The following is a 54,084-nucleotide window of genomic DNA, read 5'->3' as shown; positions in this document are numbered from 1 at the left end:
GTCGTGCGCAGCGGAAGCTTGGCGGCGGCCAGGCGGAACGCTTCGCGAGCGAGTTCTTCGGGCACGCCGACGATCTCGAACACGATCTTGCCGGGCTGAATTTCAGCGACGTAGTACTCGGGGTTGCCCTTACCGTTACCCATCCGCACTTCAGCGGGCTTGGTAGAGATTGGCTTGTCCGGGAACACGCGGATCCAGATCCGGCCACCGCGCTTCACGTGACGCGAAATCGCGCGACGAGCGGCTTCGATCTGGCGTGCCGTGAGGCGGCCGCGATCGGTGCATTTGAGACCGAAATCACCGAACGCAACAGAGTTACCCGTGGTTGCGACGCCGGTGTTGCGGCCCTTTTGTTCCTTGCGGAACTTTCTGCGTGCAGGTTGCAGCATGTTTTATTACTCCGTGAGGGCCCCAGGCGCTTTCGCGCCCGGGAGCGACCGATTACTCGGTCTTGGCACCGTCCGCTGCTGCAGCGGGCGCGGCTTTGCGGACGCGCTTAACGGCGGGTTTCGAGTCTGCACCGGCACCGCCGGTTGCTTCTGCGGGCTTGTCGCTGCCATCGGCGGGAGCGGTGTTGCCACCGATCGGGCCACGGGCGCCGGCACGGGGGCCGGGACCACGACGGTCGCCACCCGGACGGTCGCCAGGGCGACCATCACGGCGGGGACCACGCGGACGACGTTCTTCTTCAGGACGCGGCGTTTCGACGGCCGGCAGGTCGTTACGACCCAGCGTGTCGCCCTTGTAGACCCAGACCTTGACGCCGATGACGCCGTAAGTGGTCTTGGCTTCCGAGGTGCCGTAGTCGATGTCGGCGCGCAGGGTGTGAAGCGGCACGCGACCTTCGCGGTACCACTCGCAACGAGCGATTTCAATGCCGTTCAGGCGGCCCGACGACATGATCTTGATGCCCAGGGCACCCAGACGCATGGCGTTTTGCATGGCGCGCTTCATGGCACGGCGGAACATGATCCGCTTTTCGAGCTGCTGCGTGATGCTGTCGGCGATCAGCTGTGCATCGATTTCAGGCTTGCGCACTTCTTCGATGTTGACAGCCACCGGCACGCCGAGCTGTTTGCCCAGTTCGCGCTTGAGGTTCTCGATGTCTTCGCCCTTCTTGCCGATCACGACGCCCGGACGTGCCGAGTAGATCGTGATGCGTGCGTTCTTGGCGGGACGTTCGATCATGACGCGCGAAACCGAAGCGTTCTTCAGCTTCTTCTTCAGGTATTCGCGAACCTTGATGTCTTCGGCCAGCATGCCCGCGAAATCGCGGTCGCTTGCGTACCAGCGGCTGGACCAGTTACGGGTAACCGCAAGGCGGAACCCGGTTGGGTGGATTTTCTGTCCCATATTTCTTCCAGGCCTTCTTAGTTGCCGACCGTCACGTACACATGGCACGTGGGCTTGCTGATGCGATTGCCGCGACCCTTGGCACGAGCGGTGAAACGCTTGAGCGTTGCACCTTGCTCGACGTAGATGGTCGTGACCTTCAGCTCGTCGATGTCGGCACCGTCGTTGTGCTCGGCGTTGGCAATTGCCGACTCGAGCACCTTCTTGATGATCACAGCGGCCTTTTTCTGCGTGAATTGCAGAACGTTGAGCGCTTGATCGACCTTCTTGCCGCGGATGAGGTCCGCGACCAGACGGCCCTTGTCGACCGACAGGCGGACACCGCGGAGGACTGCACGTGTTTCAGACATGGTCGTTCCTTACTTCTTCTGGACTTTTTTGTCCGCGGGGTGCCCCTTGAACGTGCGCGTGAGCGCAAATTCGCCGAGCTTGTGGCCGACCATTTGGTCGGTGATGTACACGGGCACGTGTTGCTTGCCGTTGTGCACAGCGATGGTCAGACCGATGAATTCGGGCAGAACCATCGAGCGGCGCGACCAGGTCTTGATCGGCTTCTTGTCCTTGTTCGTCACAGCCTTGTCGGCCTTGGCCACCAGATGGTGGTCGACGAAAGGACCCTTTTTGAGAGAGCGAGTCATTGGCTATCCCTTACTTCTTGCGACGCGACACGATGAAGACCTGCGTGCGCTTGTTGTTACGGGTGCGATAGCCCTTGGTCAGATTGCCCCATGGGTCGACAGGATGGCGGCCTTCGCCAGTCTTGCCTTCGCCGCCACCGTGCGGGTGGTCGACCGGGTTCATCACGACGCCGCGAACGGTCGGGCGAATGCCCTTCCAGCGCTTGGCGCCTGCCTTGCCGAGTTGGCGCAGGCTGTGTTCTTCGTTGGCCACTTCGCCGATGGTTGCGCGGCATTCGATGTGGATGCGACGCACCTCACCCGAACGCATGCGGACCTGTGCGTAGACGCCTTCGCGTGCCAGCAGCGTCGCCGACGTGCCAGCCGAACGTGCAATCTGCGCGCCCTTGCCGGGTTGCAGTTCGATGCAGTGGATCGTCGAGCCAACCGGGATGTTGCGGATCGGCAGGGTGTTGCCGGCGCGAATCGGGGCTTCCGCGCCCGACATCAGGGTTGCACCGGCTTCCAGACCGCGCGGGGCGATGATGTAGCGGCGCTCGCCGTCGGCGTAGCAGACCAGAGCGATGTGGGCGGTGCGGTTCGGGTCGTACTCGATGCGTTCGACCTTGGCCGGGATGCCGTCCTTGTTGCGCACGAAGTCGACAACGCGGTAGTGGTGCTTGGAACCACCGCCACGGTGACGGATCGTGATGTGACCGTTGTTGTTACGGCCGGCCTTCTGGAACTGGGGTTCCAGCAGGGCTGCGTGAGGAGCACCCTTGTACAGGTGATCACGCGAAATCTTCACCGCGCCGCGTTGGCCCGGCGAAGTGGGTTTCATCTTGATGACGGCCATGATTAAGCGCCTTCCCCGACGAGGTTGAGCTCTTGACCTGCCTTCAGCGTCACATAGGCCTTGCGAACGTTGTCGCGGCGGCCGATGGACTTGCCAAAGCGCTTGGTCTTGCCCTTGGTGTTGAGCACCGACACGCCCTGGACTTCGACCTTGAACATCAGTTCAACAGCGGCCTTGATCTCGGGCTTGGTGGCGTCTTGCAGCACCTTGAAAGTGACAGCGTTCGACTTTTCGCCGACCATCGTTGCCTTTTCGGACACGATCGGGGCGACCAGCACCGCCATCAGGCGGCCTTCTTCGAACTTGCGTTCAGCGGCGGTAGGGTTCACGCGGCTCATGCGAACATCTCCTTGAGCTTGTCGACGGCACCCTTGGTGACCAGCACCTTCTTGTAGTGAACCAGCGACACCGGATCGGCGTAACGGGGTTCGACCACGAGGATGTTGACCAGATTGCGCGAGGCAAGGTACAGGTTTTCGTCGACTTCTTCGGCGATCACGAGCACGGACTCGAGATTCATCGCCTTGAAACGGGCTGCCAGCGGCTTCGTCTTGGGCGAATCCACGGTCAGCGAATCCACCACGGCCAGACGGCCTTCGCGAGCGAGCTGCGAGAAGATGGCGGCCATGCCGGCGCGGTACATCTTCTTGTTGATCTTCTGCGAGAAGTTTTCGTCAGGCATGTTCGGGAAAATCCGGCCACCGCCGCGCCACAGAGGCGAGGACGTCATACCGGCACGGGCGCGGCCCGTTCCCTTTTGCTTGAAAGGCTTCTTGGTCGAGTGCTTGACCTGCTCGCGGTCCTTCTGGGCGCGCGTGCCTTGGCGGGCATTGGCCTGGAATGCAACGACGATCTGGTGAACCAGGTCTTCGTTGTAGTCACGGCCGAACACGGTTTCGGGGGCGTCGTACTTCGACGCGGCCTGGCCTTGTTCGTTCAGGAGTTCGAGTTCCATTACTTCGCTCCTTCAGCCGCTTGCGGCTTGGCCTTGATGGCGGGACGCACGGTGACAAAGCCACCCTTCGAACCCGGAATCGCGCCCTTGATGAGCAGCAGTTGACGTGCTTCGTCGATGCGGAACACGTCGAGGTTTTGCGTCGTGCGCGTGACGTCGCCGAGGTGGCCCGTCATGCGCTTGCCGGGGAACACGCGACCTGGGTCTTGTGCCATGCCGATCGAGCCGGGAACGTTGTGCGAACGGCTGTTACCGTGCGACGCGCGTTGCGACTTCATGTTGTGACGCTTGATCGTGCCTGCGAAGCCCTTGCCGATGGAAGTGCCTTGCACGTCCACCTTCTGGCCCACCGAGAAGACGCTGCTTGCCGCGATGACGCCGCCAGCCTTGTGCTGACCTGCGGTATCTGCGGTGACGCGGAATTCCTGGATGATTTCGCCTGCTTCGACACCTGCCTTGGCAAGGTGTCCGGCTTGGGGCTTGGTCACGCGCGATGCTTTGCGCGAACCGAACGTCACCTGCAGGGCGACGTAGCCATCGGTCTCTTGGGACTTGATCTGGGTCACACGGTTGTTGGACACATCCACCACCGTGACAGGAACTGCGTCCCCGTCATCGGTGAAGAGACGCATCATCCCCACCTTGCGGCCCAGCAACCCGAGGGAGTTGCTCAGACTCATATGTTTTCTCCAAAAATGGAAATCCTCTTCCGCCACTGCCACTTCAATTGGCAACAGCGTTTGCCAGATTTCTCCGGCTACGGAAGAAGGTTGATAAATCTCTGCCCAAACAACACCCTTGCGAACGCAACAAGGGCAGAGCCAGCGATTATAGCCCGCGATGCGTGCGCAGTGCAAGCGCTGCAATTTGGCCTGCGCGGCAGGCGCCAGAGCCCGTTGCCGGGGCTACTTTGAAGGCGCCTTCAGCTCCTTGGTGGGCTCTTTGACCGATTCTTTGACCGACTCTTTGAGCGGCTCCTTGGCAGGCATCGAGATGACCTTTTCACCCTCGGCCGACGACTTCATTTCGCCCGCGGGCTTCATCGCCGCAGAGCCGGCGCCGGTCTGAACGGGGATCGCCACGATGCTCATGGCGCCGTTCTGCCTGACGAAGACATTGAGGTAAGCCAGGCCGTCGCTGTTGCTCGTCACCGTGACGGTGGCGCTCGTGCGCTGGCCGGCCGGCAGCACGAGGCTGCTGCTGGTCGTCAAGGTCAGGCTGGCATCGGTCGTCATGCGCACCGTGGCGCCCGCGGGATCGGTCACGCCGTCGAACTCCAGCGCGACCGACACCGGCCGGCCGATCCGGCCTGCACCGTCGACACGGTATTGGATGGTGACGCCGGAATCGTTGGATTTGCGGACTGCGACGGTCATCGGGTCGGTGCGGGGAACGGAGGCGTGCTTGGTGGCACGGGCTGCCGGCACGCCGTCCGCGACGGCCGGCGCGCATACGCCGGCAAGCGCCAGCCATGCCGTGGCGGCCATCGTCGCGCTGGATCGGAGATTCAGGAGGTTCATGGCGGTCTTCCCCACTGCTATTGGATAGCGACGTCGAAACAGGTGTTCGGGCCGGAATTGTTGAGGTCGTTGATCACCAGCACATAAGGGCCGGGCGCCAGGCTCACCGAACCGGGGTTGCGGCTGACCACGCCACCTTGGTAGATCGCGAAACTGGGACTGGCGCCCGCGGGTGACGCCACCGCGAACTGGTAGGAACGGTTGGTCGGCGCCACGAAGTTCAAATACGCGAAGCTGCCGAGCTTGTTGCCCGCCCGCGAAGGGTCCGCGCTGTTGGTCACGCAGGCCTGGGTGGTGCCGCCGCCGACGGTCACCGCCTTGTACATGGGCAGCGCGCTCGGCACGCCGCCGTTGTTTCCCTCCAGCACGCCGTAGGCATCGTTGGAGGCTGCGCTGATGCCCTGCCCCGTGAGCAAGGCGGACAGCGCCGACGCGCTGCCCGGCGCGACCACATTGAACGCCGCCGTGAACGGATGAATGGACGTGACCGGCGCACCGCCCTTGAACAGCGTGCTCGTCATCGCGTCGTGAATCGGCTTGAAGCCGACCTGCTGGTTCAGGTTCCAGAAGATCGACTGGACCGAGATCTCGCGAAACCACCCCATGTTGGACGTGGGCCCCTTCGACAGGTCGAGGCTCGCGATCCTGTCCTGTTGGCCCGGGCCGCTCGAGTCGACATAGGTGCTGCGCCCGAGCGCGATGCCGGACCAGCCGTTGCCCCAGCCTTCGGAGAATGCGAGCCGCCGATCGACCAGGTCGTTGGTGGAATGCTCGCCGCCCTGCGAGTCGTCGCGGCTGAAGGAGGCCTGGTAGTAGTGGCCCCACTCGTGTGCGATCACGGGCGCGTCGAACTCGTCGGTGTCGACGTCCTCCTTGCCCAGCACATAGATTTCGGCACCTGTGCTGCGCGCAATGAAGAAGGTGGTTCCGATCTGGCCCTGCGCGATGCTGCCGCCGGTCCGGGTGTTGTTGACGCTCCAGAACACCTTGAGCGACGGAAACGACGTGGTCGGCGCCACCGACAGCACCTTCTGCATCGCGGTGTAGACCGTGTCCATCACGGCGAACGGGCCGGACACGCGCTGGCTGGTGTAGCTCGCGCCGCCCCAGCCGCTGGCCGCACGCAGGTCGCGCGTCAATGCCGCCGTGCCCGTCGAGAACGCGGACGACTGCATGGAATAGATGCCGCTGGACTGCGTGTTGTCCCGCACGGTCACGTCCCAAGTGGCCCCCGGACCGGGCCGCGTCAACTGGGACCGGACACGCACGACGACGGTCGTGTTGCCCGGCACGCTGACCGCATAGGCGCCGTTGTCGTCGGTGGAGGACACCACCAGTTGATTGCCGCTGGCATCGAGCACCTCGACATAGGCGCCTCGCACCGGCTTGACCGAGGTGTCGGCGTACACCAGGGCACCGCTGACATTGGGCACCGACTCGTAGGTGGCCGTGCCGCTCAGGGTGACATTGGCAGCGCCCGGCGTGGGCGCGGGGGCCGGGATCGGAAGCAACGGCAAACCGCCGCCACCGCCACCGCCACCGCCTCCTCCGCCACAAGCAGTCAAAAAAGCCGCTGCGGCAATGCACGCCACCAAGCCCGACGCAAAGGAGAACTTCTGTCTCATAACTTGTGCTGCCCTCTTTTCAGCCCCGGCCAATGCACCAAAGAATGCCGGTGCGCGAGGATGCCACAGCCCTGCACCAAAAGACAAAGCCCGCCTGCATTTCTGCAGGCGGGCTTTGTCGGAACACGACGCTGGGTCGGATTACTGCAGCTTGATCTCGACGTCGACGCCGGCCGGCAGGTCGAGCTTCATCAGCGCGTCCACGGTCTTGTCGGTCGGGTCCACGATGTCCATCAGGCGCTGGTGCGTGCGAATTTCCAGCTGGTCGCGCGAGGTCTTGTTGACGTGCGGCGAACGCAGGATGTCGAAACGCTTCATGCGGGTCGGCAGGGGCACGGGGCCCTTGACGATCGCGCCGGTGCGCTTGGCGGTGTCCACGATTTCAGCGGCCGATTGGTCGATCAGCTTGTAATCGAATGCCTTCAGGCGGATGCGGATTTTTTGCTTGGTAGCCATGGTGTTTCCTTTGCGTGCGACTTAGATGTCGAGGATCTTGGCCACAACGCCCGAACCCACGGTACGGCCGCCTTCACGGATGGCGAAGCGCAGGCCTTCTTCCATCGCGATCGGGTTGATCAGCTTCACGGTGATGCTGACGTTGTCGCCAGGCATGACCATTTCCTTGTCGGCGGGCAGCTCGATCGCGCCGGTCACGTCCGTCGTGCGGAAGTAGAACTGCGGACGGTAGTTGTTGAAGAACGGCGTGTGACGGCCGCCTTCGTCCTTCGACAGGACATACACCTCGGCGGTGAAGTGCACGTGCGGCTTGATCGAGCCGGGCTTGCACAGCACTTGGCCGCGTTCGACTTCTTCGCGCTTCGTGCCGCGCAGCAGCACGCCAACGTTGTCGCCAGCTTGACCTTGGTCCAGCAGCTTGCGGAACATTTCCACGCCGGTGCAGATGGTCTTGACCGTCGGGCGAATGCCCACGATTTCGATTTCTTCGCCGACCTTGATCACGCCACGCTCGACGGCGCCGGTCACAACGGTGCCGCGACCCGAGATCGAGAACACGTCTTCCACGGGCATCAGGAACGTGCCGTCCACGGCGCGCTCGGGCGTCGGGATATACGTGTCCAGCGCTTCAGCCAGCTTCATGATGGCTTCTTCGCCCAGCTTGCCCTTGTCGCCTTCGAGGGCGAGCTTGGCCGAGCCGTGAATGATCGGGGTGTCGTCGCCTGGGAAGTCGTACTTGTCCAGCAGCTCGCGCACTTCCATTTCAACGAGTTCGAGCAGCTCGGCGTCGTCGACCATGTCGCACTTGTTCAGGAAAACGATGATGTAACCCACACCCACCTGGCGAGCCAGCAGGATGTGTTCACGGGTCTGGGGCATCGGGCCGTCAGCGGCCGAGCACACCAGAATGGCGCCGTCCATTTGAGCGGCGCCCGTGATCATGTTCTTCACATAGTCGGCGTGACCGGGGCAGTCGACGTGTGCGTAGTGGCGGTTGGCCGTTTCGTACTCGACGTGCGCGGTGTTGATCGTGATGCCGCGGGCCTTTTCTTCAGGCGCTGCGTCGATCTGGTCGTACGCCTTCGCTTCGCCGCCGAACTTGGCCGACAGAACGGTTGCGATTGCAGCCGTCAGCGTGGTCTTGCCGTGGTCGACGTGACCGATCGTGCCCACGTTGACGTGCGGCTTGGTGCGGGTGAATTTACCTTTTGCCATTTTTCAATCCTTGAAAGAGCATGTCCCGTGTATTGGTTTTATGTCTGCACCCGATTGCTGGGTCGCCTCGCACGGGAACGCGGCGGCACCGGATCGCAGACAAAGAGGGCCGCGCACTGCGCGGCCCGCATTCTTGAAAACTTACTTGGCGCGAGCAGCCACGATGGCTTCGGCAACGTTACGGGGAGCTTCAGCGTAGTGCTTGAACTCCATCGTGTACGTGGCGCGGCCTTGCGACATCGAGCGCAGCGTGGTCGAGTAGCCGAACATTTCCGACAGCGGCACTTCGGCCTTGATGGTCTTGCCGCCACCGATCATGTCTTCCATGCCCTGGACCATGCCGCGGCGTGAGGACAGGTCGCCCATCACGTTGCCGGCGTAGTCTTCAGGCGTTTCGACTTCCACGGCCATCATCGGCTCCAGGATCACGGGGCTGGCCTTGCGGGCGCCTTCCTTGAAACCGAAGATCGCGGCCATCTTGAACGCCATTTCGTTCGAGTCCACGTCGTGGTACGAGCCGAAGTGCAGCGTGACCTTGACGTCGACGACGGGGTAGCCCGCCAGCACGCCTTGCGTCAGCGCTTCGATCACGCCCTTTTCCACCGCGGGGATGTATTCGCGAGGAACCACACCGCCCTTGATGGCGTCGACGAACTCGAAGCCCTTGCCAGCTTCCTGCGGCTCGAGCTTCAGGATCACGTGACCGTACTGGCCCTTGCCGCCCGACTGGCGAACGAACTTGCCTTCGGCATCTTCGACCGTCTTGCGGATGGTTTCGCGGTAGGCCACTTGCGGCTTGCCGACGTTGGCTTCCACGCCGAACTCGCGACGCATGCGGTCCACGATGATTTCGAGGTGGAGCTCGCCCATGCCGGCGATGATGGTCTGGCCCGATTCTTCGTCGGTCTTGACGCGGAACGAGGGATCTTCCTGAGCGAGACGCTGCAGGGCGATGCCCATCTTTTCCTGGTCGACCTTGGTCTTGGGCTCGACGGCCTGCGAGATCACCGACTCCGGGAACACCATGCGCTCAAGGGTCAGGATGGCAGCGGGATCGCACAGGGTTTCGCCCGTGGTCACTTCCTTCAGGCCGATACAGGCAGCGATGTCGCCGGCGCGAATTTCGCTCACTTCGACGCGGTTGTTCGCGTGCATCTGCACGATCCGGCCGATGCGCTCTTTCTTGCCGCGAATCGGGTTGTAGACGCTGTCGCCCTTGGTCAGCACGCCGGAATAGACGCGAACGAAGGTCAGCTGGCCGACGAACGGGTCGGTCATGAGCTTGAATGCGAGCGCGGAGAACTTCTCGTTGTCGTCGGCCTTGCGGGTCGTCGGCACTTCGTCTTCGTCCATGCCCTTGACCGGCGGAATGTCGGTGGGTGCGGGCATGTATTCGACGACGGCGTCGAGCATGGCCTGCACGCCCTTGTTCTTGAAGGCAGAGCCGCACAGCATCGGCTGGATTTCGCCGGCGATGGTGCGTTGGCGGATCGCAGCCTTGATTTCGGCTTCGGTCAGCTCGTTGCCTTCGAGGTACTTGTTCATGAGCTCTTCGCTCGCTTCGGCAGCGGCTTCGACGAGCTTTTCACGGTACTCGGCGCACACCTCGGCCAGGTTGGCCGGGATTTCGCCGTACTTGAAGGTCACGCCCTTGTCTTCGTCCCAGATGATGGCTTTCATCTTCACGAGGTCGACGATGCCCTGGAAGTGCTCTTCGGCACCGATCGGGATCTGGATGACTACAGGGTTGGCCTTCAGGCGGTCCACCATCATCTGGCGCACGCGCAGGAAGTCGGCGCCGGTGCGGTCCATCTTGTTGACGAACGCGAGGCGCGGAACCTTGTACTTGTTGGCCTGGCGCCAGACGGTTTCCGACTGGGGCTGCACGCCGCCAACGGCGTCGTACACCATGACAGCGCCGTCCAGCACGCGCATCGAGCGCTCGACTTCAATGGTGAAGTCCACGTGGCCGGGGGTGTCGATGATGTTGATGCGGTGTTCGTCGAACGTGCCCGCCATGCCCTTCCAGAAGCAGGTGGTGGCAGCCGACGTGATCGTGATGCCGCGCTCTTGCTCTTGCTCCATCCAGTCCATCGTGGCGGCGCCGTCGTGCACTTCACCGATCTTGTGGTTCACACCGGTGTAGAACAGGATACGTTCGGTCGTCGTGGTCTTGCCAGCGTCGATGTGCGCGGAGATGCCGATGTTGCGGTAGCGCTCGATGGGGGTCTTGCGGGACATGATTTACTTTCGATTTGAAATGCGTTGAGCGCTGGGCCCCGAGCACGGGCACAACGCCCGAAACTCGACACCCAACGCCCAAGCGAAGTTTGATTTTTAGAAGCGGAAGTGGCTGAAGGCCCGATTGGCTTCTGCCATGCGGTGCACTTCATCGCGCTTCTTCATGGCACCGCCACGGCCTTCCGTGGCTTCCATCAGTTCGTTGGCCAGACGCAGGGCCATCGACTTTTCGCCGCGCTTGCGGGCAGCTTCCTTGATCCAGCGCATCGACAGCGCCAGACGGCGCACGGGGCGCACTTCGACCGGAACCTGATAGTTCGCACCGCCCACGCGGCGCGACTTCACTTCGACCATCGGCTTCACGTTGTTGATGGCAACGGTGAAAGCTTCGAGGGCGTCCTTGTCGGGGTTCTTCTTTTCGATGAACTCGAGTGCACCGTAGATGATGCGCTCGGCAACAGCCTTCTTGCCGCCTTCCATGATCACGTTCATGAACTTCGACAGCTCGACATTGCCGTACTTCGGATCCGGCAGGATTTCACGTTTGGGGACTTCGCGACGACGTGGCATTTTTTAACCTCTTTGCTTCAGTTGGTACCGTTTCAGATACCGCGAGAGCCAGTTGGAGCTCTCACTTACTCGACCCGACATTGGGTCACTTCGTTCGATGTGCCAGCCAAGGCAACCGAACACCGCTTGTTTTTCGACAGGAAGGCTTAAGCCTTCTTGGGGCGCTTCGCGCCGTACTTGGAACGCGACTGCTTGCGGTCTTTCACGCCTTGCAAGTCGAGCGAACCGCGCACGATGTGGTAACGCACACCGGGCAAGTCCTTGACACGACCGCCACGAACCAGCACCACGCTGTGTTCCTGCAGGTTGTGGCCTTCGCCGCCGATGTAGGAGATGACTTCGAAGCCATTGGTCAGACGGACCTTGGCAACTTTACGAAGCGCCGAGTTGGGCTTCTTTGGCGTCGTGGTGTAGACGCGGGTGCAGACACCGCGACGTTGCGGCGAGTTCTGCATGGCAGGGCTCTTCGAATTGATCTTTTCGACCGTTCGACCCTGACGCACCAGTTGATTGATGGTTGGCATGAATGAATAAGTCCCAAAACAGCCCGGCTCTGGCTATTAACCGCTCCTGTCGTGACGCAGGAACAACCGGGAGATGACGAAAACGTGAAACCCTTCGGAAATTTCCGAAAAGCCCACGAGTATAGCAAACGAGCCTGAAACAGCAAGCGCCCGCCGCGGAAAAGACCCGCCAGCGCCCTTCCGGGCGCTGCGGCTTACTTGATCCAGAGTCGCACGGCGTCCCAGGCGCGGCCGAAGACACCGGCCTGCTCGACCGGTTCCAGGGCCACCAGCGGCACGTCGGCCACGGGCTGGTCGTCCAGCGTGACCTTGAGCGAGCCGACCGCCTGGTACTTGGTGAACGGCGCCACCAGCGGGTCGGGGCGCGACACCTGCGTCTTGATCTTGCTGGCGCTGCCCGCCGGCACGGCAACCACGATGGCTTCCGGGCGGCCCAGCTTCAAGGTGTTGACCTGGCCCTTCCAGACCGCCGGCGTGGCGACCGGCTGGCCGCCGTCGAACAGGCGCACGGCATCGTAGGCGGTGTAGCCCCAGTTCAGCAGCTTCTGCGATTCGTTGGCGCGCACCGTCTCGCCGGTGGCACCCAGCACCACCGACAGCAGGCGGCGCCCGCCGGTCAGGTTGGGAAAGTCGCGCTTGGCGGTGGCGACCATGCCGTAGCCGGCCGCCTCGGTGTGGCCGGTCTTCAGGCCGTCGACGGTCGGGTCGCGAAACAGCAGCAGGTTGCGGTTGGTGTCGTTGGTCGACGGCGTGCCCGGGTAGCGGTACTTCTTGATGGCGTAGTACTTGGCTTCCTCGGGGAAGTCGCGCACCAGGCGGGTCGCCAGGATGCTCAGGTCGCGCGCCGTGGTGGTGTGGCCGGGCGTCGCAAGGCCTTCGGGGTTCTTGTAGGTGGTGTTCTTCATGCCCAGCACCTTGGCCTGGGCGTTCATCATCTCGACGAAGTGCTCCACCGTGCCGCCCACGCCTTCGGCCAGCGCCACCGTGGCGTCATTGCCCGACTGCACGATCAGGCCCTTGATCAGGTCTTCCACCGGCACCTGCATCTTGGGGTCGATGAACATGCGCGAGCCGGGCATCTTCGAGGCGCGCGGGCTGACCGGCATCGTCTGCGCCAGCGTGATCTTCTTCGCCCGCAGCGCGTCGAACACGACATAGGCCGACATCAGCTTGGTCAGCGAGGCCGGCTCGAACGGGCTGTCGATGTCCTTCTGCGCCAGGATCTGGTTGGCGGTCACGTCCATCAGCAGGTAGCTGCGCGCGGCAATCTCGGGCGGCGCCGGCACCTGGGCGGCGGCAATCAGGCTGACGGAAGCAATGGCGGCAAAAACCAGCGCACGGAACGCGCCAAGAAAACGAATCATGGGGAGGTTGGAAAGAGACGAAAACAAGCCTGCGAGGCTGTCAGGCCATGCCCGCGCGCAGATGGCGGACAACGAGACTTTTGAGCAGCGGCAATTGTCCGTGAAAGAAATGGCCACCCCCGGGAATGACTGTGACGGGAAGTGACTGCGGGCGTGCCCAGTCCATCACGGCGGAGAGCGCCACCGTGTCGTCGGTTTCCCCGTGCACCACCAGCGCGCGCTCGTGCGCCTCCGCCGGCAGCGGGGCCACGGTGTTGCGCGCCGCGGCCGTGCCGACCAGCACGATCTGCTGCAGGTCGCGCTCGCTCCAGAGCCTCTGGGCCGCGCCGCTTGCCACGAAGGCGCCGAAGGAAAAGCCGGCAATGGCCAAGGGACCCTCGGGCGCCAGTTGGCCGACGACGTTCAGCATGTCTTCCAGCTCGCCGCGCCCTTCGTCGTGCACGCCTTCGCTGGCACCCACACCACGAAAGTTGAATCGCACCGTGGTCCAGCCGCAGGCCACGAAGGCCCGCGCCAGGGTCTGCACGACCTTGTTGTCCATGGTGCCGGCGAACAGCGGGTGCGGATGGGCAATCACCGCCACGCCGCGCGGGGTGGCTGCGTCGGCGGGCTGGTCGCGCTGCACCTCGATCGCGCCGGCGGCGCCCTGGAGGCTGAGTTTTTCTGTCTGGGAATTCATGGGTACGGCCTGGGCACGGTACGAGAGAGGGGTCGGCTGAAAAGTTCAGCGGCCGACATCGGCCGGCAGCACGAGGCGCTCGACGATCTGGCCGTTCTTCAGGTGCGACTCGACGATTTCGTCGATGTCCTCGTTGTCGACAAAGGTGTACCAGACGGCCTCGGGGTACACCACCGCCACCGGCCCGCCCGCGCAGCGGTCGAGGCAGCCGGCCTTGTTGACGCGCACGTTGCCGGGCCCGGACAGGCCCTCTTCTTTCACCTTCGCCTTGCAGCGGTCGAAGCCCTCCTGCGCGTTGTGCAAGGCACAGGAGTCCTCGCCGTTCTTGCGCTCGTTGAGGCAGAAGAAGATGTGGCGGCCGTAGTAGCCGGACGGTGCGGCGGGAGTGGGGCTGGACATCGGGCAATTTTAGTGACCGCACCCCGAGGCGGCGCTCGCCATGACCCTAAGGGCGACGCACGCAGTTACGCCGTTACGCCGTTACGCCGTTACGTCGTTACGTCGTTGCGGCAGCGTCCGGCCGGTTGCGGCGCGACAGCGCGGCCACCACATAGGCCAGCACCCCGAACGGCCACAGCCATCCCAGCCACTGGGCCAGCCCATGAAAGCGGATGAAGCGCCCCTGCTCCCAGGTGGCCAGGGTCTGCGCAAAGTAGGCGCTTTCGGGCGCCTGGTTGAGCAGGCTCAGCTGCAGCACGAGCCCCACCAGCAGCAAGGCCGCGCACAAACGGCGCGGCGCAAACAGCAGCAGCACGCCCGCAAACAACGCTGCCGCAAGGCCCACCTGCACCGGCAGGTCGAGCCAGGCCCATGCGTGGTCGGGGCCGAAGCTCAGCGCCGCCGACAGCGCCGAAGCCCCGAGTCCGCCCAGCAGGATCAGCGGCAACAGCACGGCGCGCTGCACCACAGAGCGCGCCACCAGATACCCCAGCAGGCACGGCACCAGCGCGCCCAGCAACACGCACAGAAGCTCGACTGCCGGCACCAGCGGCTCCAGCTCGAACTGGCGCATGGGCAGCCAGTCGATGAAGGGCGTGTCGAGCAACCATTCCGAAATGGCGCCCTCGAGCCGCTCGAACACCTGCCCCAGCCCGAAGGTGACAGCTGCCGGGAACAGCAATGCGAACGGCCAGAGCGCCAACAGCACCAGGCCACCGCGCGCGTCCTCCACGAACCACTGGGAGCGCGCCCGGCTCCAGTGCGCGACCGCCCCCAGGCGCTCGAGCCCCGCCGCCAGCATCGCGCCCACGATGGCGCCCATGGTGTTCAGCCCCAAGTCCACATTGGAAGGAATGCGCGCGGGGAGGTAGCTCTGCAGGGTCTCCATCGCGAAGGCGATGGCCGCTCCCGCCACGGTGGCGCGCAGCACCGCGCCCCCCACGCCGGCGCCGGGGCGCGTGCGCAGCACCACCAGCGCGCAGAGAAAGCCGAAGGGCACGTAGCCCACGACGTTGACGGCGAAGTCGAAGCCCGTCCAGTACTTGGGCCAGGGCGCCGACAGGTAGGCCCAGGGCGCGATGCCCTGGTCGCGCCAGTCCGCGAACGGGTACAGGCTGGCATAGACGATCAGCGCCGCATAGGCCAGCGCCAACGGGAGCGCGGCGGATTTGTGCGGTCGCTCCACATTGTCCACCCTGTCCTGCATACCCGCCTTCCCGCCGGCCTCAGAACGGCTTCACAACCACCAGGATCACGATCAGCAGCAGCAGCACCACCGGCAGTTCGTTGAACCAGCGGTACCAGCGGTCGCTGCGACGGTTCTGGCCCGCCACAAAGCGGCGCAGCAGCATGCCGCAGCCATGGTGGTAGCCAATGGCCACCAGCACCAGCGCCAGCTTGGCATGCATCCATCCGTTGCCCGGGCCACGCCCGATGCCATAGCCCAGCCAGAGCCACAGGCCGAAGCCGATGGCGGGAACCGCCAGCAGGGTGGTGAACCTCAAGAGCTTGCGTGCCATCAGCAGCAGCCGCTCGCGCTCGGCCACCGACTCGGGCGGCACCATGGCCAGGTTGACGAAGATCCGGGGCAGATAGAACAGCCCGGCGAACCAGCTGGCGATGAAGACGATGTGAAGAGATTTGACCCAGAGCATGCGGGGCAGTTTAGTGGCGCACCTTGCGCCACACCCCGCTTTGCCCCTTCGCGCCGAAACTGCGGGCAAAAAAAAGCCCGACGTCTGCACGTCGGGCTGGGAAGCCCTTTTGCTGTCACACATCAAGGCACCCGCTCAGGGAGGAAAAGCGGGGAGCGGCAAGCCGCCCGATTCAGAATTTAACAAAGACGAAACAAGGTTTCAAGCGCATGAAGCACTTTCTTTGACATTTGGAGCAAAAAAATGAGAACCTTGGTTCTACGATTTTCCGTAGTTGTCAGACATCTGGACGCGTGCAACAAAGTAACGCCAAAACTTGCTTCAGGCACAATTTTGGACATATGACGTCTTCCACCTCCCCCCTGGCCATGTTTCCCGCCGGGCGGCCGCGGCGCCTGCGCCGCGACACGTTCACCCGCAACCTGGTGCGAGAGCACGCGCTCACTGCACACGACCTGATCTACCCGGTGTTCGTGCAAGAGGGCGAGAAGCGCCGCGATGCCATCGCCTCGATGCCCGGCGTCGACCGCCTGAGCCTCGACCTGCTGCTGCCCGTGGCCGAGCAGTGCGTGGAAGCCGGCATTCCGGTGATGGCTTTGTTCCCCGTGATCGACGCCAGCCTGAAAACACCCAATGGCGACGAAGCCTGCAACCCCGACGGGCTCATCCCGCGCGTGGTGGCCGCGCTGAAGGCGCGCTTTCCCGACCTGGGCGTGATGACCGACGTTGCGCTCGACCCCTACACCAGCCACGGCCAGGACGGCCTGCTCGACGAGACCGGCTACATCCTGAACGACGTGACGGTCGACATGCTGGTGAAGCAGGCGCTCACCCAGTCGCAGGCCGGCGTGGACATCGTGGCGCCCAGCGACATGATGGACGGGCGCATCGGCGCCATCCGCCAGGCGCTGGAAGCCCGCGGCGACATTCACACGCGCATCATGGCCTACAGCGCCAAGTACGCGAGCGCCTTCTACGGCCCCTTCCGCGACGCCGTCGGCTCGGCCGCCAGGCTCGGCAAGAGCAACAAGAAGGTCTACCAGATGGACCCCGGCAACAGCGACGAGGCCCTGCGCGAAGTGGCGATCGACATCGCCGAGGGCGCCGACATGGTGATGGTGAAGCCCGGCATGCCCTACCTGGACATCGTGCGCCGCGTGAAGGACGAGTTCCATGTGCCGACCTTCGCTTATCAGGTGAGCGGCGAATACGCCATGCTCAAGGCCGCCGCCCAGAACGGCTGGCTCGACCACGACGCCGTGGTGCTCGAAAGCCTGCTGGCCTTCAAGCGCGCCGGCGCCGACGGCGTGCTGACGTACTTCGCGCTCGATGCCGTGCGCCTGCTGAAGCGCTGACAGCGCGCAGGCACCGGGCATGCGCATCTTTGAAATCGGCCGTTCGCAGGTCAGCGGACACGCCACGCTGGCACCCCTGACCGTGCCGGGCGCGTGCGGCGCCGGCGTCTACCTGTGGATCTCGCTCACGCGCGAGGAATTCGGGGGCGCGCTGGCCGAGGTGCAGCAGATCCTGCAGACGCTGTGCCTCACGCAACTGGTCGACCTGCACGTGGCCGACCTGCTCAACGACCAGTTGCCATCGCACTACGACTACACCTCGCAGTACGACGTGCTGGTGTTCCGCCGCCTGGCGAACGGCCAGGGGCAAAGTGCGCAAGGTCCGACCGTGGGCCAACCTCAGCCCCAGCCCCAGCCGGCCGCCGGCACGCCGCCGCCCCGCGGCGGCCCGCCCGTGCTGCGCCGCGTCGACACCCGCCCGGTCGGGTTCGCCGTGTTCGACCGCGTGCTGCTGTCGGTGCACCCGGAAGACGGCGCCGTGCGCGACGGCTTTGCGGCACGGCTGCTCGCGGCCGGCTCGCCCGACGACCGCGGCGCCCCGGCGCTGGACGCACGCGCCACCTCGACGCGCCTGCCGGCAAGCCCGTCGGACCTGATGCTGCGTGTCATCAACCAGATCGTCGACGGCTACCTCGACCTGCGGCGCGAGCTCACCAAGCAGCTCGACCACTGGCAGACCGAACTGATCGATCCGCGCAGCCGCTTCACCAACTGGGGCGCGCTCATGCAGGCCCGGCAGTCGCTGCACCACCTGGACGAAATCTGCGAAGACCAGCGCGCCGCCATGCAGGACTGGATCGATTCGCTCGAAACCTTGCCCGCGCCCAAGGGCGAAACCGACCAGCGCGAGCGCGAACTCATCCTGATCCGCAGCCGCGACGTGCTGGAGCACATCGAGCGCGTGGTGCACCATGTGCACCGGCTGGAGCAGAACGCAGAGACCGCCGTGCAGATGCACTTCAGCGTGCAGGGCCACCGCGCCAACGACATCATGCGGGTGCTGACGGTGCTCACCGCCGTGTTCCTGCCGCTGAACCTGATTGCCGGCATCTTCGGTATGAACTTCGAGTTCATTCCGCTGGTGCACAAGGCCGACGGCTTCTGGATCGCGATGACGTCGATGCTGGTCATTGCGCTGCTGCTGGTATTGATCTTCTGGCGCAAGCGCTATCTCGCCCGGACACGATAAAACACTGACGCACCGGCGCCGCGCGCCAACGAAAAAGGGCCACGCAAAAGCGTGGCCCTTTTTCAATTCAACAGCCCCGAAGGGCGGCCGTCTTACTTGGTGGTAGCGCCCGTGCCTTGCTGGGCTTGAACGCGAACGTCCATCGGGTGGGGCATGTTCGAGACCACCTTGCTGTTCACGCGCGAGCCGCCGGTCACGTTCTGGTTGGGAGCGTAGGCGGTGCGAACGGCTTCGGCTTCGACCAGGGCGCGGTCCTTGGACACGGCAACGGTTTCAGCACCGCGCGAGCCGCGGGTCACGTTCTGGTTGGGGGCCGATGCGGCGCGCACGGCTTCTGCGTTCACGTCGTCACGGCTCTTGGTCGACACGGCGGTGTTCACGCCTTGGTACGTTTCTGCTTGGGCGCCGGTGGCGGCCAGGAGGGTCAGGGCGGCAGCGGCGAGGATGTGCGAGGTCTTCATTGTCAGTTCTCCAGATATGTTCGGTCGGATGTTGCGTCCACCAGGCTTGCTGGTTCGCTTGCCTGTGCGACGAGTTTCCGGGCGAATGGATGTGTCAAAACACCTCGATCAGAGACACCGTGTTTCCTCTATTGAAACAATCACGTCATGAAGGCATGCAAGCGATAAAAAGCCGGGCCCGGTTCGCACCGGCCCGGCCTGCTGGCTGGCGCTGACTTCGCCTCAGGGCCGCGCGGGCTGGAACTGCGGCGGCACTTCGCTGTTGACGAAGGCGCGGCGGTCCAGGTTCTGGTTCGGCGCATGGGCCGCGGCCACCGCCTCGGCGCGAATGGCGGCCCGGTCGCGGGCACTGGGCCGTGAGGTGAGCGGCTGCGCCACCACGTCGCCATACACGTTGCCACCGCGCGCCGCGGCGCCGGCGCCGGCCGCCACGTCGGCGCGGTCGGTCTGGGCCTTCAACGGCTGCACGGGCGCGAAGCCCTGGGGCTGGGCCTGGGCCTGGGCGAACGAGGCGCCCGACAGCAGGAGAGCAGCGGCAACAAGAATGTTCGAAGTCTTCATTTCAGTTCTTTCCAACGACCCAGCCTGGCTGGCGGCATCGGCGTGTAACCGAAGTGTCGCCCAAGCCAGTCAGGAAAAACCCGGGAGAATCGAACCATCGCGTTACCCAAACGGAAACAATGGGCCCACTCTCATGGACAGTCTCGACCTGATCAGAACCTTCCGGGAAGTTGCCTCGCACGGCAGCTTTTCCCAGGCAGCCAAAAAGCTGGACATGTCGAAGGCCACCGTCAGCAAGTATGTGGCCGAGCTGGAAACCCGCTTCGGCGTGCGCCTTCTCAACCGCTCCACGCGCTCGGTGAGTCTCACCGACGCCGGCCAGCTGCTGCTGGAACGCAGCACGCCCATGCTCGAAATGATCGAGCTCACCCAGTCGGAGCTGCAGGACCGCGCCAGCCAGCCCGGCGGGCGGCTGCGCATCTCGGCGCCGCACGGCATGGGCAGCGGCGAGTTTCCGAACCTGCTGGCCGACTTCATGCGCTATTACCCCGACGTGACGATCAGCCTGCAGCTGACCAACCGCACCGTCGACCTGGCCGAGGAAGGCATCGACGTCGAACTGCGCAGCGGCCCCGTGGAAGACGCCAACCTGATCGTGCGCAAGCTGCGCCTCATGAACATGGTGGTCTGCGCCTCCCCCGTCTACTGGAAGAAGCACGGCAAGCCCGAGCATCCGCGCGACCTGTCCACCCACGAGGCGCTGACCTTCTCGCTGCTGGGCCAGCAGCCGGTCTGGCGCTTCGACGACAACGGCACGCCGCTCGACGTGCCGGTGAAAAGCCGCATGGACTGCACCGAAGGCGCACCGCTGATCCGCGTGGCCATGCACGGCTTCGGCGTGATCTACCTGCCGTCGATCCTGGTGCAGACACACCTCGACCATGGCGAGCTGGTGCCCGTGCTGCAGGACTACGCGCGCAAGGACATGTGGCTGTCGGCCGCCTACCTGCAGCGGCGCCACAACAGCGCCGCGCTGCGCGCCCTGCTCGACTTTCTGCAGACCCGCGTGGGGCCCGGCAGCACGGCGCGCAAGCCGAGCCACGCCTGAAATGAAAAACCCGGCAGCGCCGGGTTTTTCAATGGCGCGGCAAAAAAACTCAGCCGACGTGCTTGGCGAAGAACGCCAGCGTGCGCTCGCGTGCCAGCTTGGCCGCGTCGGCGTCGTACGAGCCGCGCTGGTCGCAGTTGAAGCCGTGGCCCACCGGGTACACGTGCACTTCCACTTCCGGGTGCGCCTTCTTGAAGCTCTCGATGGTGTCCAGCGGAATCCAGTGGTCCTGGTTGCCGAAGTGCGCAAGCACCGGCACCTTGGGTTCACGTGCGGTTTCTTCCGGCGAGGTCATGCCGCCGCCGTAGTACGGCGCGGCGGCCGCCAGGCCCGGCAGCAGTGCGGCGGCGCGCCACACCAGCAGGCCGCCCCAGCAGTAGCCGACGATGCCGACCTTGCCGGCCTTGGCCGCGTAGGCAATGGCCGCCTCGATGTCCTGCAGCACGCCGGGCGCGGGCAGCGCCTCGACCGCCGTCTTCAGGCCAAAGCCGTTCTTCATGTCGTCGTCCGTGTAGCCCAGCTCCACGCCCGGCTTCACGCGCTGAAAGGTGGCGGGCGCCACGGCCAGATAGCCGTCGGCCGCATAGCCGTCGGCCACCGAGCGGATGTGCGAGTTCACGCCGAAGATTTCCTGCACCACCACCACCGCGCCGCGCGGCTTGCCCGCGGGCTCGGCCACGTAGGCGGGGAAGGTGAAGCCATCCTTGGCGGTGAGATCGATGAATTGACCCATGTTGTGTTGCTCCTTGATGGCAGATGAATGAATGACTGACTGAATGCGGATATACCGAAATCCCGGCAAGGGAAATCAGGTCTGCAGCGCCCGCTCGACAAAGTCGAGACGGTCCTGCCCCCAGAAAATTTCGCCGCCGACCACGTAGCTTGGTGCGCCGAACACCTGAATGTCGATGGCCTCCTGTGTGTAGGCCTCGTAGCGCTCCTGCACCGCCTGGCTTTGCGACTGCTCCGCGCGCTTGGCCGGCAGGCCGGTTTCGACGGCCAGCGCCTCGAGCACGTTCGGGTCGCCGATGTTGCGCTCCTGCGCCCACACCGCCGCGAAGATCGACGCGCACATGCGCATCGCGGCCTCGGTGCCGTCGTGCAGGTCGACCGCAATGATCAGTCGCGCCGCGTCGTCGCCGGCCACCGGAAAGAACTTCGGCTTGACGTGCAGCGGCAGGCCGAGGTGGCGCGAGCTGCGCGCCAGGTCGACCAGCCGGTAGGCCTGGCGCTGCGGCGCGCGCTTGCCCAGAGGCAAGCCGCCGGACACGGGGAACACACTGCCCAGGTCGATGGGCCGCACGCGCACCGAGGCGCCCGCGGACGCGGCAATCGCCGCAAAGCGGGAATGCCCCAGATAGGTCCATGGGCTCTGTGGCGCAAAGTAATAGTCGATGGAGTCGATGGAGTCGATGGTCTTGTCAGTGCTCACGCGCGTGCCCCCGATGATGTAATCCAAGCCGACGGTTTTAACTGACACGCAGTTTCTCTGCAGGAGGTAGGTTTTGGACCAAGTGCTCTTGATCACGGGCGGCGGGCGCGGCATTGGCGCCGCCACCGCCCTGTTGGCCGCCCAACGCGGCTACGCGGTGGCCGTCAACTACGCCAGCAATTCGCTGGCCGCCGACGAGGTGGTGCGCGCCATTCGCGCGGGCGGCGGCACCGCCATGGCCGTGCAGGCCGACGTGGGCGACGAGGCCCAGGTGGTGGCCATGTTCGAGAAGGTCGACGCCAAGCTCGGGCGCCTCACCGCGCTGGTCAACAACGCCGGCATCGTCGACGTGACGGCGCGCGTCGACGCCATGAGCGCGGCCCGGCTGGAGCGCATGTTCCGCGTGAACGTGATCGGCAGCTTCCTGTGCGCCCGCGAGGCCGTGCGCCGCATGAGCACCCGGCACGGCGGCGCGGGCGGCGCCATCGTCAACGTGTCGAGTGCCGCGTCGCGGCTGGGCTCGCCGGGCCAGTACATCGACTACGCCGCCAGCAAGGGCGCCATCGACACCTTCACCGTCGGGCTGGCCAAGGAAGTGGCGCACGAGGGCATCCGCGTGAACGCGGTGCGCCCCGGCGTGATCGACACCGAGATCCATGCGTCCGGCGGCCTGCCCGACCGCGCCGCCGCGCTCGGCCCGCAAATTCCGATGCAGCGCGCCGGCACCGCCGACGAGATCGCGGGCGCCATCCTGTGGCTGCTCTCGGCCGAGGCGAGCTACACCACCATGGCCTTGCTGGACGTTGCCGGAGGGCGCTGAGCGATGAGCACTTCGATGGACCTCATCAAGCCGCTGGTCACGCTGGTGGCCATCGTCAACCCGCTGGCCATCGTGCCTTTCTTCATTCACTACACGCAGGGCTACAGCGACGCGCAGCGCCGCCACACGGTGCGCATGTCGGCCTTCAGCGCCTTCGTGGTCATTGCCGTGAGCGCGCTGCTGGGCCTGCAGCTGCTGTCGTTCTTCGGCATTTCGATTGCCAGCTTTCAGGTGGGCGGTGGGCTGCTGCTGCTCATGAGCTCGCTGTCGATGCTCAACGCCAAGCCCGCGGAGAGCAAGACCAACGTCGAGGAGCTGCGCGCCACCGAGGTGAAGGCCTCGATGGGCGCGTCCATCGCGGTGGTGCCGCTCACCATTCCGCTGCTCACCGGGCCCGCCACCATTTCCACCGTGGTGATCTACGCCGAAAAGACGCAGCACCTGTGGGAGCTGGGGGTGCTGGTCGGCTACGGCGTGGTGGTGGCGCTGGCCACGGCGCTGGCCTTCTCGCTGGCACAGCCCATCGCGCGCGTGCTGGGCAAGACGGGCATCAACATCATGACGCGGCTGATGGGGCTGATCCTGGCGGCGCTGGCGGTCGAGGTGATGGCGGACGGGCTGGGCAAGCTGTTTCCGATTCTGGCCAGGGCGGCCTGAAACGCCTGAAGCACCTGAAGCACCTGAAGCACCTGAAGCAACGGGCGCAAGTCAGCCCAGCATCTTCTCGATGACCTTCCAGTGCGCGGGCTCCACCGGCGTGATCGACAACCGGTTGCCCTTGCGCAGCGCCACCAGCTCGGCCAGCTCGGGCCTGTCGCGCAACTCGGGCAGCGCCAGCAGCCGCGTCTTGCGCAGCGCCTGCACGTCGAGCAGCAGCCAGCGCGGATCGTCCGGCTTCGACTTGGCGTCGTAGTACGGCGACCTGGCATCGAACTGCGTCGGGTCGGGCTTCACGCCCGAGGCCACGCGCGCGATGCCGGCGATGCCCGGCTGCGGGCAGCTCGAGTGATAGAACAGCACGCCGTCGCCCACCTTCATGCCGTCGCGCATGAAGTTGCGCGCCTGGAAGTTGCGCACGCCGGTCCACGCCACCGTGGCGTCGGGCGCGGCGAGCGCATCATCGATCGAGACCTCGTCGGGCTCGGATTTCATCAACCAATAGCTGGCGGCAGTAGTCGTGGGCATGGTGCCCGTTATGGTGTCACATAGTCGGAGACCACCACCCACTTGCCGTCCTTGATCTGCGACAGGCGCGACTGGTCGTTGCCCAGCCGCTTGGTGGCGGTGTAGGTGCTCTTCGGGCTGCCGAACATGTCGGGCTCGAAGGTGATGCTGTCCATCGCCTTGATGAAGCTGTCGGTCGTCAGCGCCGGGCCGGCCTTGGTGGCGGCCTTGATGAACGAATCGATGATCACGTAGCCGTACACCGAGAACACGGTCGGGTCTTCGTTGAACTTGGTCTTGTACTTGTTGGCCCAGAAGCGCAGCGGCTGCGACTGCTCGTCGGTGTAGGGGTTTTGCACGGTCATGGTGGCGTACACGCCGTCCATGGCCTTGCCGCCCAGCTTGTGAATGAGGTCGGTGTAGGCCGCGCTGGAGCCGATGAAGGTCGGGTTGAAGCCGGTCTTGCGCGCCTCGCTCACCGTGCCGATGGTCTCGCGAATGATGGTGCCCAGCACCACCAGGTCGCAGTTGGCGGCCTTCATCTTCGCAACCTGCGAGCTGAAGTCGGTGGCGCCGCGCTTGAACGAGGTCTTCTCGGCCAGCTCCATGCCCGTGGCCTTCAGCCCGGCCTCGGCGCCGCGTTGCACCTCCAGGCCAAACTCGTCGTCCTGGTAGATGGTGCAGACCTTCTTGGCGCCCTTGTCCTTGATCATCTTGGGCAGGGCGATGCGAATCTGGTCGTAGTACGTGGCCGCGAACGAATACTTCAGCCGGTTCAGCGGCTCGTACATTTCGCGCGCCGCGGTAATGGGCATGTAGTTGATGATGTTCTTGTCGAACTGCACCGGCATGGCCGCCATGTTCTGCGCCGTGCCAATGTGGCCGGCCATGATGAAAATCTTTTCCTGGTTCACCAGCTTCTGCGCGGCCAGCACCGCCTTCTTGGGGTCGTAGCCCGAGTCCTCCACAAACAGCTTGAGCTTGCGCCCGTTCAACGTGCCCTGCTCGTTAAGCTCGTCCACGCGCAGCTGCATGCCGTTGCGCGCCTGCTTGCCGAAGCCCGCGAGCGGGCCCGACAGGTCCTGGATGGTGCCGATGCGGATCTCATCCTTGCTCACGCCCTGCTGCTGCGCGGACGCAAGCGTCGCGATCAGGCCCAGCACGGCCAGCGTCGTCAGTGTCTTGAGCTTCATGCGGTTGTCTCCTCGGGTTGGCGAAAAAAACGGGGCTGCAACGTCAGCTGTACATGGCGTCGATGCGCTCTGCGTACTTCGTTTGCACCAGCTTGCGCTTGAGCTTCATCGTGGGCGTGAGCTCTTCGTCCTCGGCGCTGAGCTGCGTCTCGAGCAAGAAGAACTTCTTGATCTGCTCGACCCGCGCAAACCTGGTGTTCACGCGTTCGATCTCGCCCTGTATCAGCGCCTGCACTTCCTTCGTGCGCGTCAGGCTCTCGTAGTTGCTGAACGGCACGTCGTTGTCCTGCGCGAACTTCTCGACGTTCTCCTGGTCGATCATGACGATCACCGTGAGGTAGGGCCGCTTGTCGCCAATGACCACGGCATCGGTGATGTAGAGGCTGAACTTGAGCTCGTTCTCCAGCTCGCTGGGCGTCACGTTCTTCCCCCCCGCCGTGATGATGATGTCTTTCATGCGGTCGGTGATGCGGAAATACCCGTCCTCGTCCATCACGCCCACGTCGCCGGTGTGCAGCCAGCCGTCGGCGTCGATGGTCTCTGCCGTTTTCTCGGGCAGGTTGAGGTAGCCCATGAACACGTTGGGGCCGCGCACCAGTATCTCGCTGGTGGCCGGGTCGATGCGCACCTCGTTGTAGCCCGTGGCCGGCCCGATGGAGCCCGGCTTGATGCGCGTGGCCGGCACCGCCGTGGACGCACCACACGACTCCGTCATGCCCCACACCTCCAGCATCGGCACGCCCAGCGCCAAGTACCACTTCACGAGCTCGGGCGAGATGGGCGCCGCGCCTGTCACCAGAAAGCGCGCGCGGTGAATGCCGATGAGCTTGCGCGCGTTGTCCAGCGCCAGCACCCGCGCCAGCCTGAACTTGAGCTTGAGCAGCGCACCGACCGGCTCGCCCGCCAGCACGCGGTTGGCGATGTCTTCGCCCACGCCAATGCTCCAGCTGTAGGCGGCCTGCTGCAGCGGGCTGGCCTCTTTCAGCGCGATCATCACGCCCGAATAGAACTTCTCCCACACCCGCGGCACGGCCGTGAAAACGGTCGGCGCAATCTCGCGCACGTTCTCCGGCACGGTCTCGGGGTTCTCGACGAAGTTGAGGATGGAGCCGGTGTACATCGCAAAGTACTCGCCGCCCATGCGCTCGGCGATGTGGCACAGCGGCAGAAAGCACATGCGCTCGTCGGTCTCGTCCTGCGCAATGAGCGAGTTGTAGCCGCGTGCGGTGTACACCAGCCCCGCATGGCTGTGCATCGCGCCCTTGGGCTTGCCGGTGGTGCCCGAGGTGTAGACCAGAATGGCCAGGTCTTGCGGGCGGCAGCCCGCCACGGTGCGCGCCACCGCCTCGGGGTCGGTGGCCAGGTGCGCGCGCCCCAGTGTGCGCAGCGCGTCCAGGCTCATCACCGCCGCGTCGTCCAGGTCGCGCAGGCCTTCCATGTCGAACACCACGATGCAGCGCAGCCCCGGCAGTCCGGCGCGCACCTCCAGCGCCTTGTCGAGCTGCTCGTCGTCTTCAACGAAGAGCACCGTGGTGCGCGAGTCTTCGCACAGGTAGTGCACCTGCGAGGCCGCGTCGGTCGGGTAGATGCCGTTGGACACCCCGCCACAGCTCAGCACGGCCAGGTCGGCCAGCACCCATTCGATGACCGTGTTCGACAGAATCGACGCGCACTCGCCCGGCACGAAGCCGATGGCATGCAGCCCCGCCGCAATCTCGCGCACGGCGTCGCCCGTCTGGCGCCAGCTCCAGGTGCGCCAGATGCCCAGCTCTTTCTGGCGCATCCAGGTGGCGTCGCCGCGCTGCTGCACCGCGTTCCAGAACATCGCGGAAAGCGTGTCGCCGGGCACGACCACGTCGAGCCGGGGGGCGAAGGTGTCGAGGTCCCAGAGTCCTTGCATGGCGGTTATCTCCAGGTCTTTTTCTTTTTCCAGCGCCGCTCGCCGCGCACGCCGTCGTCCTTCACGCCCAGGTAGAACTCCTTGATGTCGTCCTTCTCCCGCAGGCGTTCGCAGGTGTCTTCCATCACGATGCGGCCGTTCTCCAGCACATAGCCGTGGTCGGCCGCGTTCAGCGCCATGTTGGCGTTCTGCTCGACCAGCAGGATGGTGGTGCCGCGCTCGCGGTTGATGCGCACCACGATCTCGAAGATTTCCTTCGTCAGCTTGGGGCTGAGCCCCAGGCTGGGTTCGTCCAGAAGAATGAGATGCGGCGCGGCCATGATGGCGCGAGAGATGGCCAGCATCTGCTGCTGCCCGCCCGACAGCAGCCCCGCGTCCTGCGTGGCGCGCTCCCTGAGGATGGGAAAGTAGGTGTAGACGGTCTCCATGTCCTTCGCGACGCCATCGCGGTCCTTGCGGGTGTAGGCGCCCATCAGCAGGTTGTCTTTCACCGACAGCAGCGGGAACACCTCGCGGCCTTCGGGCACGTGGCTCAGGCCTTGCTGAACGATGTAGGCCGGGTCCTTGGCGGTGATGTCCTTGCCTTCGAACTCGATGCTGCCTTTGCGCGGATCGATGATCCCGGAGACGGTCTTCAGGATGGTCGTCTTGCCTGCGCCGTTGGAGCCCAGCACCGTGGCGATCTCGCCTTGCTTGACCTTCAGGCTCACGCCACGGATGGCCTTGATGGGGCCGTAGGCGCTTTCCACGTTGAGCAGTTGCAGGACGACGTCGGTCATGACGTTGTCTTCCGTGTTTCCCGAATGCATGCAGAGGGCGGGGAGCGGCGTTGGGGGCCCTGTCTGTGGCGGGCCGACGTCACCGGCCCTTCGGGCTCCCCTGCGCTGCTCACGACGAGCGGGGTCTCGCCGAACTCGCTGCGCTCAAACAGCGGCGAGCCCTGATCCGCCCGTCGCTGCGCTGCTCGGCGGTGCCTCAACGGCCCGCCGCAGACAGGGACCCCAACGCCGTGGACACGCTCAGGGCGATCACTCCACTGCGAAGCCCGGTGTGTGGTGCGGGGTGGGCGCCCCCTCTGTGCCGCCGAGGAGCGCAGCGTTTCGCGGACAAGGGCTCGCAGCTGTTTGAGCGCAGCGAGTTCTGCGAGACCCCGCGAAACGCGAGCACCGCAGGGGAGCCGCGCAGCGGCCGGCACAGTGGGGGCGACCGCGCCGCACCGCACACCGGGCGCCTTCAAAGAGGCAGCGAACGAAGCACTCATGCCGCCACCCTCCTCAAGCTGCTCACGTCGTCCACGGTCCCCAGATAGGCCTCGACAACACGTGCATCCGCCTGCACCTCGCGCGGGGTTCCGGTCGCCAGCACCTCGCCCATGTTCATCGCCAGCACGCGGTCGGACACCTTCGACACCAGCGACATGTCGTGCTCGACCATCAGCACCGACACGCCCAGCTCGTGCTGGATGTCCTGGATCCAGAACGCCATGTCGGCCGTTTCTTCGACATTGAGCCCCGACGATGGCTCGTCGAGCAGCAGCAGCTTGGGTTCGGTGCACAGCGCGCGCGCCAGCTCGACCACCTTGCGAACGCCGTAGGGCAACCCCGCCACCATCGAGTCGCGGTGATGCTGCAGGTCGAGCAGTTCGATCACCTGCTCCGCCTTCTCGCGCGCCGCCATCTCCGCGCGCCGCGTGGCCTGCGTGAAGAACACCTCGCTCCAGAACCCCGTCTGCCGGTGCGTGTGCCGCCCGATCAACAGGTTGTGCAGCACCGTCGCATGCTCGAACAGCTCGATGTTCTGGAAGGTGCGCGCAATGCCCAGGGCCGCAATGGCATGCGGCGCCTGCTGCGTCAGCGCGATCGGCCCGCCCTCTTCGCCGTGCCAGGTGATGTCGCCGGTGGTCGGCGTGTAGATGCGGCTGATCAGGTTGAACACCGTCGTCTTGCCCGCGCCGTTGGGCCCGATCAGCGTGAACACCTCGCCACGCCGCACGTCGAAGCTCACCTTGTTGACCGCGAGCACGCCGCCGAAGCGCACGCTCAGTTCCCTGGCCGAAAGCAGGATGTCGTTGCTCATCGCAGCCGGTCCGACTTGGTGAACGATTTCTGCCGCTTGAACAACCCCTTGCGGTAGAACGGAAAGAGCTGCAGCCAAGTGCGCACCTTGAGCCAGCGGCCGTACAGCCCCAGTGGCTCGAACAGCACGAACGCGATCAGCACCAGCCCATACACCAGCCCCTGCAGCCCCGGCGCCTGGCCGATGGCCTCGGGCAACCAGTCCTTGCCGATGGAAATGAGCTGCGGCATCGCAATCAGAAAGATCGCGCCCAGGAACGCGCCGTGCACCGAGCCGAGCCCGCCGATCACCACCATCAGCAGCAGGTCGATCGACTGCAGGATGCTGAACTGGTCCGGCGAAATAAAGCTCAGCTTGTGCGCGTACAACGCACCACCGAGCCCCGCGAGCGCGGCCGAGATGGCGAACGACAGCGTCTTGTAGCGCGCCAGGTGAATGCCCATGCTCTGCGCCGAAATCTCCGAATCGCGGATGGCGACAAAGGCGCGCCCGGTCGGCGAACGCAGCAGGTTCAGGATGCCCAGCGTGCTGAGCACCGCCACCACCAGGCACAGAAAGTAGAAGCCGTCGCCCGAACCCAGCGACCAGCCGAAGAGCTGCGGCGCCTTCACATGCAGGCCCGCGTTGCCGCCCGTCACGCTCTCCCACCGCGCAAACACCTCTTCCACGATGAAGCCGAACGACAGCGTCGCAATGCCCAGGTAGATGCCCTTCACGCGCAGCGCCGGCAAGGCCACCACCACGCCCACCGCCGCCGACAGCGCGGCCGCGCCGACCAGCGCCAACGGAAACGGCACGCCCAGGTTCGTCAGCACGCCTTGCGTGTAGGCCCCCGTGCCCAGGAACGCCGCATGGCCGATGGAGAACTGCCCCGTGAACCCCGCCAGCAGCATCAGCCCCAGGCCGACGATGCCGTAGATCAGCACGAAGGTCAGCTGCGCGAGCCAGTACTCCTCGATGATCCACGGCGCCAGCACCAGGAACGCCAGCAGCAGGCCGTACCAGAACACATGCCCGCCGTGCCGCGCGAGGCGAATGTCCTGGTCGTAGCTGGTCTTGAAGATGAAGCGCATGGTCAGGTCCGCCGCCGGGCCGCCCCAAGGCGGACCTGCACCCCCCCGGGGGGCAGCGAGTACACGAAGTGACGAGTGTGGGGGCGCATTTCTTCTAGACCTTCTTGCGCAGTTTTTCGCCGAACAATCCGTTCGGCTTGATCATGAGCATCAGCAGCACCACGATGTACGGTGCCGTGTCCTTGAAACCGTCGGGCAGGTAGAAGCCCGCGAACGACTCCACGATGCCGATCACCAGCCCGCCGACGATCGCGCCCGGCAGGCTGCCGAAGCCTCCCACCACCGCCGCCGGAAAGGCCTTGAGCCCGATGAAGCCCATGTTCGCGTGCACGAAGGTGATGGGCGCCAGCAGCATGCCCGCAATGGCCGCCACCGCCGCCGCCAGGCCCCACACCAGGCCGTTGAGCCGCTTCACCGGAATGCCCATGTAGTAGGCCGCCAGCTGGTTCTGCGACGAGGCCTGCATGGCAATGCCCAGCTTGCTGTAGCGGAACATCGCGAACAGCAGGCCGCACAAAACAGCCGTGGCGATGATGATGGCCAGCTGCTCCAGGTTGACCACCAGCTCGCCCAGTTTCCAGATCTGGTCCTTGTAGGGCACGGCCAGCGTATGCGTCTCGGTGCCGATGCCCGGCACCATGGTGATGAGGCCGCGCGCCACGTAGGCGATGCCGATGGTCAGCATCACGATGGAGAACTGCGGCTGCCCCAGGATCGGGCGAATCACCACCAGCTCCAGCAGCACGCCAAAGGCCGCCATGGCCACCACCGCCAGCACGGCCGCCAGCCAGAACGGCAGGCCGAACATCGACATGCCCGCGAACGCACCGAAGGCGCCCAGCATCATCAGGTCGCCCTGCGCAAAGCTCACCGTTTCGGTGGCCTTGTAGATCAGCACGAAGCCCAGCGCAATCAGCCCGTAGATGCACCCTTGTGCAATGCCCGACAGCAGGAGTTGAAGGATCTGCATGGGTCCTTCTTCGCGTGCTCAGTGCCGCAGGCCGCCGGCCGCGTCGTGCAGCGCGAGGCGGCGCGAGCCGGCCAGGATGTCGCTGGGCTTGAGGCCGTACACCTGGCGGATCGAATGGCTGAAGTGCGTGGAGTCGGGGTAGCCGGTGTCCAGCGCAATGTCGGTCAGCGTGCTGGCCTGGCGCACATAGCGCAGCAGGCTGCGCGCGCGCTTCCAGGCGCGGAACGCACGAAACGCCATGCCCGTCTCCTGCTTGAACAGATGCAGGAAGCGCGAGAACGACAGGTGCACCGAGGCCGCGCAGTCTTCGGCCGACATGGGCGCGGCCGGGTCGTCGTTGATGGCGTCGGCCACCTTGCGGATGCGCGGATCGAGCGCGCGCGGCGCGAGGCTTTGGCCGAAGAACAGGGCGTCGAAGTCGAAGCCCTCGAAGTCCGTGCCGCGGCCCGAGGCCGCCAGCAGGTGCGCATGCGCGTCGCGCACGCGCTGCACGAAAGCCGGCGCCTCCACCGGGCCGCAGTGCTGCAGAAAGGCCGGCATGCGCGCCGGGTCGACCGACTCCGACTCGATGAGCAGGCTGAAGATGAGCGGGTGCGCGCTCTCCACCTGGTGCGGCACGTGCGGCGGCACCACGATGAGCTCACCGCTCTGCCAGGCTCCGCCACCGATGCGAATGCGGTTGGGCGGCGCACCGGCGGGCGACACGCACACGCCGTGGCCACCCATCGTGCGCTCGGCGGCCGCACCGAGCAGGCCGGCGTAGAACACGCGGTGCGGCGTGAGCCACATGAGGCGCTCGCCCTGCCGTTCGGCACCGCTCAACCGCATGGGCGGTGGCGGCGTCGTCCTCGTTCGCTGCATGGTGTTTGTCTCCTGCAATCGGTGGACGGCCACTCTGCGGTGGCGTCTGGGTTGGCTGGATCGTAGCGGCGCGGGCCGCGCGCGCGGCATCGATTTGCGCGGGGACTTTCCCTAGGCCGACGCGAACGCGCGGCGCAGTTCGCAGGCACACAGCGCCACGGCCGTGTTGGCCTCGTCGAGCACCTTGCCCATGGTGATGAAGCCATGGATCTCGCGCTCGAAGCACACGTAAGTTGCGCTGTTGCCGGCGGCGGTGAGCGCCTGCGCATACGCCGCGCCTTCGTCGCGCAGCGGGTCGAAGCCGGCCGTGATCACCAGTGCCGGCGGCAGGCCCGCGAGGTTGGTGTGCAGCAGCGGCGACGCGCGCCAGTCGAGGTCGTGCGCGGGGTCGGTGATGTAGTGGTCGTGAAAGTACGCCATCGTGTCGCTGGTCAGCAGGTAGCCCTGCCCGTTGGCCTGGTGCGAGGGATGGCCGCGACGCATGTCGGTGGCGGGGTAGATCAGCAACTGGTACGCGATGGGCAGGTCGCCGGCATCGCGCGCGGCGATGGCGACCACGGCCGCTAGGTTCCCGCCCGCGCTGTCGCCGCCTACCGCGAGGCGGCTCGCGTCGAGCCCCAGCGTGGCGGCTTCGCGGCGTACCCAGCGGGTGGCGGCGAGCACGTCGTCCACCGCGGCGGGAAAGCGGTGCTCGGGCCCCATGCGGTAGTCGACCGCGACCACTGCGCAGCCGGCGCCGTTGGCCAGTTCGCGGCACAGCACGTCGTGCGTGTCGAGGTCGCCGATGACCCAGCCGCCCCCGTGGTAGTACACCAGCACGGGCAGCGGGCCGGCGCCCGAACCGAGGGGCCGGTACAACCGAACCGGGATGGGACCGTGCGGACCGTCGGCGGCCAGGTCGCGCACCTCGGCCACTTCGGCGGGTGCGGGTTGTGTGGCGGCGCGGCGCTCGCGGTAGAAGGCGCGTGCGTCGGTGGGCGAGAGGGTGTGGGTGGGCGGAACGCCGCGCGCCTCGATGAAGTCGAGCAAGGCGCGCGCCTGGGGATGCAGCATGGAGTCTCCGGGGGGGTCGAGTGGATGTCCCTCGATCTTCCCGCACCATGCCTGTGACCGGCGAGGGCGGCTTGCGGAAACTGGCTACTGCTGTTTTGTGTGCTGTTCTGGGGCGCGCTGTTCAGGGCGGCGCTCACGCCGACGGGGTACCTTGCTCCGCGAATGTCCCCCGGGCTTCGCCCTCCTCCTTTATTTCGCTGCGCAAGGCACCCCATCGGCGTGAGCGTTGTTCAGAGCCGTCGTTGATCGCGCGATCACTCAGAGCGTGCCCCAGTGCACAGGGCGTCGGGTGCTCCCCGCAGCGAAATAAAGGAGGAGCGAAGCGGGGGACATTCGCGGAGGGGAGTACCCGGCGGCCTGTGCACGCGCCCTGAACAGCAGCGCCCGAACGACAGAGCAAAAAAATCAGCCCTTGCGAGGCTTAACAAGAGAAGCAGATTCCTTGGCCAACGTGCGGGCCGTATCGGTATCGGCCGCGTGCACCAGCGCCACACCCATGCGGCGCTTGGTGAAGCTCTCTGGCTTGCCGAACAGACGGATGTCACTGCCCGGCACCTGCAATGCCTCGGCCACGCCGTCGAAAACGATGCCAGTCGCGTCAACGCCGCCATAGATCACCGCACTCGCACCCGGGCTCTTGAGCGACGTGTCCACCGGCAAACCGAGGATGGCCCGCGCATGCAGCTCGAACTCGTTCTGCCACTGCGTGGCCATCGTGACCATGCCCGTGTCGTGCGGGCGCGGGCTCACTTCGCTGAACCACACCTCGTCACCCTTCACGAACAACTCCACGCCGAACAACCCCTGCCCACCCAGGTCGGCGGTAACCGCCTGCGCGATCTGCTGCGCCTTCTGCAACGCGGCAGGCGCCATCGCGTGAGGCTGCCAGCTTTCCACATAGTCGCCGCTCACCTGCACATGGCCGATGGGTTCGCAGAACTTCGTTTCCACCGCGCCGGCCGCGTCCTTCGCACGCACCGTCAGCAACGTGATCTCGTAGTCGAAGTCGATGAAGCCCTCGACGATCACGCGGCCGTGGCTCACACGGCCGCCGGCCATCGCGTAGTCCCAGGCTTTCTGCACGTCGGCGGGGCCGTCGATCTTGCTCTGGCCCTTGCCGGAACTGCTCATCACCGGCTTCACGATGCAGGGGTAACCGATGCCTTCGTCGATGGCCGCCTGCAACTCGGCCAGCGAGTCGCAGAACTTGTAAGGGCTGGTGGGCACGCCCAGCGTCTCGGCGGCCAGGCGGCGAATGCCCTCGCGGTCCATCGTGAGGCGCGCGGCACGGGCCGTGGGAATGACGCGCACCACGCCGGCGTCTTCCAGCTCCTGCAGCATGCCGGTGGCAATGGCCTCGATCTCGGGCACCACCAGCGTGGGCTTCTCGGCCTCGATCAGCGCCTTCAGTTGCGCGGGGTCGCTCATGGTGATGGTGCGCGCATGGTGCGCCACCTGCTGGCCGGGGGCGTTCTCGTAGCGGTCGACCGCAATGGTCTCCACGCCAAGGCGCTGCAGCGCGATCAGCACCTCCTTGCCGAGTTCACCGGAGCCGAGCAGCATCACGCGGGTGGCGGAGGGGGAAAGGGGGGTGCCGAGGGTGGTCATGGTCGGGGATCGAGTGAATCAGGGAAAGGAAGAAAAAGGCGAGAAAAAAGCAACCGCAGCACTGTAAGCGACCCGCGCGCCAGCGGTGTCACACGCGGCAACGGCGCGGCCCCGGGGCTGATTCACAATCGATGTTTTCGCCGTGGCGCCCGCCGCGTGCACCCCCTTTTTTTGTTTCCTCAAGGAGTTCTCTCATGGCTATTCAGACTGTCGGCATCATCGGCGCCGGAACAATGGGCAACGGCATCGCACAGGCCTGCGCGGTGGCCGGCGTGAAGGTGGTGATGGTCGACATTGCCCAGGCGGCGGTCGACAAGGGCCTGGCCACCGTGTCGGGCAGCCTGGACCGCCTGATCAAGAAAGAAAAGCTCACCACCGAGCAGAAGACCGCCGCGCTGGCGCTCATCACGGGCTCCACCAACTACGAAGACCTGAAGAGCGCGCAGCTGGTCATCGAGGCGGCCACCGAGAACCACGCGCTCAAGCTCAAGATCTTGAAGCAGGTCGACGACATGCTGCCGCCCGATGTGATCGTGGCATCGAACACCTCGTCGATCTCCATCACCCAGCTGGCCGCCGCCACCTCGCGCCCCGACCGCTTCATCGGCATGCACTTCTTCAACCCGGTGCCGATGATGGCGCTGGTGGAGCTGATTCGCGGCTACCTCACCAGCGACGCCACGCACGACACGGTGAAGGAGCTGGCCGTGAAGCTGGGCAAGTCGCCCATCACGGTGAAGAACGCACCGGGCTTTGTGGTCAACCGCATCCTGGTGCCGATGATCAACGAGGCTTTCTTCGTGCTGTCCGAAGGCATTGCCACGGCGGAAGACATCGACGCGGGCATGAAGCTGGGCTGCAACCAGCCCATCGGCCCGCTGGCGCTGGCCGACATGATTGGCCTGGACGTGTGCCTGGCCGTGATGGAGGTGTACCTGGAGCAGTTCGGCGACTCCAAGTACCGCCCCTGCCCGCTGCTGAAGGAAATGGTCGCCGCCGGCCAGCTGGGCCGCAAGACTGGCCGCGGCGTGTACACGTACTGACCCGCGCGATCCGACAAAAACAAAAGGAGACAAACACCATGACCGCCACCGCATCCACACCCCCCACCGAAGGCTGCATCGACACGCAAGTGCTCGACCACGTGCTGCTCATCGGCATCAACCGCCCGGCCAAGCGCAACGGCTGGACCGCGCCCATGTTCAAGCAACTGGCCGAGGCCTACACGCGGCTGGACGACGACCCGAGCCTGCGCGTGGGCGTGCTGCATGCCTTTGGCGATCACTTCACGGCCGGCCTCGACCTGCCCGCGATCACCGAATATATGAAGCGCGGCGAGAAGGCCGTTCCCGCCGGGCTGGTGGAGCCGCACGACTTCGGCCTGCCCGACTACCGCCGCCGCACCAAGCCGATGGTGGTGGCGGTGAAGGGCATCTGCTTCACCGTGGGCATCGAGCTGATGCTGGGCGCGGACATTGTGGTGGCGGCCGACAACTGCCGCTTCTCGCAGATGGAAGTGCAGCGCGGCATCATGGCCACGGGCGGCGCCACGCTGCGCATGGCCGAGCGCGCCGGCCTGGGCAACGCGATGCTGCACCTGCTCACGGCCGACGAGTTCGGCAGTGCCGAGGCCTACCGGCTGAACTTCGTGCAGAAGGTGGTGCCGGCCGGCGAGGAGCTGGACGCGGCGCTGGCCATTGCGCAGCGCATTGCGGCCCAGGCGCCGCTGGCGGTGGTGGCCACGCGGCTCAATGTGCTGAAAGCCATCGAGCACGGTCCGCTGGCGGCCGTGTCGGAGTTCATCGAAACGCAGAAGCGCCTGTCGAACAGCGAGGACGCCGCGGAAGGCGTGCGCTCTTTCGTCGAACGCCGTCCCGCGCGCTTCAGCGGCCGCTGATCAACCGCACCAGCCGTCACCACCATGTCTCTTTTCATTCGCACGGCGCTGGCCGCCGCTTTCACCCTGCTCGCAGTGAACACCACCTCCGCACAGACCCCTGCGCCCGCCGCGCTGCCCGACCCCGCGGCCACCTCCGTGGACGCGCTGGGCTGGATGAAGGGCTTTCCGCCCGCGCCCGACAAGCTCATCACCTTCGACAACCCGGCCGGCGGCGTGTTTCCGCGCACGCGCTGGAGCTTCTCGCATGTGCGCGAGACCGTGCCCACGGCCAACGTGTGGCGTGGCAGCGGCGCGCCCAGCCCGCTGCCCGCGGCCACGTCGCCGGTGCAGATCGAGGCCGTCACTTTCAAGCCCGTTGGAAGTGCCGGCGGCGAGCAGACGCTGAACTTCGCCCAGATGATTTCCGGCACCTACACCGACGGCATCCTCGTGATGCACCGCGGCAAGGTGGTCTATGAAAAGTACTTCGGCGCGCTCACGCCCGAGCGGCCGCACATCGCGATGTCGGTCACCAAGTCTTTCGTGGGCACGCTGGCGGCCATCCTCGCGGACGAAGGCAAGCTAGACCCGGCCGCGCCGGTCACCAAATACATCCCCGAGCTCAAGGACACGGCCTACGGCGACGCCACCGTGCGCCAGGTGATGGACATGACCGTGGGCGTGCACTACTCCGAGAACTACGCCGACCCGAAGGCCGAAATCTGGGACTACGCGCGCGCCGGCGGCATGCTCACCCAAGGCGCCAACTACACCGGCCCGAAGTCGTTCTACGAGTTCCTGGCCACGCTGAAGAAGGAAGGCGAGCACGGCGATGCCTTCGCCTACAAGACGGTCAATGCCGAGGTGCTGGCCTGGGTGCTGCGCCGCGCCAGCGGCCAGTCGCTGGCCGACCTGCTGAGCGAGAAGATCTGGCGGCGCATCGGCGCCGAGCAGGACGCCTACTTCATGGTCGACCGCATCGGCACCGAGTCGGGCGGCGGCGGCCTGAACACCGTGCTGCGCGACCTGGCCCGCTTCGGCGAAACCTTGCGCAACGGCGGGCGCGCGTCCAACGGGCAGCAGGCCATTCCGAAGGCGGTGGTCGACGACATTCAGCGCGGCGGCGATCCGTCCAGGTTCGAGAAGGCCGGCTATGCGCTGCTCAAGGGCTGGTCGTACCGCGACATGTGGTGGGTGTCGCACAACCCGCACGGCGCCTTCATGGCGCGCGGTATCCACGGCCAGAGCATCTATGTGGACCCGAAGGCCGAAATGGTGATCGTGCGCTACGCGGCGCACCCGGTGGCGGCCAACGGCGCCAACGACCCGCTCACGCTGCCCGCGTTCCAGGCGCTGGGCGAGGCACTGATGCGGCCTTAGCCGCAGACCAGCGTCAGCTAGAAGCCCGTTCGCGGGCAATGACGAGCAGCCCGTCCATGATCAGGCTCTCGACCAGCTCGAAGTGCCCGTTCATCACGGGCGCCATCTTCCAGCCCGCGCCGCCGGTCATGTAGCAGGCCGGCTCCGCGCCGCAATGCGAGCGCACGTGCTGCACCATGCGCTCCACCGCGCCGGCAATGGCGTAGGTGCCGCCGCTGGTCAGCGCGTCGCTGGTGTTGGTGGGAAATTCGCGCACCTCGCCGGTCGGCACATGCAGGCCTGCCGTGCCCGACTCCAGCGCGCGCAGCATGATGCCGTGGCCCGGCAAGATCAGCCCGCCCAGAAACTTGCCGCTGGCGTCGATGGCCTCCACGGTCACCGCCGTGCCGATCATCACCACCACCATCGGCAGGGGGGCCTTGTCGGCCTGCGCGGCCAGCATGCGATGCCGCGCGCCGATCATGGCCACGAAGCGGTCGGCGCCCAGGCGCGTGGGGTGGTCGTAGCCGTTGACGATGCCGGCCTCGCCCGCGCTCGGCATCACCCAGCGAGGGGTGCAGTCGAAGCGTTCGTTGATCTGTTCTTCGGCGCGCCGTCGCACCGCGTCGCCGGCCACCACGCAGCCCAGCATGGACGCGGGTGCGGGCAGGTCGGCCCAGGGGCCGTCGGCCAGCCGTTCGATGTGATCAAGAAATTCGGCGCCCTGCGCCTGCAACGCGGCGCCAGGCTGGGCCGAGTCGTAGAGCGCCCACTTGATGCGGGTGTTGCCGATGTCGATGGCGAGGAAGGGGGATGGCATGCGCGGGATTATTGCGACTTTGTGACCGGTGTTGCTGGCGAGGCTTCGCGCGGTCGGTCGCATATGCGGCATGGGCCTACGCCGATGCGCCGGGTTACGCCGCACCATTCGCCTCCCTGACACCACACAAGGAGAGAACCATGGGATTGCTCAGTTTCATCAAGGAGGCCGGTGAAAAGCTGTTCGGCGGATCGTCCGCCCACGCCGCCACGCCAGACGCACCCGATGCCGACACGGCTGCGGCCGCTGCCATCAAGACCTACATCGAGACCCAGAACCTCGGCCTCACGGCGCTGGTGGTGACGTACACGGCCAGCAGCGGCGTGGTCACGCTGGCGGGCAATGCGCCGTCGCAGGAGGCGAGCGAGAAAGCCTCTTTGGCCGCGGGTAACGTGGCCAACGTGACCAGTGTCGACAACAACCTGGTGGCCCCGGCCGCGCCGCCTGCGCAGTACCACGACGTGGTGAAGGGCGACACGCTGTCGGCCATCTCCAAGAAGTACTACGGCGACGCGAACAAGTACAACGCGATCTTCGAGGCGAACAAGCCGATGCTGAGCAACCCGGACAAGATCTATCCGGGGCAGAAGCTGCGGATTCCGCCTTTGGGCTGACCTGCTGCTTGATCGCTGAACAGGCCCGCTGAGGAATCGGCGGGCCTGTTCTTTTTTGGGTGACTGGTTGGGGGCTTTTGTTCAGGGTGCGTGCACAGGCCGTCGGGTGCTCCCCTCCGCGAATGTCCCCCGCTTCGCTCCTCCTTTATTTCGCTGCGGGGAGCACCCGACGCCCTGTGCACCTGGGCACGCTGCTGGCGATCGCACGATCAAGCCCGGCTCTGTCCAACGCTCACGCCGATGGGGTGCCTTGCGCAGCGAAATAAAGGAGGAGCGAAGCGGGGGACATTCGCGGAGCAAGGCACCTCGTCGGCGTGAGCGTCGCCCTGAAGTAACCCTAATTCTGTTTCCAAGGCAACCCACGCTTACGCCAACCACCGATCTGCCCCCGGTGTCCGCTCTCATCCGGGTTCCCCTCGAACCCCTCCAGGATGTTGTAAGCCTCCACCCCCAACTCGGCAGCACGCTTGGCCGCGGCAACAGAACGCACCCCACTGCGGCACAGCAGCACCACCTTCTTGCCCCCCGCGGCAGCCGCACGCACACCGTCGTCGAACGCGGGGTTCATCGCCATGCCCGGCCACTGCTTCCAGGCCAGCGGCACGCCACCCGGCACATAGCCGACCCACTCGCGCTCCGCGTCGGTGCGCACGTCGACCAGCACGGCCTCGCCGCTGGCCATCCACTGGGCGGCCTGCTCGGGCGTCACGTCGCCGGCGTAGCCCTTGTTCTCCACGGGTTCGGTCATGTCTTTGCTTTCTTGAAGTGGGTTGTTGCGCGCCAACATGGCGGCCGGCAGGCCAAACCATAACGCCAGGACGATGACCTGGGTTTTACCGGTCAGCCCCGACGCACGCGCCTCATCGCACTTTCATCGCCGCCGCTCCACATACGGCCGCGCCTGCAGCAGCACGATGCGCTCTCCCACCGTGGCCCATTCGATGTCCTGGTCCACGCCGTTGAAGGTGCGCTTCACGGCCGCGCCCACATTCGCAAGGCGCACCACCAGCGCGTCTGTCAGCACGTTGCGCCCCACCTCCACCGGCACTTCCTTCACGCCGCCGCTGTTGTCCAGTTGCAGCGACGTGTCTTCGGCCGAGCGGCTGAGCACCTGCACGGCCTTGGACCAGCTCGAGTACATCACCTGCTCCGCCACGCGCTGCCCCTCGACCACGCGAATGCCGATGCCGCGCTTGGCCGAGATGTAGGTCACATGCGCATGGCCCGCATCGAACGGGTCGCGCGTGATCATCACGCCGGCATTGGTCGAATCGATGGCGGTCTGCACGAACACGCCCATCAGCACCGCATCGGCGCCAAAGCCCGCGGCGTTGCGCGCCTCCCAGGCCTCGGGGTTGAACACCGAGGCCCAGACCTTCTTCACCGCCGCTTCGAGCGTGTCGCCGGTCTTCACGTTGGGCACGGTGGTGTACAGGCCCGCGCCGCTGAAGCCGGGCAGGTCTTCGGAGTTCGACGAGCTGCGCACGAACACGCCGCCACCGCCCAACTGCGATTGCCATGCCGCGCGCCAGGCCGCTGCGGTGGCCGCATCGACGGGCCATTGCACGATGTCTTCGCGCAGTTGCGCCAGCGCCTGCTGCCGAATCTTCGGGTCGCTGGCAAAGCCCGGCTGCTGCTGCATGCGCGCGATGCGCTCCGTCAGGCCGTGGGCGCGCATGAAGCGGTCGTAGTGCGCAAACGGCACGCAGAAGCCGTCGGGCACCGACGTGCCCGCAATGCGCGCGGCCTGCATGGCACCGAGGTTCGCGGCCTTCACGCCGCACTGCGCGCTGTTGCGGGCGCGCAGCGCGGCCAGCGGCAGCAGACGTGTTTCGCGCAGGTCGGGCGCAACGGCGCGCGCGCCGCCGGGCACCGCGCCAGTCGCGGCAACACGGGCGGCGCGCGGCGGCAGTGCCGCAATTTCTTCGGGCGTGATCCGGCGCACCTGGTAGCCCGAGGCCGCCACCTTCAGCGCCACCCACTGCCCCGCGTGTTCCTTCATCACGGTGGCCGCATCGCGCACATAGGCGTTGGGAATGCCCCAGCCCTTGGCCAGCAAGTTGACGTGCGACAGCGCAGTCGACGGCCGCTCGGTCAGCACGCCGGCCACCGGCGCCAGGCCGATGGGCACCTGCCGCAGCACGGCGATGTCGTCGGGCAGCAGCGCATGCAGGCCCGCCTCGTCGTCCACGATGCGCACGCGCCCGGTCGCGGTGCCCAGGTTCATCGGCAGGTAGGGCTGCTCGCGAATCAGCGCCTCCTGGCTCACGAAGTCGATGCCGGTTTCCTGCGCCACGCGCTCGTGCAGGGTCGAGTTGGTCTTGAACTTCACGGGCGCGAAGAAGGTGGCTTTCACCTGCGCGTCGGCCTGGCGCAGCAGCGCGGGGGTGAGCCGGTCGCCCTCCCAGAACTCGTAGGTGAAGCTGCCGATGTTCTGCTGCCAGCTCAGCGTGCCGAACAGAAAGCGCCTGTCGGGCACCAGGTAGTTGCGGTCGACGTCGCGCTTGGCGGTGTTCGGCGCGAGCCGCGTGTCGCGCAGAAAGCGCACATGAAGCTGGTAGCGCGGCGTGTCGATGTAGTACGTGCGCGGCGGCCTGGCCTGGCGGTCGATGGCGAACAGCACATGCGCCAGTTGCATCGGCGTGCCGGCGTCGTACACACGCGCCAGCTGGTCGAAGTCGCCCTGGCTGCGCAGCGTGGGCAGCGACGACGGCACCGCGGGGCGCGGCACCAGTGGGGCGGCCGGGCCTTCGGGCTGCGGCGCGTTCTGTTGCTGGTAGTAGGAGGGCTTGCGCGCGAGCTGCGCAGCGGCAGGGAGTGCCGCCAGCGTGGCGGCCAAGGTGGTGGCAAGCGCCATCCACGGCAGGCTCAGGCCATGGTTCCGGTCGCGGGGTACGCTTGCGGGGCGTGCGTTGTATTGGTTTTTCATGCGAGCTCCTCCTTACAGTCGGTTGCCGATGGCACGTGCGCTTGACCAACAAATGGGCAGCCTGTGACAGCGGAAGCGGATTCTCGCGCGTTACAAATCCAGCGCGTTCGCCCAGAGGATCAGAGAACAAACACATGAACCTATTCCCCTTGTCATTGCTTTCCACCCCCCGCCGATGGCTGCTCGGCATGGCCTTGCTGTGCGCCGGCCTGGCCGCCAGCGCGCAGCAGCGGCAGGACCCCATCGCGCGCCTGAACGTGCAGCAGGGCACCGTCAGCGTCTCGCCCGCCGGGCAAGACCGCTGGTACGCCGCCCGGCCCCAGAGCGAGCTTGCCGCGGGCGACCGCCTGCGGACCGACCGCAACGCGCGCGCCGAGGTGTACATCGGTTCGGCCGCGCTGCGCCTGGACGGCCAGACGCAGGTGGAGTTTTCCGAGCTCGACGACGACACCGTGCACCTCACCGCGAACCGCGGCGACGTGCAACTGAGCGTGCGCGAGGCTCTGGCGGGCCAGCGGCTGACGGTCGACACCGGCAATGCCTCGGTGGTGATCGGCGCGCCGGGCGACTACCGCATCGCCTCCGACCCCGCCGCGGGCACCACCTGGGTGGCGGTGGCCTCGGGCCAGCTGGCGCTGTATGGCCAGAACGGCGCGTCGCAACGGCTGGGCGACCGCCAGCAGACCACGGTGTCGGGGCGCAACCTCGCGGCCGTGAGAAGCACGCGAACGCAGAGCGGCGGCTTCGACACCTGGGTGGCCGAGCGCAACCGGCTCGACGATTCGTCGGGCTACGCAGGCGCGCGGCCACCGCTGGTGCGGGTGCCGTCGGCGGCGTTGATCGCGCAGCAACAACAGCGCCAGTACGAGCAGGCGCAGCAACTGCAGTGGGCAGACCAGCAGCGCGCCGCACAGGCCGCCCAGCAACAGCAGGAATGGCAGCGTGACCAGGACTGGCGCCAGCAGCAGGAATGGCGACAGCAGGAAGACTGGCGCCAGCAGCGCCAACAACAAGATTGGCAACAACAGCAGCAGCAACAGCGGCGCGACGGGCGCGAGCGCGCCGAGCAGGACCGCTGGCAGCAACAGCAGCAACAACAGCAGATGCAGCTGCGCGCCGCACAGGCGCAGGCCCAGCAGCAACAGCAACTGCTCCAACAGCAGCAACGCATGACGCAGCAGGCGGCACAGGCCCAGCAGCAGCAGCAGCAGCTGCAGGTTCGCCAGCAGCAGGAAATGCAGTTGCGCGCCCTGCAGATGCAGCAGCAGGTGCAAGCCCAGCAGGCGGCGCAGCAGAACACGATGCGCCAGGCACAGGAAGCGCAGCTGCGCGCCATCCAGCAGCAGCGTGGCGTTGCGCCAGCGCAGCCAGCGGGCCAGGACCCGAGCCGGCTGTGGACCTCGCCGGACTCGCGCTGAGCGCGCCGGTGCGCGGCGGGGCAGCCCTTCGCCCCTAAGCCCCGCCGGCAACGCCGCCTTCACCCCGCCGCTAAAGTCGGCGGCCAAGGAGCCTTTCATGCGCACATTCGACTTCGATCTCTTCGTCATCGGCGGCGGCAGCGGTGGCGTTCGCGCCGCGCGCATGGCCGCACAGACTGGTGCCCGCGTCGGCCTGGCCGAGGCCGGCGACCTGGGCGGCACCTGCGTCAACGTGGGCTGCATTCCCAAGAAGCTCTACAGCTACGCGGCCGGCTATGCCGAGGCCTTCGAGGAAAGCGCCGGCTACGGCTGGACACTGCCCGAGGAGCCGCGCTTCGACTGGGCCCACCTGAAGCAGCAGCGCGCCAAGGAAATCGGCCGCCTCAACGGCATCTACGCCGGGCTGCTGAAGAATTCGGGCGTCACGCTCATCACCGGCTGGGCCCAACTGGTGGACGCCCACACGGTGGAAATCGACGGCAAGCGCCACACCGCGCGCCACCTGCTGGTGGCCACCGGCGGCACGCCCTTCGTGCCCGACATTCCGGGGCGCGAGCACATCGTGACCTCCGACGCCATGTTCGACCTCAGCCCCTTCCCCAAGCGCCTGCTGGTGGTGGGCGGCGGCTACATCGCCTGCGAGTTCGCCTCCATCTTCAACGGCCTGGGCGCCAAGGTGACGCAACTGCACCGCCGCGCTCATCTGCTCACCGGCTTCGACGACGACGTGCGGCGCTTCGTTGCCAACGAAATGGGCAAGGCCGGCGTCGATGTGCGGTTGAACTGCCAGGCCGCGGCCATCGCGCGCAACCCGCATGGGCACGGGCTGACCGTGACGCTGGCGCGCGGCGAGCAGGTCGAGGCCGACACCGTGCTGTTTGCCACCGGCCGCGTGCCCAACACGCAGGGCCTGGGGCTGGAGGCGGCGGGCGTGGCGCTGGACGAGCGCGGCGCCATTGCGGTCGATGCGCACTACCGCACATCGGTGCCGTCGATCTACGCGGTGGGTGATGTTTCGACCCGCGTGCAGCTCACGCCGGTGGCGCTGGCCGAGGCCATGGTGGTGGTCGACGAGCTGTTCGGCAAAGGCAAGCGCCGGCTCGACTACGAGTTCATTCCCACGGCCGTGTTCACCCACCCGAACATCGGCACCTGCGGCTACAGCGAGAGCGGTGCGCGCGCGAAGTTCGGCGAGGTGACGGTGTTCTCCAGCGAGTTCAAGTCGCTGCGCCACACGCTGTCGGGCAGCAGCGAGCGCACCTTCATGAAGCTGGTGGTGGACAAGGCCAGCGACCGCGTGGTCGGCCTGCACATGGTGGGCGCGGACGCGGGCGAAGTGGTGCAGGGCTTTGCGGTAGCGATGCGCGCGGGGGCGACGAAGGCGGTGTTCGACAGCACCATCGGCATCCACCCCACGGCTGCGGAAGAGTTTGTGACCATGCGCGAGCCGATGCCCGGCTAGCCCCGCGCCGCGCCCTGCTTGCCCTCGAGCAGCTTCACCAGCACAAACAGCACCCGGTTGGCCGGCGTGGGCACGCCCAGCGCCTCGCCGCGGCGCACGATCAGCCCGTTGAGGTGGTCGATTTCGCTGAGCTTGCCGCGCGCCAGGTCCTGCGCGGTCGATGAATATTGCGACGGCATGCTCTGCGGAATGCCGCGCACGGCGGCGTCGGTGTCGCCGACCACTTCCACGCCTTCGGCCTTTGCCACGGCCAGGCATTCGGCCACCACGTCGCGGATCACGTCGGTCACGCCGGTGCCGTGAATGAGCACGCCGTAAGGCAGTTGCGTGACGGCCGACAGCGCGTTGTAGGCGCAGTTGAGTATCAGCTTGGCCCACAGCGCGCCGCGTACGTTGCCGGATATCTGCGTGGCCACGCCCGCGGCCTCCAGGTGCCGCGCCACCTCTTCGCTGCGGCGCGACGGCGCAATCACCAGCTCGCCGCGCCCGTGGTGCTTCACATGGCCGGGGCCAGCCATTTCGGTCGCGACGTAGACCACTGCCGCGGCCACTTCGTTGGCCAGCACCGAGCGCACACGCGCATCGTTGTCCACGCCGTTCTGCAACGTGAGCACCAGCGCGTCGGGTGCGAGATGCGGGGCGATCTGCGCGGCGGCGGCTTCGGTGTCGGTCGACTTCACGCAGAACAGCACCAAGTCAGCGCCCTGCACCGCGTCGGGCTCGGTGCTCGCGGCCATGGGCACGTGTTCGTCGAAGGCCTTGGTTTGCAGCCGCAGCCCGTGGGCGTTGACGGCCTCCACGTGCGCGGGCCGCCCGATCAGCACCACCGTGTGGCCCGCGCGCGCCAGCATGGCGCCGTAGTAGCAGCCGACTGCGCCAGCGCCCATGACTGCGACTTTCATCGATTCATCCTTTGCTTGTGTGTGTTCGGCCCTGAGGTTACTCACCGCGGGCTGCTCATGCTTCTGCCTCCGCACCGCGCGAGGCCACGCCTTCGGCCAGCAGCCATTCGCGAAACGCCGAAAAGGCCGGCAGGTCGAGCCTGTCGGGTCGGTAGCAAAGATAGTGCCCCTGGTTCACGCTCACGGGGGTGCCGCAGGGGCTCAGCAGCGCGCCTTCGGCCAGTTCCTCTTGCACCAGCAGCCTGGGCACAAGGCCGATGCCCAGCCCGTTGAGCGCCGCCTGAATGAGCGCGGAGTACTGCGCGAAGCGCGGGCCGGCCACGGTCTGCACTTCAGGCACGCCGTGCTGGGCGGCCCACTGGCGCCAGGCGGTGGGCGCGCCCTCGTGGTGCAGCAACGTGTGGCCCAGGATGTCGGCGGGCTGCGCGATGCGGTGGCGCCCCTCCACCAGCGAGCGCGCCACGATCAGCACAAACTCGCGCCCCGCGATGTACTCCGACACCACGCCCGGCCAGCCGTCGGGGCCGTAGCGAATGGCCGCGTCCACGCCGGCCGGAATGCCGTCGCTGGGCTCCAGGTGGCGGCTGAAACTCAGCATCACGTGGCGGCTTTTCTGGCTGAAGGCCGGCAGGCGCGGAATGAGCCACTTGGTCAGAAAGGTGGGCACGCTCGCCAGCGTGAGCAGGCCGGCGCCGGCGTCGCCCGAGCGGGCCTCGAAGGTGGCGGTTTCGATGGCGCGCAGCCCACCCGAAATTTTTTGCCAGTACACGCGCCCCTGCGGCGTGAGCTGCACGCCGCGCCCGTTCTTCTGCAGCAGCGCGCGGCCCAGAAAGGCCTCGAGCCCCGCAATCTGTTTGCTCACCGCGCTCACGGTGATGCACAGCGCGCCGGCCGCCAGCGTGATGCTCTGGTGGCGCGCCACGGCGTCGAAGGCCAGCAGCTCCTGGATGGTGGGGCAGTCACGCTTCATGCGCGGCCCCCTTGCGCATGGCCGCGCCGTGTGAAAGCTGCGTGAAAAACATTTTCCAATTGCTCAAGTGTCGTCATCCAACTTTCACCCATGAACCGGTGTGCGATTCCTAGAATTCGAGGCATTGCTGCAGCACCTCTGCGCAGACAGTAGCGCATCCGGAAAGTATGCCGGGCGCGCATGACACTGGAGACAACCTTGGTTCGCGGCATCTCGCTCATCTACGGCCTGTACCTGCTGCTGCCCATCGTGCTGCTGATGATCGGCAGCCTGGGCGGCAACTGGACCAACACGCTGCTGCCCACGGGCATCACGGGGCAGTGGTATGTCGACCTGTGGCTCGACACCTCGTTCCGCAAGGCCTTCGTCAGCAGCCTGGTGGTGGCGATGGCGGCCTGCGCCATCAACACCGTGCTGGCGCTGCCGCTGGCCTATGCGCTGTACCACGGCGCGCGGCGCGGCGGCAGCATGGCGGCGCGCCTGGTAAGCGCCACGCCGGTGGCGGTGCCGGCCATCACGCTGGCCTTCGGCTACATGATCGTGTTCAACACCGACCTGGCGCCCTGGCTGGGCTCGATGCCGCTGCTGATTGCGGCGCACGCGATCCTCACGCTGCCCTACCTCACCAACACGCTGCTGACCGACCTGCGCCACCTCGACCTGGGCCGGCTGGAGCAGGCCGCGGCCACGCTGGGTGCCTCGGGCTGGCAGCAGTTCACCGGCATCGTGCTGCCCAGCCTGCGCCAGAGCCTGATCAGCGGGCTGGTGATGGTGGCGGCCATTTCGGTGGGCGAGTTCGGCGTGTCGAACCTGCTCACGAGTTTTCAGAACCGCACCTACCCGGTGGTGCTGCTGCAGGCCTTCTACGGCGCCACGGGCTTCGCCTGCGCGGCCACGGTGATTCTTCTGGTGCTGGCGGGCGCGTCGGCGCTGCTGTCTTCCTCGCTGGTGAAGCAACGCGCCTGAACGCGAATGAACGCGAATGAACCGACCGTGAACCCCACATGACCCGCCCATGAGCCTCCTTCTCGACAACGTCAGCTACAACTACCCGGGCAGCACGCACGGCCTGCACGAGGTGTCGCTCGACGTGCGCACCGGCGAACTGGTGGCGGTGATCGGGCCGAGCGGCTCGGGCAAGTCGACGCTGCTCAAGCTGGTGGCGGGCCTGGAAACGGGCCACACCGGGCGCATTGCGCTGGGCGGCGACGACATGTCGCGCACGCCGGTGCACCAGCGCCACATCGGCATGGTGTTCCAGAGCTATGCGCTCTTTCCGCACCTGAGCGTGCTCGACAACGTGGCCTATGGGCTCAAGCTGCGCAAGGTGGGCACGGCGCAGCGCCGCCAGCGCGCGCAGGAGCTGCTCGACATCGTGGGCCTGGGCGACTACGCGCAGCGCGCCGTGGCGCAGTTGTCGGGCGGGCAGCAGCAGCGCGTGGCGCTGGCACGCGCACTGGCCATCGACCCGCGCGCGCTGCTGCTCGACGAGCCGCTGTCGGCGCTCGACGCCAGCGTGCGAGGCCATCTGCGCGACCAGATTCGCGCCATTCAACAGCGCTTCAACGCCACCACGCTGCTGGTCACGCACGACCAGGAAGAAGCACTGGTGATGGCCGACCGCGTGGCCATGCTGAAAGACGGCCGGCTGCTGCAAATTGCCACGCCGCGCGAGATCTACGAGAACCCCGCGAGCCGCGCGGTGGCCGAGTTCGTCGGGCTCTCGACGATCCTGAGCGCGAAGGTCTGCGGCGCGGACCGGCTCGACCTGGGCTTTGCCGAACTTGCCGCGCCCACCGGCCGGCGCGCCTTCGGTGCCGCGGTGCATGTGCTGGTGCGCCCCGAACACATTCGCCCCGACCCGGCGCCCGACGCGGTGAACCGCCTGGCGGGCCGCACCGGCGCGCAACGCTACCTGGGCGCGCTCACGCGCTACGACTTCGAGGTGCCGGGCGCGGTCAAGCCCTTCTTGGCCGAGTCGGCGCTGCCGGCAACCGAGGCGATTGCGATCGCGCCCGAACACCTTCGCCTGCTCGACCACTGACCCTTTCGTTCTTCAGACCTTCCGACCCTTTTCCTTCCAAGGAGCCACCATGCAACGCAGACATCTGATCCAGGCCGCCGGCGCATTGCCCGTGCTGTCATTGGCCACGCTCACGGCGCGCACCGCTTTCGCCTTCGACGGCCCCGAGCTCTACGCGGGCGAGAAGGCGCTGTACGCCGAGGCGCAGAAGGAAGGCCTGTGCGTGTCCTTCGACACCGGGCCCGAGTGGGCCAACTGGAAGGCGCTGTTCGCCGCCTTCAAGAAGCACTACCCCGAAATCGAGCTGACCTACAACGACATCGGCTCAGCCGCCACCGTGGTCTCGCTCGAAAAAACCAAGCGCCGTCCGCAGGCCGACACCGCCTACTACTTCGCGGCCTCCGCCGTGGACGCCGCCAAGAAGGACGTGGTCGCGCCTTTCAAGCCCGTCAACTTCGACAAACTGCCGCCGGTGTTCCGCGAGGCCGAGGGCCGCTGGTTCACCATTCACACGCTCAACATCGCGTTCCTGGTGAACAAGAAGCTGGTGAAGACCGTGCCCACCGGCTGGGCCGACCTGCTCAAGCCGGAGTTCAAAAGCAGTGTGGTCTACCTCGACCCACGCTCCACCGGCATCGGCCAGGTGCTGACCTTTGCCGCGGCGTACGCCAACGGCGGCAGCGTGGACAACGTGCAGCCCGGCACCGACTACCTGGGCAAGCTGCATTCGGCCGGCAACGTGCTGCGCGTGGAAGGCACCACGCCATACGCCAAGTTCTTGAAGGGCGAGATTCCGGTGTGGATCAGCTACGAGAACGACGGCCTGAAGGCCAAGCACGTCGACGGCATGGGCGACGCGGTGGAGGTGGTCATTCCGAAGGAGGCCAGCGTGGCCGCGCCCTATGCCATCAGCCTGGTGAAGAACGGCCCGAACCCCAACGCGGGCAAGCTGTGGCTGAACTTCACCATGAGCGAGGCCGGCCAGACGCTGTTTGCGCAGGGCTTCGTGCGCCCTGCCGTGCCGGGCACGCCGCTTTCCGCGGACGTGGCCGCCAAGATGCCGCCCGCGCCGCAGATTCGCCCGCTCGACGTGGTGAAGGCGTCGGAGCGCAAGGCCGAGGTCGACAAGCTCTGGGCGCTGGCGGCGCTGGGCAAGTGAGCCGGGTCGAAGCAACGTGATGCGACGCTTTGGCGCCTGGCCCGCATGGGCCTTCATGGCGCTGTTTCTCGCGGTGCCGTTGGCGGCGCTGCTGCCCGAAGCCTTTGGCGAGGGCGGCAGCGCCTTCGGGCGGCTGTTCGGCAACCCGCTGTTCTTTGGCGCGCTGCGCAACACGCTGGCGCTCGGGTTGGCGGCGGGCGCGGTGTCGGCGCTGGTGGGCACGTGCATTGCGATCGAGCTGGCGCGGCAACCGGCGTCGCGGCGCCAATGGATGATGACTTTGCTGGGCTTGCCGCTGGCGTTCTCGGGACTGGTGATTGCGTACGGCTTCATCTTGGCGTTCGGGCGCGCGGGCTTCGTCACGCAGCTGCTGGCGGGGCTGGGCGCGGACCCGGCGGCCATCGGCAGCTGGATCTACAGCGTGTCGGGCCTGGGCTTTGCCTATGCCTACTACCTGATTCCGCGCGTGGCGCTGTCGCTGTACCCGGTGTTTGCCAACCTCGACCTGCGCCCGGTGCAGGCGGCGCGCACGCTGGGTGCGTCGAAGGCGCGCGCGTTCTGGGACACGGTGGTGCCGGAGGTGATGCCTTCGGTGCTGTCGAACGCCTGCATGGTGGCCGCGATTGCGATGGGCACTTACGGCACGGCGTTGGCATTGGTGGGCACGCAGTTGAACATCTTGCCGCTGATGCTGTTGGCGCAGGTGGGCGATGGCGGTTCCGATTTCGCGGTGGCGGCGGCTTTGTCGCTGGTGCTGATGGTGGTGTGTGTGATCGTGATGGGGGTGGGCGATGTCTTTACGCGAAGGCGCGAGCGCGGTGCTGTCGGCGCCGGTCACTGAGGCGCTGACGCGCCTGGCTCAGAAGCAGTGGGGGCCACAGCGTCACCGCCTGCCGGTGGCGATGCTGGGCCCGGGCGACGGCGGGCCGGCGGAGTGCGAGGCCGCCTATGCGGTGGCGCATGCGTTGGCTGGTGCGGGCATGGCGGTGGTGTGTGGCGGCCGTGGCGGCGTGATGGCCGCGGCCTCGCGCGGTGCGGTGGAGGCCGGCGGCATTGCGGTGGGCATCCTGCCCGAGGAGGACGACCGCAACGCCAACGAATGGTTGAGCGTGGCGATCCCCACGGGCATGGGCGAGATGCGCAACGGGATCATCGCGCGCAGTGGCGTGTGTCTGATTGCGATCGGCGGCAACATGGGTACGTTGTCGGAGATGGCGATGGGGCTGAAGTGGGGCAAGCCGGTGTTCGTGATGCATGGCGATGTGGCGCTGCCGGGGGCTGTGCAGGCTGTGGATGTGAACGACATGTTGGGCAAGGTGCTGGACTGTTTGCTGGGCTGACAGTTGCTGTTGTTCGGGGGGCTGCTGCATTCGTTCATTCAGGGCGCGTGCACAGGCCACCGGGTACTCCCCTCCGCGAATGTCCCCCGGGCTTCGCCCTCCTCCTTTATTTCGCTGCGGGGAGCACCCGACGCCCTGTGCACATGGGCACGCTGCTGGTGATCGCACGATCAACCCCGGCTCTGTCCAACGCTCACGCCGATGGGGTGCCTTGCGCAGCGAAATAAAGGAGGAGCGAAGCGGGGGACATTCGCGGAGCAAGGCACCCCGTCGGCGTGAGCGTCGCCCTGAACAGCGCGGCAGAACGGCACAAAGGCACCCAGTACAGGCACTGCACAATGACGACATGCCCTACATGCCCACCTTCGTTGCCCCCGCCCGCTTCACCGACGCAGCCGCCGCGCTGGACCAGGTCAAGGCCATCTACCAGGGCGGTATCGCCCACCTGCGTGAATCGATGTTGCGCTTCGTCGCCGGCGAGGCACTGCCCGGCCGGGTGCGAGCCTGCTACCCGTTCGTGCGGGTGCACACGCACACCGTCTCGCGCCACACACCACCGGCCAACGCCGGCCTGAGCTACGGCTTCGTGGCCGGCCCCGGGCGCTACGAGACCACCCTCACGCGGCCCGACCTGTTCTCGCGCTACTACCTCGACCAGTTCCGCCTGCTGCTCGAAAACCACCAGGTCGAGCTCGAGGTCGGCACCAGCACGCAGCCCATTCCCATTCACTTCTCGTTTGCCGAGAACGACCACATCGAAGGCACCATGAGCAACGACCGCCGCGCGCTCATGCGCGACGTGTTCGACCTGCCCGACCTGGGCGTGATGGACGACGGCATTGCCAACGGCACCTACGAGGCACGCGACGGCGAGGCACAGCCGCTGTCGCTGTTCACGGCCGCGCGGGTCGACTACTCGCTGCACCGCCTGCGCCACTACACCGGCACGGCGCCCGAGTGGTTCCAGAACTTCGTGCTGTTCACCAACTACCAGTTCTACATCGACGAGTTCGTGCGCCTGGGCCACGAGGCCATGGCCGACGAGAACAGCGAGTACGTGGCGTTCATCGAACCTGGCAACGTCATCACGCGCCGGCGCGGGCTGGCGGCCGGTGCCAGCCAGACCTTCGGGCACCTGCTGGACGGCAGCCAGGGCACCGCGCCGCCGCGGCTGCCGCAAATGCCCGCCTACCACCTGGTGCGCGAGGACTACAGCGGCATCACCATGACCAACATCGGCGTGGGCCCGGCCAACGCCAAGACCATCACCGACCACATCGCCGTGCTGCGCCCGCACGCCTGGATGATGCTGGGCCACTGCGCCGGCCTGCGCAACACGCAGCAGCTGGGCGACTACGTGCTGGCCCACGCCTACGTGCGCGAAGACCACGTGCTCGACGAAGAGCTGCCGCTGTGGGTGCCGATTCCGGCGCTATCGGAAATTCAGCTCGCGCTGGAGCAGGCCGTGGCCGACGTCACGCGCTACACCGGCCCCGACCTGAAGAAGATCATGCGCACCGGCACCGTGGCCAGCACCGACAACCGCAACTGGGAGCTGCTGCCCGGCAACCAGCCGCAGCGCCGCTTCAGCCAGAGCCGCGCGGTGGCGCTGGACATGGAAAGCGCGACCATCGCGGCCAACGGCTTTCGCTTTCGCGTGCCCTACGGCACCCTGCTGTGCGTGAGCGACAAGCCGCTGCACGGCGAGATCAAGCTGCCCGGCATGGCCAACCACTTCTACCGCGAGCGCGTGGAGCAGCACCTGCGCATCGGCATGCGGGCCATCGAGATCCTGCGCGAAGAGGGCTCCACACGGCTGCACAGCCGCAAGCTGCGCAGCTTTGCGGAAGTGGCGTTTCAGTAAGAAGAAGGGCTGCAGGCGGGCCTTGAGAGGCTGCGGCGGGTGTGCCGCAGGGGACACGCACCTCAGGGTTTGTCCTGCCGCCGCGGCGCCCTGATGGCGACGTTTCGCGGACATCATCCGGTTCACCCCACAGAAACCGGAAAAAAGATGACCCAGTCGCGTTCCGTTCCCCTCTCGCGCCGCAGCTTCTCGGCATGGATCGCGGCCTCGGCCGCAGCCGCCGCCGGTGCGGGCGGCACCGCCGGCATGGCCCTGTGGCCCGGCAGCGCCCACGCCGCCGACGCCCCGCTGAGCAACCGGCTGCGCATCGTCATTCCCGCGGAGGAAGGCGGCGGCTGGGACCAGACCGGCCGCGCGCTCGGTGCGGCCATGCAGGCATCGGGCGCGGTCGGCAGCGTGGTGTACGACAACATTCCCGGCGTGGGCGGCAACCTGGGCCTGGCCAGGTACGTGGAGAAGTACAACGCCGACCCCGACACGGTGCTGATGAGCGGCATGGTCATGGTCGGTGCG

General features: G+C 66.3%; 58 protein-coding genes (2 of these 58 only partly in view). 19 read left to right on the top strand and 39 right to left on the bottom strand.

All coding sequences use genetic code 11. The features are described 5' to 3' along the window. From rplP to VLK31_RS15080, 20 genes are all read right to left on the bottom strand, one after another. Positions 1–389, bottom strand: the 5' portion of a protein-coding gene (gene rplP / locus VLK31_RS15175; RefSeq protein WP_093136308.1) for a 50S ribosomal protein L16. The gene continues 28 nt to the left of window position 1, outside the view; the window shows 389 of its 417 coding nt (coding positions 1–389); it begins with the start codon at positions 387–389; its stop codon lies beyond the left edge, outside the window. Positions 390–441: 52 nt separating this feature from the next. Next, the gene (gene rpsC, locus VLK31_RS15170; protein ID WP_409169223.1) at positions 442–1,353 is read right to left on the bottom strand and encodes a 30S ribosomal protein S3; all 912 of its coding nucleotides are present in this window, start codon (positions 1,351–1,353) and stop codon (positions 442–444) included. A 17-nt stretch (positions 1,354–1,370) separates the two neighbouring features. Further along, the gene (gene rplV, locus VLK31_RS15165; protein ID WP_409169222.1) at positions 1,371–1,703 is read right to left on the bottom strand and encodes a 50S ribosomal protein L22; all 333 of its coding nucleotides are present in this window, start codon (positions 1,701–1,703) and stop codon (positions 1,371–1,373) included. Positions 1,704–1,712: 9 nt separating this feature from the next. Then, positions 1,713–1,991 (bottom strand): 30S ribosomal protein S19, encoded by a 279-nt coding sequence (rpsS, locus tag VLK31_RS15160; RefSeq protein ID WP_062478874.1) that lies wholly within the window; start codon positions 1,989–1,991, stop codon positions 1,713–1,715. Between the two features lie 10 nt (positions 1,992–2,001). Then, positions 2,002–2,826 (bottom strand): 50S ribosomal protein L2, encoded by an 825-nt coding sequence (gene rplB, locus VLK31_RS15155; protein ID WP_093136306.1) that lies wholly within the window; start codon positions 2,824–2,826, stop codon positions 2,002–2,004. 2 nt (positions 2,827–2,828) lie between these two features. After that, complete coding sequence (gene rplW, locus VLK31_RS15150) at positions 2,829–3,164, bottom strand: 50S ribosomal protein L23 (protein WP_409169221.1); 336 nt, start codon at positions 3,162–3,164, stop codon at positions 2,829–2,831. Next, positions 3,161–3,781, bottom strand: a complete 621-nt coding sequence (gene rplD, locus VLK31_RS15145) for a 50S ribosomal protein L4 (protein WP_093218836.1) — start codon at positions 3,779–3,781, stop codon at positions 3,161–3,163. The genes rplW and rplD overlap by 4 nt, the downstream gene beginning before the upstream one ends. After that, complete coding sequence (rplC, locus tag VLK31_RS15140) at positions 3,781–4,461, bottom strand: 50S ribosomal protein L3 (protein WP_409169220.1); 681 nt, start codon at positions 4,459–4,461, stop codon at positions 3,781–3,783. The genes rplD and rplC overlap by 1 nt, the downstream gene beginning before the upstream one ends. A gap of 225 nt (positions 4,462–4,686) precedes the next feature. Then, positions 4,687–5,301, bottom strand: a complete 615-nt coding sequence (locus VLK31_RS15135) for a hypothetical protein (RefSeq protein WP_409169219.1) — start codon at positions 5,299–5,301, stop codon at positions 4,687–4,689. Between the two features lie 17 nt (positions 5,302–5,318). Then, positions 5,319–6,812: a hypothetical protein gene (locus VLK31_RS15130; RefSeq protein ID WP_409169218.1), complete on the bottom strand. Its 1,494-nt coding sequence runs from the start codon at positions 6,810–6,812 to the stop codon at positions 5,319–5,321. 255 nt (positions 6,813–7,067) lie between these two features. Then, positions 7,068–7,382: a 30S ribosomal protein S10 gene (rpsJ, locus tag VLK31_RS15125; protein WP_007838118.1), complete on the bottom strand. Its 315-nt coding sequence runs from the start codon at positions 7,380–7,382 to the stop codon at positions 7,068–7,070. A 21-nt stretch (positions 7,383–7,403) separates the two neighbouring features. Further along, positions 7,404–8,597 carry an elongation factor Tu gene (gene tuf / locus VLK31_RS15120; protein WP_409169217.1) on the bottom strand — a complete coding sequence of 398 codons (1,194 nt, stop codon included), beginning with the start codon at positions 8,595–8,597 and terminating at the stop codon, positions 7,404–7,406. Positions 8,598–8,738: 141 nt separating this feature from the next. Next, positions 8,739–10,838, bottom strand: a complete 2,100-nt coding sequence (gene fusA, locus VLK31_RS15115; RefSeq protein WP_409169216.1) for an elongation factor G — start codon at positions 10,836–10,838, stop codon at positions 8,739–8,741. A gap of 96 nt (positions 10,839–10,934) precedes the next feature. Beyond that, the gene (gene rpsG / locus VLK31_RS15110) at positions 10,935–11,408 is read right to left on the bottom strand and encodes a 30S ribosomal protein S7 (protein ID WP_409169215.1); all 474 of its coding nucleotides are present in this window, start codon (positions 11,406–11,408) and stop codon (positions 10,935–10,937) included. A gap of 146 nt (positions 11,409–11,554) precedes the next feature. Then, positions 11,555–11,932 (bottom strand): 30S ribosomal protein S12, encoded by a 378-nt coding sequence (rpsL, locus tag VLK31_RS15105; RefSeq protein WP_013543948.1) that lies wholly within the window; start codon positions 11,930–11,932, stop codon positions 11,555–11,557. A 194-nt stretch (positions 11,933–12,126) separates the two neighbouring features. Continuing rightward, the gene (locus VLK31_RS15100; protein ID WP_409169214.1) at positions 12,127–13,296 is read right to left on the bottom strand and encodes a D-alanyl-D-alanine carboxypeptidase family protein; all 1,170 of its coding nucleotides are present in this window, start codon (positions 13,294–13,296) and stop codon (positions 12,127–12,129) included. Between the two features lie 40 nt (positions 13,297–13,336). Then, positions 13,337–13,975: an alpha/beta hydrolase gene (locus tag VLK31_RS15095; protein ID WP_409169213.1), complete on the bottom strand. Its 639-nt coding sequence runs from the start codon at positions 13,973–13,975 to the stop codon at positions 13,337–13,339. 45 nt (positions 13,976–14,020) lie between these two features. Continuing rightward, complete coding sequence (locus VLK31_RS15090) at positions 14,021–14,374, bottom strand: (2Fe-2S) ferredoxin domain-containing protein (RefSeq protein ID WP_409169212.1); 354 nt, start codon at positions 14,372–14,374, stop codon at positions 14,021–14,023. 97 nt (positions 14,375–14,471) lie between these two features. Continuing rightward, positions 14,472–15,620: a VanZ family protein gene (locus tag VLK31_RS15085; RefSeq protein ID WP_409169211.1), complete on the bottom strand. Its 1,149-nt coding sequence runs from the start codon at positions 15,618–15,620 to the stop codon at positions 14,472–14,474. A gap of 19 nt (positions 15,621–15,639) precedes the next feature. Next, complete coding sequence (locus VLK31_RS15080) at positions 15,640–16,068, bottom strand: CopD family protein (RefSeq protein ID WP_409169210.1); 429 nt, start codon at positions 16,066–16,068, stop codon at positions 15,640–15,642. Here VLK31_RS15080 and VLK31_RS15075 point away from each other — a divergent pair. The 3 genes from VLK31_RS15075 (at position 16,055) to VLK31_RS15065 (ending at position 18,612) form a co-directional block, all read left to right on the top strand. Further along, complete coding sequence (locus VLK31_RS15075) at positions 16,055–16,315, top strand: hypothetical protein (protein WP_409169209.1); 261 nt, start codon at positions 16,055–16,057, stop codon at positions 16,313–16,315. The two genes, VLK31_RS15080 and VLK31_RS15075, sit on opposite strands and share 14 nt — an antisense overlap. Positions 16,316–16,409: 94 nt before the next feature. Beyond that, positions 16,410–17,423 carry a porphobilinogen synthase gene (gene hemB / locus VLK31_RS15070; RefSeq protein WP_409169208.1) on the top strand — a complete coding sequence of 338 codons (1,014 nt, stop codon included), beginning with the start codon at positions 16,410–16,412 and terminating at the stop codon, positions 17,421–17,423. Positions 17,424–17,442: 19 nt separating this feature from the next. Further along, a complete protein-coding gene (locus VLK31_RS15065) occupies positions 17,443–18,612 on the top strand; it encodes a magnesium transporter CorA family protein (RefSeq protein ID WP_409169207.1) in 1,170 nt (389 codons plus the stop codon). 92 nt (positions 18,613–18,704) lie between these two features. Here VLK31_RS15065 and VLK31_RS15060 read toward each other — a convergent pair whose 3' ends face one another. After that, positions 18,705–19,073 carry a DUF4148 domain-containing protein gene (locus VLK31_RS15060; protein ID WP_409169206.1) on the bottom strand — a complete coding sequence of 123 codons (369 nt, stop codon included), beginning with the start codon at positions 19,071–19,073 and terminating at the stop codon, positions 18,705–18,707. 222 nt (positions 19,074–19,295) lie between these two features. Further along, positions 19,296–19,634 carry an alpha/beta hydrolase gene (locus VLK31_RS15055; protein ID WP_409169205.1) on the bottom strand — a complete coding sequence of 113 codons (339 nt, stop codon included), beginning with the start codon at positions 19,632–19,634 and terminating at the stop codon, positions 19,296–19,298. A 133-nt stretch (positions 19,635–19,767) separates the two neighbouring features. Here VLK31_RS15055 and VLK31_RS15050 point away from each other — a divergent pair, with 133 nt between their 5' ends. Next, entirely contained in the window at positions 19,768–20,682 is a 915-nt protein-coding gene (locus VLK31_RS15050) for a LysR substrate-binding domain-containing protein (protein WP_409169204.1), read from the top strand. 49 nt (positions 20,683–20,731) lie between these two features. Here VLK31_RS15050 and VLK31_RS15045 read toward each other — a convergent pair whose 3' ends face one another. Further along, on the bottom strand, positions 20,732–21,415 hold the full coding sequence (locus VLK31_RS15045; RefSeq protein WP_409169203.1) for a dienelactone hydrolase family protein: 684 nt from the start codon (positions 21,413–21,415) through the stop codon (positions 20,732–20,734). 75 nt (positions 21,416–21,490) lie between these two features. Beyond that, positions 21,491–22,141: a 2-hydroxychromene-2-carboxylate isomerase gene (locus VLK31_RS15040; protein ID WP_409169201.1), complete on the bottom strand. Its 651-nt coding sequence runs from the start codon at positions 22,139–22,141 to the stop codon at positions 21,491–21,493. Between the two features lie 46 nt (positions 22,142–22,187). On the opposite strand from VLK31_RS15040, the gene VLK31_RS15035 reads away from it, so the two are divergent. Together VLK31_RS15035 and VLK31_RS15030 are read left to right on the top strand one after the other, a co-directional pair. Further along, positions 22,188–22,934, top strand: a complete 747-nt coding sequence (locus VLK31_RS15035; protein ID WP_409169200.1) for an SDR family oxidoreductase — start codon at positions 22,188–22,190, stop codon at positions 22,932–22,934. A 3-nt stretch (positions 22,935–22,937) separates the two neighbouring features. Beyond that, positions 22,938–23,591, top strand: a complete 654-nt coding sequence (locus tag VLK31_RS15030; RefSeq protein WP_409169199.1) for a MarC family protein — start codon at positions 22,938–22,940, stop codon at positions 23,589–23,591. Between the two features lie 51 nt (positions 23,592–23,642). Here VLK31_RS15030 and VLK31_RS15025 read toward each other — a convergent pair whose 3' ends face one another. The 10 genes from VLK31_RS15025 to purT all read right to left on the bottom strand — a co-directional run bounded on the left by VLK31_RS15025 (position 23,643) and on the right by purT (position 34,832). Beyond that, positions 23,643–24,119 (bottom strand): EVE domain-containing protein, encoded by a 477-nt coding sequence (locus VLK31_RS15025; protein WP_409169198.1) that lies wholly within the window; start codon positions 24,117–24,119, stop codon positions 23,643–23,645. An 8-nt stretch (positions 24,120–24,127) separates the two neighbouring features. Next, positions 24,128–25,291: an ABC transporter substrate-binding protein gene (locus VLK31_RS15020; protein ID WP_409169197.1), complete on the bottom strand. Its 1,164-nt coding sequence runs from the start codon at positions 25,289–25,291 to the stop codon at positions 24,128–24,130. A 43-nt stretch (positions 25,292–25,334) separates the two neighbouring features. Further along, positions 25,335–27,191 (bottom strand): AMP-dependent synthetase/ligase, encoded by a 1,857-nt coding sequence (locus VLK31_RS15015; protein ID WP_409169196.1) that lies wholly within the window; start codon positions 27,189–27,191, stop codon positions 25,335–25,337. 5 nt (positions 27,192–27,196) lie between these two features. Further along, positions 27,197–27,970 (bottom strand): ABC transporter ATP-binding protein, encoded by a 774-nt coding sequence (locus VLK31_RS15010; protein ID WP_409169195.1) that lies wholly within the window; start codon positions 27,968–27,970, stop codon positions 27,197–27,199. 478 nt (positions 27,971–28,448) lie between these two features. Further along, entirely contained in the window at positions 28,449–29,267 is an 819-nt protein-coding gene (locus tag VLK31_RS15005; protein ID WP_409169194.1) for an ABC transporter ATP-binding protein, read from the bottom strand. Next, positions 29,264–30,340, bottom strand: coding sequence for a branched-chain amino acid ABC transporter permease (locus VLK31_RS15000; protein WP_409169193.1), 1,077 nt, complete (start codon positions 30,338–30,340; stop codon positions 29,264–29,266). Before VLK31_RS15000 ends, VLK31_RS15005 begins: the two co-directional genes overlap by 4 nt. Before the next feature lie 94 nt (positions 30,341–30,434). After that, the gene (locus VLK31_RS14995; protein WP_409169192.1) at positions 30,435–31,310 is read right to left on the bottom strand and encodes a branched-chain amino acid ABC transporter permease; all 876 of its coding nucleotides are present in this window, start codon (positions 31,308–31,310) and stop codon (positions 30,435–30,437) included. A gap of 18 nt (positions 31,311–31,328) precedes the next feature. Next, positions 31,329–32,171: a helix-turn-helix domain-containing protein gene (locus VLK31_RS14990; protein ID WP_409169191.1), complete on the bottom strand. Its 843-nt coding sequence runs from the start codon at positions 32,169–32,171 to the stop codon at positions 31,329–31,331. 111 nt (positions 32,172–32,282) lie between these two features. Next, positions 32,283–33,224 (bottom strand): alpha/beta hydrolase, encoded by a 942-nt coding sequence (locus tag VLK31_RS14985; RefSeq protein WP_409169190.1) that lies wholly within the window; start codon positions 33,222–33,224, stop codon positions 32,283–32,285. Between the two features lie 405 nt (positions 33,225–33,629). Then, positions 33,630–34,832, bottom strand: a complete 1,203-nt coding sequence (purT, locus tag VLK31_RS14980) for a formate-dependent phosphoribosylglycinamide formyltransferase (protein ID WP_409169189.1) — start codon at positions 34,830–34,832, stop codon at positions 33,630–33,632. Between the two features lie 194 nt (positions 34,833–35,026). Here purT and VLK31_RS14975 point away from each other — a divergent pair, with 194 nt between their 5' ends. The 3 genes from VLK31_RS14975 to VLK31_RS14965 are packed head-to-tail and all read left to right on the top strand — an operon-like array spanning position 35,027 to position 38,091. Next, positions 35,027–35,875 carry a 3-hydroxybutyryl-CoA dehydrogenase gene (locus VLK31_RS14975; RefSeq protein WP_409169188.1) on the top strand — a complete coding sequence of 283 codons (849 nt, stop codon included), beginning with the start codon at positions 35,027–35,029 and terminating at the stop codon, positions 35,873–35,875. Between the two features lie 38 nt (positions 35,876–35,913). Continuing rightward, the gene (locus tag VLK31_RS14970) at positions 35,914–36,729 is read left to right on the top strand and encodes a crotonase/enoyl-CoA hydratase family protein (RefSeq protein ID WP_409169187.1); all 816 of its coding nucleotides are present in this window, start codon (positions 35,914–35,916) and stop codon (positions 36,727–36,729) included. 24 nt (positions 36,730–36,753) lie between these two features. Further along, the gene (locus VLK31_RS14965) at positions 36,754–38,091 is read left to right on the top strand and encodes a serine hydrolase domain-containing protein (protein ID WP_409169186.1); all 1,338 of its coding nucleotides are present in this window, start codon (positions 36,754–36,756) and stop codon (positions 38,089–38,091) included. Between the two features lie 13 nt (positions 38,092–38,104). Here the strand turns inward: VLK31_RS14965 and VLK31_RS14960 are convergent, their stop codons facing one another. Continuing rightward, positions 38,105–38,890 (bottom strand): type III pantothenate kinase, encoded by a 786-nt coding sequence (locus VLK31_RS14960; protein WP_409169185.1) that lies wholly within the window; start codon positions 38,888–38,890, stop codon positions 38,105–38,107. A 140-nt stretch (positions 38,891–39,030) separates the two neighbouring features. Between VLK31_RS14960 and lysM the strand changes: the two genes are divergently transcribed. Beyond that, on the top strand, positions 39,031–39,504 hold the full coding sequence (gene lysM, locus VLK31_RS14955) for a peptidoglycan-binding protein LysM (protein ID WP_409169184.1): 474 nt from the start codon (positions 39,031–39,033) through the stop codon (positions 39,502–39,504). Between the two features lie 337 nt (positions 39,505–39,841). Here lysM and VLK31_RS14950 read toward each other — a convergent pair whose 3' ends face one another. After that, a complete protein-coding gene (locus VLK31_RS14950) occupies positions 39,842–40,252 on the bottom strand; it encodes a rhodanese-like domain-containing protein (RefSeq protein ID WP_409169183.1) in 411 nt (136 codons plus the stop codon). Between the two features lie 123 nt (positions 40,253–40,375). Then, positions 40,376–42,433, bottom strand: coding sequence for a PEP/pyruvate-binding domain-containing protein (locus VLK31_RS14945; RefSeq protein ID WP_409169182.1), 2,058 nt, complete (start codon positions 42,431–42,433; stop codon positions 40,376–40,378). 134 nt (positions 42,434–42,567) lie between these two features. On the opposite strand from VLK31_RS14945, the gene VLK31_RS14940 reads away from it, so the two are divergent. Both VLK31_RS14940 and gorA read left to right on the top strand, forming a co-directional pair. After that, positions 42,568–43,851, top strand: a complete 1,284-nt coding sequence (locus VLK31_RS14940; RefSeq protein WP_409169181.1) for a hypothetical protein — start codon at positions 42,568–42,570, stop codon at positions 43,849–43,851. Between the two features lie 97 nt (positions 43,852–43,948). Continuing rightward, positions 43,949–45,313, top strand: coding sequence for a glutathione-disulfide reductase (gene gorA / locus VLK31_RS14935; protein WP_409169180.1), 1,365 nt, complete (start codon positions 43,949–43,951; stop codon positions 45,311–45,313). Here the strand turns inward: gorA and VLK31_RS14930 are convergent. After that, positions 45,310–46,215 carry a ketopantoate reductase family protein gene (locus VLK31_RS14930; RefSeq protein WP_409169179.1) on the bottom strand — a complete coding sequence of 302 codons (906 nt, stop codon included), beginning with the start codon at positions 46,213–46,215 and terminating at the stop codon, positions 45,310–45,312. The two genes, gorA and VLK31_RS14930, sit on opposite strands and share 4 nt — an antisense overlap. A gap of 55 nt (positions 46,216–46,270) precedes the next feature. Then, positions 46,271–47,185 carry a LysR substrate-binding domain-containing protein gene (locus VLK31_RS14925; RefSeq protein WP_409169178.1) on the bottom strand — a complete coding sequence of 305 codons (915 nt, stop codon included), beginning with the start codon at positions 47,183–47,185 and terminating at the stop codon, positions 46,271–46,273. A 180-nt stretch (positions 47,186–47,365) separates the two neighbouring features. Here VLK31_RS14925 and VLK31_RS14920 point away from each other — a divergent pair, with 180 nt between their 5' ends. From VLK31_RS14920 to VLK31_RS14890, 7 genes are all read left to right on the top strand, one after another. Continuing rightward, positions 47,366–48,151, top strand: a complete 786-nt coding sequence (locus tag VLK31_RS14920) for an ABC transporter permease (protein ID WP_409169177.1) — start codon at positions 47,366–47,368, stop codon at positions 48,149–48,151. A gap of 49 nt (positions 48,152–48,200) precedes the next feature. Further along, entirely contained in the window at positions 48,201–49,229 is a 1,029-nt protein-coding gene (locus VLK31_RS14915; protein WP_409169176.1) for an ABC transporter ATP-binding protein, read from the top strand. A gap of 49 nt (positions 49,230–49,278) precedes the next feature. Then, entirely contained in the window at positions 49,279–50,367 is a 1,089-nt protein-coding gene (locus tag VLK31_RS14910) for an extracellular solute-binding protein (protein ID WP_409169175.1), read from the top strand. Positions 50,368–50,386: 19 nt separating this feature from the next. Further along, positions 50,387–51,208: an ABC transporter permease gene (locus tag VLK31_RS14905; RefSeq protein ID WP_409169174.1), complete on the top strand. Its 822-nt coding sequence runs from the start codon at positions 50,387–50,389 to the stop codon at positions 51,206–51,208. Beyond that, the gene (locus VLK31_RS14900) at positions 51,159–51,707 is read left to right on the top strand and encodes a TIGR00725 family protein (RefSeq protein ID WP_409169173.1); all 549 of its coding nucleotides are present in this window, start codon (positions 51,159–51,161) and stop codon (positions 51,705–51,707) included. The genes VLK31_RS14905 and VLK31_RS14900 overlap by 50 nt, the downstream gene beginning before the upstream one ends. A gap of 346 nt (positions 51,708–52,053) precedes the next feature. Continuing rightward, positions 52,054–53,571, top strand: coding sequence for an AMP nucleosidase (locus tag VLK31_RS14895; protein ID WP_409169172.1), 1,518 nt, complete (start codon positions 52,054–52,056; stop codon positions 53,569–53,571). A 147-nt stretch (positions 53,572–53,718) separates the two neighbouring features. Further along, positions 53,719–54,084, top strand: the beginning of a protein-coding gene (locus VLK31_RS14890; protein ID WP_409169171.1) for a Bug family tripartite tricarboxylate transporter substrate binding protein. 657 nt of this gene lie beyond the right edge of the window; 366 of the gene's 1,023 nt are visible here — the first part of the coding sequence; the start codon lies at positions 53,719–53,721; its stop codon lies beyond the right edge, outside the window.

This window comes from Variovorax sp. H27-G14 (assembly GCF_046156345.1).
GTDB lineage: Bacteria > Pseudomonadota > Gammaproteobacteria > Burkholderiales > Burkholderiaceae_C > Variovorax.
Note: the sequence above shows the minus strand (reverse complement) of the source record. Positions and strands in the feature narration are given on the sequence as shown.

What these genes read in the sequence shown, in the direction of transcription:
- rpsC (WP_409169223.1), bottom strand. Translation starts at nt 1,353, where the DNA reads ATGGGACAGAAAATCCACCCAACCGGGTTCCGCCTTGCGGTTACCCGT.
- rplV (WP_409169222.1), bottom strand. Translation starts at nt 1,703, where the DNA reads ATGTCTGAAACACGTGCAGTCCTCCGCGGTGTCCGCCTGTCGGTCGAC.
- rpsS (WP_062478874.1), bottom strand. Translation starts at nt 1,991, where the DNA reads ATGACTCGCTCTCTCAAAAAGGGTCCTTTCGTCGACCACCATCTGGTG.
- rplB (WP_093136306.1), bottom strand. Translation starts at nt 2,826, where the DNA reads ATGGCCGTCATCAAGATGAAACCCACTTCGCCGGGCCAACGCGGCGCG.
- rplW (WP_409169221.1), bottom strand. Translation starts at nt 3,164, where the DNA reads ATGAGCCGCGTGAACCCTACCGCCGCTGAACGCAAGTTCGAAGAAGGC.
- rplD (WP_093218836.1), bottom strand. Translation starts at nt 3,781, where the DNA reads ATGGAACTCGAACTCCTGAACGAACAAGGCCAGGCCGCGTCGAAGTAC.
- rplC (WP_409169220.1), bottom strand. Translation starts at nt 4,461, where the DNA reads ATGAGTCTGAGCAACTCCCTCGGGTTGCTGGGCCGCAAGGTGGGGATG.
- VLK31_RS15135 (WP_409169219.1), bottom strand. Translation starts at nt 5,301, where the DNA reads ATGAACCTCCTGAATCTCCGATCCAGCGCGACGATGGCCGCCACGGCA.
- rpsJ (WP_007838118.1), bottom strand. Translation starts at nt 7,382, where the DNA reads ATGGCTACCAAGCAAAAAATCCGCATCCGCCTGAAGGCATTCGATTAC.
- tuf (WP_409169217.1), bottom strand. Translation starts at nt 8,597, where the DNA reads ATGGCAAAAGGTAAATTCACCCGCACCAAGCCGCACGTCAACGTGGGC.
- fusA (WP_409169216.1), bottom strand. Translation starts at nt 10,838, where the DNA reads ATGTCCCGCAAGACCCCCATCGAGCGCTACCGCAACATCGGCATCTCC.
- rpsG (WP_409169215.1), bottom strand. Translation starts at nt 11,408, where the DNA reads ATGCCACGTCGTCGCGAAGTCCCCAAACGTGAAATCCTGCCGGATCCG.
- rpsL (WP_013543948.1), bottom strand. Translation starts at nt 11,932, where the DNA reads ATGCCAACCATCAATCAACTGGTGCGTCAGGGTCGAACGGTCGAAAAG.
- VLK31_RS15100 (WP_409169214.1), bottom strand. Translation starts at nt 13,296, where the DNA reads ATGATTCGTTTTCTTGGCGCGTTCCGTGCGCTGGTTTTTGCCGCCATT.
- VLK31_RS15095 (WP_409169213.1), bottom strand. Translation starts at nt 13,975, where the DNA reads ATGAATTCCCAGACAGAAAAACTCAGCCTCCAGGGCGCCGCCGGCGCG.
- VLK31_RS15090 (WP_409169212.1), bottom strand. Translation starts at nt 14,374, where the DNA reads ATGTCCAGCCCCACTCCCGCCGCACCGTCCGGCTACTACGGCCGCCAC.
- VLK31_RS15085 (WP_409169211.1), bottom strand. Translation starts at nt 15,620, where the DNA reads ATGCAGGACAGGGTGGACAATGTGGAGCGACCGCACAAATCCGCCGCG.
- VLK31_RS15080 (WP_409169210.1), bottom strand. Translation starts at nt 16,068, where the DNA reads ATGCTCTGGGTCAAATCTCTTCACATCGTCTTCATCGCCAGCTGGTTC.
- hemB (WP_409169208.1), top strand. Translation starts at nt 16,410, where the DNA reads ATGACGTCTTCCACCTCCCCCCTGGCCATGTTTCCCGCCGGGCGGCCG.
- VLK31_RS15065 (WP_409169207.1), top strand. Translation starts at nt 17,443, where the DNA reads ATGCGCATCTTTGAAATCGGCCGTTCGCAGGTCAGCGGACACGCCACG.
- VLK31_RS15060 (WP_409169206.1), bottom strand. Translation starts at nt 19,073, where the DNA reads ATGAAGACCTCGCACATCCTCGCCGCTGCCGCCCTGACCCTCCTGGCC.
- VLK31_RS15055 (WP_409169205.1), bottom strand. Translation starts at nt 19,634, where the DNA reads ATGAAGACTTCGAACATTCTTGTTGCCGCTGCTCTCCTGCTGTCGGGC.
- VLK31_RS15050 (WP_409169204.1), top strand. Translation starts at nt 19,768, where the DNA reads ATGGACAGTCTCGACCTGATCAGAACCTTCCGGGAAGTTGCCTCGCAC.
- VLK31_RS15045 (WP_409169203.1), bottom strand. Translation starts at nt 21,415, where the DNA reads ATGGGTCAATTCATCGATCTCACCGCCAAGGATGGCTTCACCTTCCCC.
- VLK31_RS15030 (WP_409169199.1), top strand. Translation starts at nt 22,938, where the DNA reads ATGAGCACTTCGATGGACCTCATCAAGCCGCTGGTCACGCTGGTGGCC.
- VLK31_RS15025 (WP_409169198.1), bottom strand. Translation starts at nt 24,119, where the DNA reads ATGCCCACGACTACTGCCGCCAGCTATTGGTTGATGAAATCCGAGCCC.
- VLK31_RS15020 (WP_409169197.1), bottom strand. Translation starts at nt 25,291, where the DNA reads ATGAAGCTCAAGACACTGACGACGCTGGCCGTGCTGGGCCTGATCGCG.
- VLK31_RS15015 (WP_409169196.1), bottom strand. Translation starts at nt 27,191, where the DNA reads ATGCAAGGACTCTGGGACCTCGACACCTTCGCCCCCCGGCTCGACGTG.
- VLK31_RS15010 (WP_409169195.1), bottom strand. Translation starts at nt 27,970, where the DNA reads ATGACCGACGTCGTCCTGCAACTGCTCAACGTGGAAAGCGCCTACGGC.
- VLK31_RS15005 (WP_409169194.1), bottom strand. Translation starts at nt 29,267, where the DNA reads ATGAGCAACGACATCCTGCTTTCGGCCAGGGAACTGAGCGTGCGCTTC.
- VLK31_RS15000 (WP_409169193.1), bottom strand. Translation starts at nt 30,340, where the DNA reads ATGCGCTTCATCTTCAAGACCAGCTACGACCAGGACATTCGCCTCGCG.
- VLK31_RS14995 (WP_409169192.1), bottom strand. Translation starts at nt 31,310, where the DNA reads ATGCAGATCCTTCAACTCCTGCTGTCGGGCATTGCACAAGGGTGCATC.
- VLK31_RS14990 (WP_409169191.1), bottom strand. Translation starts at nt 32,171, where the DNA reads ATGCAGCGAACGAGGACGACGCCGCCACCGCCCATGCGGTTGAGCGGT.
- VLK31_RS14985 (WP_409169190.1), bottom strand. Translation starts at nt 33,224, where the DNA reads ATGCTGCATCCCCAGGCGCGCGCCTTGCTCGACTTCATCGAGGCGCGC.
- purT (WP_409169189.1), bottom strand. Translation starts at nt 34,832, where the DNA reads ATGACCACCCTCGGCACCCCCCTTTCCCCCTCCGCCACCCGCGTGATG.
- VLK31_RS14975 (WP_409169188.1), top strand. Translation starts at nt 35,027, where the DNA reads ATGGCTATTCAGACTGTCGGCATCATCGGCGCCGGAACAATGGGCAAC.
- VLK31_RS14970 (WP_409169187.1), top strand. Translation starts at nt 35,914, where the DNA reads ATGACCGCCACCGCATCCACACCCCCCACCGAAGGCTGCATCGACACG.
- VLK31_RS14965 (WP_409169186.1), top strand. Translation starts at nt 36,754, where the DNA reads ATGTCTCTTTTCATTCGCACGGCGCTGGCCGCCGCTTTCACCCTGCTC.
- VLK31_RS14960 (WP_409169185.1), bottom strand. Translation starts at nt 38,890, where the DNA reads ATGCCATCCCCCTTCCTCGCCATCGACATCGGCAACACCCGCATCAAG.
- lysM (WP_409169184.1), top strand. Translation starts at nt 39,031, where the DNA reads ATGGGATTGCTCAGTTTCATCAAGGAGGCCGGTGAAAAGCTGTTCGGC.
- VLK31_RS14950 (WP_409169183.1), bottom strand. Translation starts at nt 40,252, where the DNA reads ATGACCGAACCCGTGGAGAACAAGGGCTACGCCGGCGACGTGACGCCC.
- VLK31_RS14945 (WP_409169182.1), bottom strand. Translation starts at nt 42,433, where the DNA reads ATGAAAAACCAATACAACGCACGCCCCGCAAGCGTACCCCGCGACCGG.
- VLK31_RS14940 (WP_409169181.1), top strand. Translation starts at nt 42,568, where the DNA reads ATGAACCTATTCCCCTTGTCATTGCTTTCCACCCCCCGCCGATGGCTG.
- gorA (WP_409169180.1), top strand. Translation starts at nt 43,949, where the DNA reads ATGCGCACATTCGACTTCGATCTCTTCGTCATCGGCGGCGGCAGCGGT.
- VLK31_RS14930 (WP_409169179.1), bottom strand. Translation starts at nt 46,215, where the DNA reads ATGAAAGTCGCAGTCATGGGCGCTGGCGCAGTCGGCTGCTACTACGGC.
- VLK31_RS14925 (WP_409169178.1), bottom strand. Translation starts at nt 47,185, where the DNA reads ATGAAGCGTGACTGCCCCACCATCCAGGAGCTGCTGGCCTTCGACGCC.
- VLK31_RS14920 (WP_409169177.1), top strand. Translation starts at nt 47,366, where the DNA reads ATGACACTGGAGACAACCTTGGTTCGCGGCATCTCGCTCATCTACGGC.
- VLK31_RS14915 (WP_409169176.1), top strand. Translation starts at nt 48,201, where the DNA reads ATGAGCCTCCTTCTCGACAACGTCAGCTACAACTACCCGGGCAGCACG.
- VLK31_RS14910 (WP_409169175.1), top strand. Translation starts at nt 49,279, where the DNA reads ATGCAACGCAGACATCTGATCCAGGCCGCCGGCGCATTGCCCGTGCTG.
- VLK31_RS14905 (WP_409169174.1), top strand. Translation starts at nt 50,387, where the DNA reads ATGCGACGCTTTGGCGCCTGGCCCGCATGGGCCTTCATGGCGCTGTTT.
- VLK31_RS14900 (WP_409169173.1), top strand. Translation starts at nt 51,159, where the DNA reads ATGTCTTTACGCGAAGGCGCGAGCGCGGTGCTGTCGGCGCCGGTCACT.
- VLK31_RS14895 (WP_409169172.1), top strand. Translation starts at nt 52,054, where the DNA reads ATGCCCTACATGCCCACCTTCGTTGCCCCCGCCCGCTTCACCGACGCA.